Annotated in this window: 55 protein-coding genes (1 of these 55 only partly in view); 32 read left to right on the top strand and 23 right to left on the bottom strand. The window is 72.8% G+C overall.

What is annotated here, in order from left to right; genetic code table 11:
* A protein-coding gene (locus tag QCZ28_RS27910; protein ID WP_279519414.1) for an FAD-dependent oxidoreductase crosses the window boundary here: on the top strand, window positions 1–977 show its 3' portion. Its footprint begins 181 nt before the window's first position; the window shows 977 of its 1,158 coding nt (coding positions 182–1,158); its start codon lies off the left edge, out of view; it ends in the stop codon at window positions 975–977.
* 93 nt (window positions 978–1,070) lie between these two features.
* Window positions 1,071–2,006: a DUF2332 domain-containing protein gene (locus QCZ28_RS27905; protein WP_279519413.1), complete on the top strand. Its 936-nt coding sequence runs from the start codon at window positions 1,071–1,073 to the stop codon at window positions 2,004–2,006.
* 8 nt (window positions 2,007–2,014) lie between these two features.
* On the opposite strand, the gene QCZ28_RS27900 is transcribed toward QCZ28_RS27905, so the two are convergent.
* Window positions 2,015–2,956 carry a MerR family transcriptional regulator gene (locus QCZ28_RS27900; protein ID WP_279519412.1) on the bottom strand — a complete coding sequence of 314 codons (942 nt, stop codon included), beginning with the start codon at window positions 2,954–2,956 and terminating at the stop codon, window positions 2,015–2,017.
* Window positions 2,957–3,016: 60 nt separating this feature from the next.
* Window positions 3,017–3,580 carry a dihydrofolate reductase family protein gene (locus QCZ28_RS27895; RefSeq protein ID WP_279519411.1) on the bottom strand — a complete coding sequence of 188 codons (564 nt, stop codon included), beginning with the start codon at window positions 3,578–3,580 and terminating at the stop codon, window positions 3,017–3,019.
* Between the two features lie 142 nt (window positions 3,581–3,722).
* Here QCZ28_RS27895 and QCZ28_RS27890 point away from each other — a divergent pair, with 142 nt between their 5' ends.
* Together QCZ28_RS27890 and QCZ28_RS27885 are read left to right on the top strand one after the other, a co-directional pair.
* A complete protein-coding gene (locus tag QCZ28_RS27890; protein WP_030337400.1) occupies window positions 3,723–3,977 on the top strand; it encodes a DUF5522 domain-containing protein in 255 nt (84 codons plus the stop codon).
* A 98-nt stretch (window positions 3,978–4,075) separates the two neighbouring features.
* Window positions 4,076–4,624: a hypothetical protein gene (locus tag QCZ28_RS27885; RefSeq protein ID WP_279519410.1), complete on the top strand. Its 549-nt coding sequence runs from the start codon at window positions 4,076–4,078 to the stop codon at window positions 4,622–4,624.
* A gap of 19 nt (window positions 4,625–4,643) precedes the next feature.
* Here QCZ28_RS27885 and QCZ28_RS27880 read toward each other — a convergent pair whose 3' ends face one another.
* On the bottom strand, window positions 4,644–5,333 hold the full coding sequence (locus QCZ28_RS27880; RefSeq protein WP_030337404.1) for a metal-dependent transcriptional regulator: 690 nt from the start codon (window positions 5,331–5,333) through the stop codon (window positions 4,644–4,646).
* Window positions 5,334–5,433: 100 nt separating this feature from the next.
* Between QCZ28_RS27880 and QCZ28_RS27875 the strand changes: the two genes are divergently transcribed.
* From QCZ28_RS27875 to QCZ28_RS27865, 3 genes are read left to right on the top strand one after another with little or no spacing between them, the layout of a single operon-like run.
* Window positions 5,434–6,294, top strand: coding sequence for a sulfurtransferase (locus QCZ28_RS27875; RefSeq protein WP_279519409.1), 861 nt, complete (start codon window positions 5,434–5,436; stop codon window positions 6,292–6,294).
* A 48-nt stretch (window positions 6,295–6,342) separates the two neighbouring features.
* Window positions 6,343–7,524, top strand: coding sequence for an acetoin utilization protein AcuC (locus QCZ28_RS27870; protein WP_279519408.1), 1,182 nt, complete (start codon window positions 6,343–6,345; stop codon window positions 7,522–7,524).
* A gap of 24 nt (window positions 7,525–7,548) precedes the next feature.
* Window positions 7,549–10,104 carry a bifunctional GNAT family N-acetyltransferase/acetate--CoA ligase family protein gene (locus QCZ28_RS27865; protein ID WP_279519407.1) on the top strand — a complete coding sequence of 852 codons (2,556 nt, stop codon included), beginning with the start codon at window positions 7,549–7,551 and terminating at the stop codon, window positions 10,102–10,104.
* A 10-nt stretch (window positions 10,105–10,114) separates the two neighbouring features.
* Here the strand turns inward: QCZ28_RS27865 and QCZ28_RS27860 are convergent, their stop codons facing one another.
* Entirely contained in the window at window positions 10,115–10,522 is a 408-nt protein-coding gene (locus QCZ28_RS27860) for a VOC family protein (RefSeq protein WP_279519406.1), read from the bottom strand.
* A gap of 108 nt (window positions 10,523–10,630) precedes the next feature.
* On the bottom strand, window positions 10,631–11,635 hold the full coding sequence (sigB, locus tag QCZ28_RS27855; protein ID WP_279519442.1) for an RNA polymerase sigma factor SigB: 1,005 nt from the start codon (window positions 11,633–11,635) through the stop codon (window positions 10,631–10,633).
* A gap of 241 nt (window positions 11,636–11,876) precedes the next feature.
* On the opposite strand from sigB, the gene QCZ28_RS27850 reads away from it, so the two are divergent.
* A complete protein-coding gene (locus QCZ28_RS27850; RefSeq protein ID WP_279519405.1) occupies window positions 11,877–12,665 on the top strand; it encodes a sporulation protein in 789 nt (262 codons plus the stop codon).
* A 26-nt stretch (window positions 12,666–12,691) separates the two neighbouring features.
* Window positions 12,692–12,832, top strand: a complete 141-nt coding sequence (locus tag QCZ28_RS27845) for a hypothetical protein (RefSeq protein WP_279519404.1) — start codon at window positions 12,692–12,694, stop codon at window positions 12,830–12,832.
* Between the two features lie 21 nt (window positions 12,833–12,853).
* Here the strand turns inward: QCZ28_RS27845 and dtd are convergent, their stop codons facing one another.
* Together dtd and QCZ28_RS27835 are read right to left on the bottom strand one after the other, a co-directional pair.
* The gene (gene dtd, locus QCZ28_RS27840) at window positions 12,854–13,276 is read right to left on the bottom strand and encodes a D-aminoacyl-tRNA deacylase (RefSeq protein ID WP_279519403.1); all 423 of its coding nucleotides are present in this window, start codon (window positions 13,274–13,276) and stop codon (window positions 12,854–12,856) included.
* Entirely contained in the window at window positions 13,276–14,760 is a 1,485-nt protein-coding gene (locus tag QCZ28_RS27835; RefSeq protein WP_279519402.1) for a methyltransferase, read from the bottom strand. Before QCZ28_RS27835 ends, dtd begins: the two co-directional genes overlap by 1 nt.
* 95 nt (window positions 14,761–14,855) lie before the next feature.
* On the opposite strand from QCZ28_RS27835, the gene QCZ28_RS27830 reads away from it, so the two are divergent.
* Window positions 14,856–15,440: an HhH-GPD-type base excision DNA repair protein gene (locus tag QCZ28_RS27830; RefSeq protein ID WP_279519441.1), complete on the top strand. Its 585-nt coding sequence runs from the start codon at window positions 14,856–14,858 to the stop codon at window positions 15,438–15,440.
* A gap of 3 nt (window positions 15,441–15,443) precedes the next feature.
* On the opposite strand, the gene QCZ28_RS27825 is transcribed toward QCZ28_RS27830, so the two are convergent.
* Together QCZ28_RS27825 and QCZ28_RS27820 are read right to left on the bottom strand one after the other, a co-directional pair.
* Window positions 15,444–15,755 carry a hypothetical protein gene (locus QCZ28_RS27825; RefSeq protein WP_030337420.1) on the bottom strand — a complete coding sequence of 104 codons (312 nt, stop codon included), beginning with the start codon at window positions 15,753–15,755 and terminating at the stop codon, window positions 15,444–15,446.
* 14 nt (window positions 15,756–15,769) lie between these two features.
* Complete coding sequence (locus QCZ28_RS27820; RefSeq protein ID WP_124771959.1) at window positions 15,770–16,057, bottom strand: hypothetical protein; 288 nt, start codon at window positions 16,055–16,057, stop codon at window positions 15,770–15,772.
* A 102-nt stretch (window positions 16,058–16,159) separates the two neighbouring features.
* Between QCZ28_RS27820 and QCZ28_RS27815 the strand changes: the two genes are divergently transcribed.
* Window positions 16,160–16,519: a DUF3099 domain-containing protein gene (locus QCZ28_RS27815; RefSeq protein ID WP_279519401.1), complete on the top strand. Its 360-nt coding sequence runs from the start codon at window positions 16,160–16,162 to the stop codon at window positions 16,517–16,519.
* 38 nt (window positions 16,520–16,557) lie between these two features.
* Here QCZ28_RS27815 and QCZ28_RS27810 read toward each other — a convergent pair whose 3' ends face one another.
* Window positions 16,558–17,457 carry a PfkB family carbohydrate kinase gene (locus QCZ28_RS27810; protein ID WP_279519400.1) on the bottom strand — a complete coding sequence of 300 codons (900 nt, stop codon included), beginning with the start codon at window positions 17,455–17,457 and terminating at the stop codon, window positions 16,558–16,560.
* Window positions 17,454–18,389 carry a pseudouridine-5'-phosphate glycosidase gene (locus tag QCZ28_RS27805; RefSeq protein ID WP_279519399.1) on the bottom strand — a complete coding sequence of 312 codons (936 nt, stop codon included), beginning with the start codon at window positions 18,387–18,389 and terminating at the stop codon, window positions 17,454–17,456. Before QCZ28_RS27805 ends, QCZ28_RS27810 begins: the two co-directional genes overlap by 4 nt.
* An 88-nt stretch (window positions 18,390–18,477) precedes the next feature.
* Between QCZ28_RS27805 and QCZ28_RS27800 the strand changes: the two genes are divergently transcribed.
* The 3 genes from QCZ28_RS27800 (at window position 18,478) to QCZ28_RS27790 (ending at window position 21,302) form a co-directional block, all read left to right on the top strand.
* Window positions 18,478–18,696: a DUF3039 domain-containing protein gene (locus tag QCZ28_RS27800; RefSeq protein ID WP_007456912.1), complete on the top strand. Its 219-nt coding sequence runs from the start codon at window positions 18,478–18,480 to the stop codon at window positions 18,694–18,696.
* Between the two features lie 40 nt (window positions 18,697–18,736).
* Window positions 18,737–19,399 carry a TRIC cation channel family protein gene (locus QCZ28_RS27795; protein WP_279519398.1) on the top strand — a complete coding sequence of 221 codons (663 nt, stop codon included), beginning with the start codon at window positions 18,737–18,739 and terminating at the stop codon, window positions 19,397–19,399.
* 169 nt (window positions 19,400–19,568) lie between these two features.
* A complete protein-coding gene (locus tag QCZ28_RS27790; RefSeq protein ID WP_279519397.1) occupies window positions 19,569–21,302 on the top strand; it encodes a DEAD/DEAH box helicase in 1,734 nt (577 codons plus the stop codon).
* 264 nt (window positions 21,303–21,566) lie between these two features.
* Here the strand turns inward: QCZ28_RS27790 and QCZ28_RS27785 are convergent, their stop codons facing one another.
* Together QCZ28_RS27785 and QCZ28_RS27780 are read right to left on the bottom strand one after the other, a co-directional pair.
* Complete coding sequence (locus QCZ28_RS27785; RefSeq protein WP_030337431.1) at window positions 21,567–21,800, bottom strand: hypothetical protein; 234 nt, start codon at window positions 21,798–21,800, stop codon at window positions 21,567–21,569.
* Window positions 21,801–22,045: 245 nt separating this feature from the next.
* Window positions 22,046–23,656, bottom strand: a complete 1,611-nt coding sequence (locus QCZ28_RS27780) for an RNA polymerase sigma factor (protein ID WP_279519396.1) — start codon at window positions 23,654–23,656, stop codon at window positions 22,046–22,048.
* A 659-nt stretch (window positions 23,657–24,315) separates the two neighbouring features.
* Between QCZ28_RS27780 and QCZ28_RS27775 the strand changes: the two genes are divergently transcribed.
* Complete coding sequence (locus QCZ28_RS27775; protein ID WP_279519395.1) at window positions 24,316–25,134, top strand: inositol monophosphatase family protein; 819 nt, start codon at window positions 24,316–24,318, stop codon at window positions 25,132–25,134.
* A 149-nt stretch (window positions 25,135–25,283) separates the two neighbouring features.
* On the opposite strand, the gene QCZ28_RS27770 is transcribed toward QCZ28_RS27775, so the two are convergent.
* Window positions 25,284–25,796 carry a LytR C-terminal domain-containing protein gene (locus QCZ28_RS27770; protein WP_279519440.1) on the bottom strand — a complete coding sequence of 171 codons (513 nt, stop codon included), beginning with the start codon at window positions 25,794–25,796 and terminating at the stop codon, window positions 25,284–25,286.
* 433 nt (window positions 25,797–26,229) lie between these two features.
* Between QCZ28_RS27770 and QCZ28_RS27765 the strand changes: the two genes are divergently transcribed.
* Together QCZ28_RS27765 and QCZ28_RS27760 are read left to right on the top strand one after the other, a co-directional pair.
* Window positions 26,230–26,526: a DUF4193 domain-containing protein gene (locus tag QCZ28_RS27765; RefSeq protein WP_007075406.1), complete on the top strand. Its 297-nt coding sequence runs from the start codon at window positions 26,230–26,232 to the stop codon at window positions 26,524–26,526.
* A gap of 115 nt (window positions 26,527–26,641) precedes the next feature.
* Window positions 26,642–27,520, top strand: coding sequence for a hypothetical protein (locus tag QCZ28_RS27760; RefSeq protein ID WP_279519394.1), 879 nt, complete (start codon window positions 26,642–26,644; stop codon window positions 27,518–27,520).
* Window positions 27,521–27,565: 45 nt separating this feature from the next.
* On the opposite strand, the gene QCZ28_RS27755 is transcribed toward QCZ28_RS27760, so the two are convergent.
* Window positions 27,566–28,093, bottom strand: coding sequence for a DUF3093 domain-containing protein (locus tag QCZ28_RS27755; protein WP_279519393.1), 528 nt, complete (start codon window positions 28,091–28,093; stop codon window positions 27,566–27,568).
* A 90-nt stretch (window positions 28,094–28,183) separates the two neighbouring features.
* On the opposite strand from QCZ28_RS27755, the gene dut reads away from it, so the two are divergent.
* The 4 genes from dut to QCZ28_RS27735 all read left to right on the top strand — a co-directional run bounded on the left by dut (window position 28,184) and on the right by QCZ28_RS27735 (window position 30,609).
* On the top strand, window positions 28,184–28,720 hold the full coding sequence (gene dut, locus QCZ28_RS27750) for a dUTP diphosphatase (protein WP_036412536.1): 537 nt from the start codon (window positions 28,184–28,186) through the stop codon (window positions 28,718–28,720).
* Between the two features lie 25 nt (window positions 28,721–28,745).
* A complete protein-coding gene (locus QCZ28_RS27745) occupies window positions 28,746–29,405 on the top strand; it encodes a DUF3710 domain-containing protein (RefSeq protein WP_279519392.1) in 660 nt (219 codons plus the stop codon).
* A gap of 114 nt (window positions 29,406–29,519) precedes the next feature.
* Window positions 29,520–29,900 (top strand): OB-fold nucleic acid binding domain-containing protein, encoded by a 381-nt coding sequence (locus tag QCZ28_RS27740; RefSeq protein ID WP_030337446.1) that lies wholly within the window; start codon window positions 29,520–29,522, stop codon window positions 29,898–29,900.
* Window positions 29,901–29,925: 25 nt separating this feature from the next.
* Complete coding sequence (locus QCZ28_RS27735; RefSeq protein WP_279519391.1) at window positions 29,926–30,609, top strand: DUF3159 domain-containing protein; 684 nt, start codon at window positions 29,926–29,928, stop codon at window positions 30,607–30,609.
* Window positions 30,610–30,648: 39 nt separating this feature from the next.
* On the opposite strand, the gene QCZ28_RS27730 is transcribed toward QCZ28_RS27735, so the two are convergent.
* A complete protein-coding gene (locus QCZ28_RS27730; RefSeq protein ID WP_279519390.1) occupies window positions 30,649–31,338 on the bottom strand; it encodes a TrkA family potassium uptake protein in 690 nt (229 codons plus the stop codon).
* A gap of 3 nt (window positions 31,339–31,341) precedes the next feature.
* Window positions 31,342–32,007, bottom strand: a complete 666-nt coding sequence (locus tag QCZ28_RS27725; protein WP_030337451.1) for a TrkA family potassium uptake protein — start codon at window positions 32,005–32,007, stop codon at window positions 31,342–31,344.
* 164 nt (window positions 32,008–32,171) lie between these two features.
* Between QCZ28_RS27725 and QCZ28_RS27720 the strand changes: the two genes are divergently transcribed.
* From QCZ28_RS27720 to dxs, 3 genes are all read left to right on the top strand, one after another.
* A complete protein-coding gene (locus QCZ28_RS27720) occupies window positions 32,172–34,259 on the top strand; it encodes an APC family permease (RefSeq protein WP_279519389.1) in 2,088 nt (695 codons plus the stop codon).
* A 55-nt stretch (window positions 34,260–34,314) separates the two neighbouring features.
* Complete coding sequence (locus QCZ28_RS27715; protein WP_279519439.1) at window positions 34,315–35,541, top strand: TRAM domain-containing protein; 1,227 nt, start codon at window positions 34,315–34,317, stop codon at window positions 35,539–35,541.
* A gap of 138 nt (window positions 35,542–35,679) precedes the next feature.
* Entirely contained in the window at window positions 35,680–37,626 is a 1,947-nt protein-coding gene (gene dxs, locus QCZ28_RS27710; protein ID WP_279519388.1) for a 1-deoxy-D-xylulose-5-phosphate synthase, read from the top strand.
* 178 nt (window positions 37,627–37,804) lie between these two features.
* Here the strand turns inward: dxs and QCZ28_RS27705 are convergent, their stop codons facing one another.
* Complete coding sequence (locus tag QCZ28_RS27705; RefSeq protein ID WP_279519438.1) at window positions 37,805–38,959, bottom strand: hypothetical protein; 1,155 nt, start codon at window positions 38,957–38,959, stop codon at window positions 37,805–37,807.
* A 416-nt stretch (window positions 38,960–39,375) separates the two neighbouring features.
* Between QCZ28_RS27705 and QCZ28_RS27700 the strand changes: the two genes are divergently transcribed.
* Both QCZ28_RS27700 and QCZ28_RS27695 read left to right on the top strand, forming a co-directional pair.
* Entirely contained in the window at window positions 39,376–41,130 is a 1,755-nt protein-coding gene (locus QCZ28_RS27700; RefSeq protein ID WP_279519437.1) for a hypothetical protein, read from the top strand.
* Window positions 41,130–42,920 (top strand): hypothetical protein, encoded by a 1,791-nt coding sequence (locus QCZ28_RS27695; protein ID WP_279519387.1) that lies wholly within the window; start codon window positions 41,130–41,132, stop codon window positions 42,918–42,920. Before QCZ28_RS27700 ends, QCZ28_RS27695 begins: the two co-directional genes overlap by 1 nt.
* Here QCZ28_RS27695 and QCZ28_RS27690 read toward each other — a convergent pair.
* Window positions 42,917–44,809, bottom strand: coding sequence for a hypothetical protein (locus QCZ28_RS27690; RefSeq protein WP_279519436.1), 1,893 nt, complete (start codon window positions 44,807–44,809; stop codon window positions 42,917–42,919). The two genes, QCZ28_RS27695 and QCZ28_RS27690, sit on opposite strands and share 4 nt — an antisense overlap.
* Window positions 44,810–44,912: 103 nt before the next feature.
* On the opposite strand from QCZ28_RS27690, the gene QCZ28_RS27685 reads away from it, so the two are divergent.
* A complete protein-coding gene (locus QCZ28_RS27685; RefSeq protein ID WP_279519386.1) occupies window positions 44,913–45,968 on the top strand; it encodes a hypothetical protein in 1,056 nt (351 codons plus the stop codon).
* A complete protein-coding gene (locus tag QCZ28_RS27680; RefSeq protein WP_279519385.1) occupies window positions 45,965–47,242 on the top strand; it encodes a PQQ-binding-like beta-propeller repeat protein in 1,278 nt (425 codons plus the stop codon). The genes QCZ28_RS27685 and QCZ28_RS27680 overlap by 4 nt, the downstream gene beginning before the upstream one ends.
* Here the strand turns inward: QCZ28_RS27680 and QCZ28_RS27675 are convergent, their stop codons facing one another.
* Window positions 47,243–48,394, bottom strand: a complete 1,152-nt coding sequence (locus tag QCZ28_RS27675; protein WP_279519384.1) for a peptidase C39 family protein — start codon at window positions 48,392–48,394, stop codon at window positions 47,243–47,245.
* A 142-nt stretch (window positions 48,395–48,536) separates the two neighbouring features.
* On the opposite strand from QCZ28_RS27675, the gene QCZ28_RS27670 reads away from it, so the two are divergent.
* The 4 genes from QCZ28_RS27670 (at window position 48,537) to QCZ28_RS27655 (ending at window position 51,369) form a co-directional block, all read left to right on the top strand.
* Window positions 48,537–49,205 carry a response regulator transcription factor gene (locus QCZ28_RS27670; protein WP_139586209.1) on the top strand — a complete coding sequence of 223 codons (669 nt, stop codon included), beginning with the start codon at window positions 48,537–48,539 and terminating at the stop codon, window positions 49,203–49,205.
* Window positions 49,202–50,365, top strand: coding sequence for a HAMP domain-containing sensor histidine kinase (locus tag QCZ28_RS27665; protein ID WP_279519383.1), 1,164 nt, complete (start codon window positions 49,202–49,204; stop codon window positions 50,363–50,365). Before QCZ28_RS27670 ends, QCZ28_RS27665 begins: the two co-directional genes overlap by 4 nt.
* Window positions 50,366–50,527: 162 nt before the next feature.
* The gene (locus QCZ28_RS27660; RefSeq protein WP_279519382.1) at window positions 50,528–50,935 is read left to right on the top strand and encodes a VOC family protein; all 408 of its coding nucleotides are present in this window, start codon (window positions 50,528–50,530) and stop codon (window positions 50,933–50,935) included.
* Window positions 50,932–51,369, top strand: a complete 438-nt coding sequence (locus QCZ28_RS27655; RefSeq protein WP_279519381.1) for a VOC family protein — start codon at window positions 50,932–50,934, stop codon at window positions 51,367–51,369. The genes QCZ28_RS27660 and QCZ28_RS27655 overlap by 4 nt, the downstream gene beginning before the upstream one ends.
* A gap of 65 nt (window positions 51,370–51,434) precedes the next feature.
* Here QCZ28_RS27655 and QCZ28_RS27650 read toward each other — a convergent pair whose 3' ends face one another.
* The 3 genes from QCZ28_RS27650 to QCZ28_RS27640 all read right to left on the bottom strand — a co-directional run bounded on the left by QCZ28_RS27650 (window position 51,435) and on the right by QCZ28_RS27640 (window position 55,752).
* Complete coding sequence (locus QCZ28_RS27650) at window positions 51,435–51,992, bottom strand: hypothetical protein (RefSeq protein ID WP_279519380.1); 558 nt, start codon at window positions 51,990–51,992, stop codon at window positions 51,435–51,437.
* A 506-nt stretch (window positions 51,993–52,498) separates the two neighbouring features.
* Window positions 52,499–54,559 (bottom strand): 3-hydroxyacyl-CoA dehydrogenase NAD-binding domain-containing protein, encoded by a 2,061-nt coding sequence (locus QCZ28_RS27645; protein ID WP_279519379.1) that lies wholly within the window; start codon window positions 54,557–54,559, stop codon window positions 52,499–52,501.
* Window positions 54,556–55,752, bottom strand: a complete 1,197-nt coding sequence (locus QCZ28_RS27640; protein WP_279519378.1) for a thiolase family protein — start codon at window positions 55,750–55,752, stop codon at window positions 54,556–54,558. Before QCZ28_RS27640 ends, QCZ28_RS27645 begins: the two co-directional genes overlap by 4 nt.
* Window positions 55,753–55,845 lie beyond the last annotated feature (93 nt).

The following is a 55,845-nucleotide window of genomic DNA, read 5'->3' as shown; positions in this document are numbered from 1 at the left end:
CGCTGTCCGCCCACGCGTTGGGCCCGTTCACCACAGTGCTGGTCCGAGCGGACGGTCGCCCGAAGCTCACGGTGCCCGCCGCGGTCGCCGAGGCGGCGCTGGGTCCCCGGACCATGACGGTGTTCCGCGGCGACCTCGAAACCGCACTGTACGACGCGGTACGCGACCAGGTGGAGATCCGCTTCGGCACCACGGTGTCCACGATCGACGCCACCGCCGACCGGGTGCGGATCAGCCTCAGCGACGGCACCACGCACGACGCCGACCTGCTCGTCGGTGCCGACGGCGTGCACTCCGCGACCCGGGCGACGATCCTCGGCCCGGACCATCGGGTCGACCTGCCGTACGTGGTGGCGGCCTTCCCGCTGGCGCACCCGGTGCCGGATGTGCCCGAGTCGTCGGCGACGACCTTCATCGGCCCCGGGCGCACCGCGGCGATCGTCAACCTCGGGCCCGGCCGCTCGTCGGCCTTCTTCACCTACCGGTGCGCCGACCCTGGCCGGGAGCTGGCGGGCGGACCGGTGGACGCGATCCGCGCGACGTTCGGAGACCTGGCCGGGGGAGTGCCCGAGGCGATCGGTCACCTCCAAAGCGACCCGGCCGGGGCGTACTTCGACCGGGTCAGCCAGGTGGACAGCCCACGGTGGAGCGCCGACCGCGCCGTCCTGCTCGGCGACGCGGCCTGGTGCGTCACCCTCTTCGCCGGGCACGGCGCGGGACTGGCGCTCGCCGGCGCCGACCAACTCGGTGCCGCCCTGCGCCGGCACGGCGACGACATCCCGTCCGCCCTGGCCGGCTGGGAGACCGGCCTGCGCCCCGAGGTGACCAAGCGGCAGGCGCTCGCCCGCCGGGGCATGTACCAGTACGCGCCACCGAGCCGGCTGCACGTCTGGATGAACGACGTCACGATCCGAGCGGTCACCCTCCCCGGCATCCGCGGACTCGTCCGACGCGGCATCGAACGGCAGAACCGCTGACCAACGCCGCGAACCGGGTGCCGGCCGTCATGACGGGTGCGGCCGCCGTAGCAGCGGACGGTCCAGCCAGCGGGCAGGTGCCATCATCGGGCCATGACGATCAGCGAGCAGTACGTCGACTTCGCCGTCCGGGAGGCGCGCGGGGTGTCGCCCACGTACGAGCGCCTGTCGCAGGCAGTCGCCCACGACGAGGACCTGCTGGCCCTGCTCGACGGGCTACCGCCGGCCAAACGGCAGCCGAACCTGCTGTTCGGCGTCGTCCGCTGGCTCGGTGGCCCGGTCGACGACCCGGTCGCCTTCCACGACTACGTGCTGACGCACTGGCCGGCCATCGAGGCGCAGATGCTCACCCGGGCCACCCAGACGAACGAGGCGGGCCGGTGCGCGGTCCTGCTGCCGCTGCTCGCCACGCTGCCGCAGCCGGTGGCCCTGCTGGAGGTCGGCGCGTCGGCCGGGCTCTGCCTCTACCCCGACCGGTACGGGTACCGCTACGGCGATCACCAGGTCGGGTCCGGTGAGCCGGTCCTCGACTGCGCCGCCACCGGGTTGGTGCCGCCGGCACGCGTACCCCAGGTGGTGTGGCGGGCCGGCCTGGACCTCAACCCGCTCGACGTTACCGACCCCGACGACGTGTCCTGGTTGGACGCCCTGATCTGGCCGGAACACGCCCACCGGCGGGCCCGGCTGCGCGCCGCGGCGGCGATCGCCGCGGCCGACCCGCCGCTGCTGGTCCGCGGCGACCTGGTGGACGACCTGCCGGCGCTGGCCGCGCGGGCACCGGCCGACGCGACGCTCGTGGTCTTCCACACGTCAGTGCTCTACCAGGTGCCGCCCCCGCGCCGGGAGGCGTTCGTCCGGTTGGTCCGCGAGCTGCCGGGGCACTGGGTGGCGAACGAGGGGCCGGAGGTGCTCCGGTACGACGCGTTGCCCGCGCCGCCGAACGATGCGCTGCACAACGTTCTCGCGCTCGACGGGAAGCCGCTGGCCTGGGCCAGAGGCCACGGCCAGGCGATGACCTGGTTCGGCTGACGGGCGGGTCAACGAGCCGGCTCGGGCATCCGGGCGCGCAGGGCCCGGATGAACCAGTCCACCGCCGGCGCTGTCGCCGCGCCGGTCGACCAGCCGTTGAGCACCGCCAACAGGTCGAGGTAGCGGTCCCGGCGGGGGTCGTTGGCCGGAACGAGCCGGTCGAGCAGCAGTTGGCGCAGGTCGGCGTCGTCCGGGTGACGGTGCAGGCTCGCGTACCGGCCGCTGACGGCGGCGACCACCGGGTCGGCGTCCGGGCTGCTCGGGTCGAGACCGGCCGTCAGGGCGGCGGCCACCGCGTCCCGGACCACCGCGACGGCGTCCGGGCGGGGCAGCCCCGGGACGTCATGATCCGCGGCGTGCTGCCGTGCCAGCAGCCGCATCCGCTCCCGGAACCCGGGGTCCCGGCACAGCTCGGCCAGCTCCAGCCACGCCTCGATCTGCTCGCTGGTGGGGTCGTCGGGCAGTTCCGGTGTCATCGAGACGATCACCCCCGGGTACGCGGGCCAATCGCCGAGGCCGGCGAAGACGCTGCCCAGGAAGTCCGCCACCAGCTGCCCGCGCTCGTTCCTGGTGAGCTGGGCCAGCCGATGCAACTCGTCCACCTCGGCCGGGCCCGACCCGCGCCGCGCCGCCACGGTGAGCACCGCCTGGCGCAGCCGCAGCACCCGGATCTGCACCACCACCGCCTCGGCGTGTGCGGCGGCCACCTCGGGCAGCGGCACCTCCTGGTTCACCACCCGCCGGATGGTGGCCAGGTCCACGCCCAGCTCCCGCAACGTGCGGACCAGTTCCAACCGGGCCACGGCCGCCGGGCCGAACCGTCGGTAGCCGGCCGGGCTCCGGTCCGTCGGCGGCACGATCCCGCTGTCGGCGTAGTACCTGATGGTCTTGACGCTCAGGCCCGTCCGTCGCGCCAGCTCGCCGATCGTGTGCCGTGTCTCCCCGCTCATGCCCTCACCCTCGCGTCTCCCCCCGCTGGAGACTCAAGCGGGAAAGGTGGTGATCACCGGTCAGCGGGCCCGCTCGTGGCGGAGGAGGACCACGCCGTTGCCGAAGACCCGGCTCTCCACCAGTCGCAGCGCGGCCGGAGTCTCGGCGTCGGGGAAGAGCCGGCGGCCCCGACCCACCAGCACCGGGTGAACGTAGATCCGGTACTCGTCGATCAGGTCGTGCCGGGCGAACGTCGCGGCCAGGTCGGCCCCGCCGAGGGCCAGGTCGCCGCCCGGTTCGGCAGTGAGCTTGCGAACCTGCTCGACGTCGACCTCGCGCACCACCGTCGCGTTCCAGTCGGCGTGGTCGAGCGTGCGCGAGTAGACGATCTTCGGCATGTCCCGCCAGATCCGGGCGAACTCGCGTTCCGGGCCGCTGGCGCTCGGGTCCTGATCGGCGGTCGGCCAGTAGGCGGCCATCAACTCATGGCTGACCCGGCCACTGAGGAACCCGCCCATCGGGGCGATCACATCGTTGAAGTGCTGGTGCAGCTCCTCATCGACCTGGTGCCAGCCGATGTCACCCCCCGGGCCCTCGAAGAACCCGTCCAACGACAGGCTCATCTGCACAACGATCTTCCGCATCGCGTCCCCTCCGTATGCGTCGACGGGCGTCGAACCGATCGTCCCCGGACCGTACGACGAAACCACAGCGCACCGCGACGACGCCGGGCATGTCGCGCATCCAGCCCGGAGGCCGGGCGGTAGCCGTCCCTAGACTGCTGCGGTGACCGGAGAGCGACGACCACTGGCCGATCGGCCGCTCACCGAGCCGCACCCGTCGCGGCTGCCGCCGGAGCACCCCGACCGGGCCCGGGTCCTCGCCGCGCACGCCGCCGCGCTGGCCGCCGGGGAGGCCGGTTACCTCGACCCGGCGAGCGGGTTGTTCGTGCTGAGCGCCGACTTCCTGGCTCGCCGTGGCACGTGCTGCGGGCGCGGCTGCCGGCACTGCCCGTACGTGGACGACACGCCGTCCGGGTAGTCGTCCGCGGGGGCTTCCGCGCGACACCGACACCCCGTACGGTGTCCGACGGACAACCGGCGGGCGCCTTCCGCCGTCGGTCGGCGAGAGGGTGGGATGTGCGCGGGCGGATCGTGGTCGCCGGGTTGGCCGGGCTGCTGGTGAGTGGCTGCGCCGACGAGGCGCAGCCGGTGACGGCACCGCCGCCGGTGCCGATCGCTGTGGACGTGGCGGCGGCCTCCTCGGGCGGCGCCTGCCGACTGCTCGATTTCACGGTGATCGAGCAGGTGGTGAAGACGCGCTTCGACGTGGCGGCGTCCAGCGAACAGGGCGACACCCACACCTGTGTGATCCGGGCGGCCGGTGCGACCCTGCCGGAGCTGACCCTCAGCGTGACCGAGACCACGATCGACAAGACCAGCTTCGGCGCGGACGTGGTGCCGGACAAGGCGGCGAAGATCACCGGGCTGGGTCAGCAGGCGTACAAGCGGACCACCGCCGCGGCCAGCGGGCGGGGACCCGTCGCCGAGGTGGGCTGGCTGGCCGGCGACGGACGGCTCGCCACGGTGAGCTGGACCGCGGCCCGTGGCAGTGAGCGCTCGGCGGTGGAGAAGCTCACCGGCGACCTTGTCGCCCTGGCCAAGAAGGTGGACACCCGGGCGCTGTGACGCCCGGGCCCACGCCAGATCAGCTGGCGGCGACGAAGACCCGGGAGGCGACCTCGCGGGGCAGCCGCACCCGGTCACCGGAGCGGTCGATCGACACCCCGTCACGCTCCTGGGCCACCGTGACCGTGGCGCCCGGGTCGACACCGGCGGCGTGCAGTTGGCGCAGCACGTCGGCGTCCTTCTGCACGCTCTCGCAGATCCGGCGCACCACGACGGGCCCGGAGAGGCCCGGGAAGGCCAGGTTGCGCTCGCCCTCGGCGGCCTCGGTGGTCTCCGCCGCCGGCGAACCCAGCTCCTGAAGCCCCGGGATCGGGTTGCCGTACGGGGAACGGGTCGGCCGGTTGAGCAGGTCGTACACCCGCTTCTCCACCGCGTCGCTCATCACGTGCTCCCAGCGGCAGGCCTCCTCGTGGGCCTCCTCGTAGGGCATCCCGATGACGTTGACCAGCAGCAGCTCGGCGAGGCGGTGCTTGCGCATCACCGACACCGCGCTGCCGCGCCCCTGGGGGGTGAGCGTCAGGTGCCGGTCACCCTCGACGGTGAGCAGGCCGTCACGCTCCATCCGGGCGACGGTCTGGCTCACGGTGGGGCCACTCTGCTGCAGCCTTTCGGCGATCCTGGCACGCAGCGGTGGCACCCCCTCCTCTTCCAGCTCAAGGATGGTGCGCAGGTACATTTCGGTCGTGTCGACCAGGTCGTGAGACTTCATAAGGTCAGCGGCCCTCCGGTGCACGATGCTACCTCGGTGGCGGGCCGGCGACCGCCGCCGAACCGCGTGCCGTCTCCGCGAATGGTGTTGGATGGTCGCCATGTCCGGTACCCCGCAGCCGTTGGTCGAGGTCGACACCCTCGTCGCCGAGCTCGACCAGGCCGATCCGCCCACCCTGCTCGACGTGCGCTGGCGGCTCGTCGGCCCGCCCGGCCGCGACGACTACCTCGCCGGCCACCTGCCCGGGGCCGTCTTCGTCGACCTGGACACCGCGCTCTGCGGGGCCCCCGGCGCCGGCGGTCGACACCCGCTGCCCGACCCGGCCGCGTTGCAGGCGGCGCTGCGGGCCGCCGGCGTCCGCGCCGGTCACCCCGTGGTGGTGTACGACGGCGGCGACGGCCTGGCGGCCGCGCGGGCCTGGTGGACGCTGCGCTGGGCGGGGCACCGACCGGTGCGCCTGCTGCACGGTGGCTACCCGGCCTGGGTCGCCGCCGGCCGGCCCATCTCCACCGATGCGCCCGCCGCACGCCCCGGCGACGTCGTGGTGCGCCCCGGTGAGCTCCCGGTGCTCGACGCCGGGCAGGCCGCCGCGCTGGCCGCCGCTGACGACGCCGTGCTGCTCGACGTACGGGCGGCGCCGCGTTACCGGGGCGAGGTCGAACCGATCGACCCGGTGGCCGGGCACGTGCCGGGGGCGGCGAACCTGCCCGCCGGGGAGTACGTCGGGCCGGACGGCCGCTTCCCGACCGCCGAGGTGTTGAGCGAGCGGTTCGCCGCCGCCGGCGTGACCGAGGGGCGGGCCGTCGGGGCGTACTGCGGCTCGGGGGTGACCGCCGCGCAGGCGGTGCTCGCGTTGCACCTGGCAGGTCGCACGGACGCCGCGCTCTACGTTGGATCGTGGAGCAACTGGGTGGCCGACCCGGCCCGGCCGGTCGCCTCCGGGTCGACACCAGGCCACTGACCAGCGCGTGCGGTGGGCCGGCGCCCATCCTCGTGCGACGATGGGCCCATGTCCGACGACACGGTGGTGGTGTGGGACGAGTCGCTGCTCGCCTACGACATGGGTGACCATCCGCTCGACCCGGTCCGGGTGGAGCTGACCTTCGCGCTCGCCCGCGAGCTGGGCATCCTGAATCGGCCCGGGGTGCGGGTGGTCAAGCCGGAGCCCGCCGACGACGCCCTGCTCACCCGGGTGCACGAGCCGGCCTACCTCGCCGCGGTGCGCAACGCGCCGCGTGACCCGCTCTTCGCCGGCTACGGGCTGGGCACCTCCGACAACCCGGTCTTCGAGGGGATGCACGAGTCCAGCGCGCTCATCGCCGGCGCGACGGTGGCCGCCGCCGAGGCTGTCTGGCGCGGCGATGCCCGCCGGGCGGTGAACGTGGCCGGCGGGCTGCACCACGCGATGCGCGCCCGCGCCGCCGGCTTCTGCGTCTACAACGACCCGGCGGTGGCCATCGCCCGGCTGCTCGACCTGGGCGCCGAGCGGGTCGCGTACGTGGATGTCGACGTGCACCACGGCGACGGCGTGCAGCAGATCTTCTGGGACGACCCCCGGGTGCTCACGGTCAGCGTGCACGAGACCCCGTTGGCGCTCTTCCCGGGCACGGGTTTCCCGGACGAGACGGGTGGGCCGGGCGCGCAGGGCACCGCTGTCAACATGCCGTTGCCGCCGGGTGTCGACGACAGTGGCTGGCAGCGGGCGTTCCACGCGATCGTGCCGTCGGTGCTGCGCGCGTTCCGGCCGCAGGTGCTGGTCAGTCAGTGCGGCGCCGACGGGCACCGACTGGATCCGCTCGCCGACCTGAACCTGACTGTCGATGGGCAGCGGGCCACCTACCTGGCGATGCGGGCGCTCGCCGACGAGTTGTGTGACGGCCGGTGGGTGGCCACCGGCGGCGGCGGGTACGCCCTCGTCGAGGTGGTGCCCCGGGCCTGGACCCACCTGTTGGCGGTGGCCACCGGTGATCCGATCGACCCGGCCACGCTCACCCCACCCGCGTGGCGGGACCTGGTCGCCTCCCGCCGGCTGGGCCGGGAGGTGCCGCTGCGGATGACCGACGACGCCGACCCGTCGTACGAGCCGTGGCAGCCGACCGGCGAGCCGAACGCGGTGGACCGGGCGATCGCGGCCACCCGCAAGACGGTCTTCCCGTTGCTCGGGCTCGACCCGCACGATCCGCGGGACTGAGCCGGGCCGGGGAGGGCTGTTCCGGTGACGACCGTGGGTCATCCGGTCGACGTGCTGCTCAGCGACGGCAGCACCGTCCAGTTGCGACCGATCGAGCCAGCTGACGCGCCCGGCATCGTGGCGATGCACAGCCGGTTCTCCGAGCGCACCCGCTACCTGCGGTACTTCTCGCCGTACCCGCGCATCCCGGAACGGGATCTGATCCGTTTCGTCACCGTCGACCACCACGACCGGGAGGCGTTCGTGGTGCTGGCCGCCGACCAGATCGTCGCTGTGGGCCGGTACGAGCGGCTCGGCCCGCAGGCTCCCGAGGCGGAGGTGGCCTTCGTGGTGGAGGACGCCTACCAGGGTCGCGGCATCGGCTCGGTGCTGATGGAGCACCTGGCCGACGCGGCCCGCCGCAACGACATCATGAGCTTCGTCGCGGAGGTGCTGCCGGCCAACGGGACGATGCTGCGGGTCTTCGCCGACTTCGGCTACCAGGTCCAGCGCGAGTACGCCGACGGCGTGGTCCACCTGAGCTTCCCCATCGCGCCCACCGAGGCCAGCCTGGAGGTGCAGCGCGGCCGGGAACACCGGACCGAGGCCCGCTCGATCGCCCGGCTGCTCGCCCCACGCGGCATCGTCGTCTACGGGGCCAGCGCCACCGGTCAGGGCGTCGGCGCGGCGGTGCTCGGGCACCTGCGCGACGGCGGGTTCACCGGTGCGGTGGTGCCGGTGCATCCGAGCGCGTCGACAGTGGCGGGCCTTCCCGCGTACCCCTCGGCGGTGGACGCGGGCGCCCCGGTGGACCTGGCGGTGGTGGCGGTCCCGCCGGAGGCGGCGACAGCGGTGGTCGCCGACGCCGCCGCCGCGGGGGTGCACGGTCTGGTGGTCATCTCGGCCGGCTTCGCCGAGGCCGGCGGCGAGGGCGCGGCCACGCAGCGCGCGCTGGTCCGCGCGGCGCACGCCGCCGGCATGCGGGTCGTCGGCCCGAACTGTCTCGGCGTGGCCAACACCGACCCGACGGTACGCCTCAACGCCACTCTCGCCCCGACGTTGCCGCCGGCCGGTCGGGTCGGCATCTTCAGTCAGTCCGGTGCGTTCGGGGTGGCGTTGCTCGCCGAGGCGGACCGGCGCGGCCTCGGGCTGTCCAGCTTCGTCTCGGCCGGCAACCGGGCCGACGTCTCGGGCAACGACCTCCTGCAGTACTGGCAGGACGACACCGGCACCGACGTGATCATGCTCTACCTGGAGACGTTCGGAAACCCCCGCAAGTTCGCCCGGCTGGCCCGGCGGATCGGCCGCGCCAAACCGGTCGTCGCGCTCGCCTCGCCGGCCCGCCCGCCCGGGGTCGGCGACGCCGTCGGGCCGGACGAGGTGGCGGTGGCAGCGCTCTTCGCGCAGTCCGGGGTGATCCGGGTGGACACCGTGCCGGAGTTGCTCGACGTGGGTGTGCTGCTCGCCAACCAGCCGTTGCCGGCCGGCGGCCGGGTCGGTGTGGTCGGCAACTCCTCCGCCCTCACCGGGCTGGCCGCGACCGCCTGCGCCGGGCAGGGCCTCACCGTCGCCGACGGCTATCCCCGCGACGTGGGGCCGAGCGCGGGTGCCGCCGAGTTCGCCGCCGCGCTCGCCGAGACGGCCGCCGACGACCGGGTGGACGCCCTGGTGGTGGTCTTCGCCCCGCCGCTTCCCGGCCAGCTCACCGCTGTGGACGCCGACGTGACAGCGGCACTGCCGGACGCCCTCGCGCTGGGCAAGCCGACAGTGGCCACGTTCCTGGTCGGGCGGCTGCCACCGGGGGTGCCGGCGTACGGGGGCGTGGAGGAGGCGGTCCGCGCGCTCGCCCGCGCGCACCGGTACGCCGAGTGGCTTCGTCGCCCGCCCGGGGTGGCACCGGAGCTGCCCGACGTCGACCGGGTCGCCGCGCAGGCCGCTCTGCGGGCCGACGCCGCCGACGCGGGTGCGCTGCTGGCCGCGTACGGCATCGACGTGGTGGCCTCGGTGCCCGTCGACTCGGTCGACGCGGCGGTCGACGCGGCGGCACGGCTGGGCTTCCCGGTGGCGCTCAAGGCGGCCGCCCCCGGGCTGCGGCACCGGCTGGACCTCGGCGCGGTCCGGCTCGACCTGCCCGACGAGCCGACCCTCCGTCGCGCGTACGCCGACCTGGCGGCGACCTTCGGCGCGGACGCGCTGGTCCAGCCGATGGTCGCGCCCGGGGTGGCCTGCGTGGTGGAGGTGGTGGAAGATCCGGCGTTCGGGCCGGTGGTCGGGTTCGGCCTCGGTGGGGTCGCCACCGAACTGCTCGGCGACCGGGCCTGGCGGGCGGTGCCGCTGACCGACCGGGACGCGGCCGAGCTGGTCGACGAACCCCGGGCCGCGCCGCTGCTGCGCGGGCACCGCGGGGCCGCGCCGGTCGACCGGGCGGCACTGGTCGACCTGCTGCTCCGGGTGGGTCAGCTCGCCGACGAACAGCCGCGGGTGCGGTCGCTGACCCTCAACCCGGTGCTCGCCCGCCCGGACGGCCTCTCGGTCCTGCACGCGCAGCTGGGGGTGGGCGGCGTCGTCGCCCGCCCGGACACCGGCCCCCGCCGCCTGTGAGCGTGCCCGCTCAGGCGCGGCTGGAGATCTGCTGGACGCCCCAGGTGTTGCCGTCCGGGTCGGCGAAGAAGACGAAGCCGACATTGTCCAGTGGGTCCGGGACCGGCCGGGGGTTCTGACCGACCACCTGGATGTCGCTGACCTCCACACCCCGCCCGAGCAGCTCCTCGTGGGCCCGCCGCAGGTCGGGCACCACCAGTTGCAGGCCCTTGAGTGAGCCGGGCGGCATCTCCGGGACGACGCCCTTACCGATCACGATCGAGCAGCCGGAGCCGGACGGGGTCAGCTGCACGATGCGTGCCTCGTCGCTGATCACCGTGTCGTGGTCCACGGTGAAGCCCAGCTGGTCGGCGTAGAACTTCTTCGCCCGGTCCACATCGGAGACCGGCACGATCACCACTTCCAACGTCCAGTTCAACGTTGCTCTCCTCGCCTCGTCGGTCGCGGATCGGTGTCCCAGTCAAACACCCCGACGGCACGCAGGGCCCCGGCGAACCGCCGGGGCCCTGCGTGGGAACCAGGTGCGTCAGCAGGCGTACGCCTCCAGGCGCTGGGCCCGCTCCGGGGCGCGCAGCTTCAGCAACGTGACCTTCTCGATCTGGCGGATCCGCTCCCGGGACAGGCCGAACTCGCGGCCCACCTCGTCCAGGGTGCGCTGGCGACCGTCGTCCAGGCCGAACCGGAGGCGGATGACCGCCTGCTCCCGCTGGGACAGGGTGGAGAGCACGATGCTGACCTCGTTGCGCAGCTCACCCTGGGCGGCGGCGTCGCCCGGCTCGGTGCGCGGGTCCACCGAGGCCACGAAGTCGCCGAGGGCGCTCTCACCGTCGTCGCCGACGGCCTGGTCCAGGCTGACCGGCTCCCGGTCGTAGGAGATCAGCTCGATGACCTGGATCTCGGGGATCTCCAGCGCCCGGGCGACCTCGGCGACCGTCGGTTCGCGGCCCAGCGTCACCGCCAGTTCGCGGCGGGCCCGGACCATCCGGTTGACCTGCTCGACCATGTGCACCGGGATGCGGATGGTGCGGGCCTGGTCGGCCATGGCGCGGGTGATGGCCTGGCGGATCCACCAGGTGGCGTACGTGGAGAACTTGTAGCCCTTGGTGTAGTCGAACTTCTCGACCGCCCGGATCAGGCCGAGGTTGCCCTCCTGGATCAGGTCGAGAAACGCCATGCCCCGGCCGGTGTAGCGCTTGGCGATGCTGACCACCAGCCGCAGGTTCGCCTCCAACAGGTGGTCCTTGGCCGCCCGACCCTCCGCGACGATCAACTCCAGGTCGGCTCGCAGCTCCGCGGAGACGGGGATGCAGGTGGCGAGCTTCTCGTCGGCGAACAGGCCGGCCTCGATGCGCCGGGCCAGGTCGACCTCCTGCGCGGCGGTCAGCAGCTTGGTCCGGCCGATCCCGTTGAGGTAGGCCCGGACCAGGTCGGTGGAGATGCCGCGCTCGTCGGTGGCGTCCAGGTCGGCAAGAGTCTCGGAGGCCCCGTCAGTGTCGATCGTGGTGGTCGGGCGCGTCCGGTGTTCCGTCATCTGCAGGACCATCTCTGTCTCCCCGTTTCCACATCTGTGCCGTGTGCCCGGCCCAGTGGTGCCGGTGTGACAACAGCTTGGCGGGCGGGGCGTAAAACGGGAGTGAGGCGATCGGGCACCCGACAGGAATTGGGTCGGATCGCTGGTGCGGTGTGTCGTCCCGCTGTGTGGTTGCCCGGCCCCGCTACGTTGCGGACGGCCGGCCACCTCTGGTCGGCCGAGAACGACAGAGGAGGACGGTGTGGTCTTCAAGCGGCTCATGAAGGCGATGGGCGTCGGCGGTCCGTCGGTGGAGACGGTGCTGGTCAACCCGAACTGCCGCCCCGGCGGCCAGCTGGAGGGCCGCATCCAGGTGCTGGGCGGTGACCATCAGGTCGACATCGACCACGTCACCCTCGGCCTGGTCACCCGGGTCGAGGTCGAGAGCGGCGACAACGACTACGACACCACTCAGGAGTTCCACCGCCAGCAGGTCACCGGCGCGTTCCGGCTGGAGCCGGGGCAGCGCTACGACATCCCGTTCCGCTTCGACGTGCCGTGGGAGACACCGGTCACCGAGCTGTACGGGCAGCACCTGCACGGGATGACGATGGGCCTGCGGACGGAGCTGGAGGTCGCCCGCGCGGTCGACAAGGGTGACCTGGACGCCGTGGCGGTGCACCCGCTGCCGGCGCAGGAGCGACTGCTGGACGCGCTGCTGCGACTGGGCTTCCGGTTCGCCCGCGCCGATGTGGAGCGTGGTCACATCTACGGCGTACGCCAGACGTTGCCGTTCTACCAGGAGATCGAGTTCAATCCGGCGCCGCAGTACGCCCGCTCGATCAACCAGTTGGAGGTCACCTTCATCGCCGACGCGCAGCAGATGCAGGTGGTGCTGGAGGTCGACAAGCGCGGCGGTGCCTTCACCGAGGGCCGGGACGCGTTCGGCCGGTTCACGGTGGACCACGCCACCGCCGACCGCACCGACTGGACCGCCGAGCTCGACAACTGGCTCCGCCAGTCCCTGACCCGCCGAGGCCTCTTCTCCTAACCCCAACCCACCCCGGGCCGTTGATCATGAAGTTATTGTCGCGACACGCCGAGGCGGCGGGCAATAACTTCATGATCAACCTGGGGCTGGGGCTGGGGCTGGGGCTGGGGCTGGGGCTGGGGCTGGGGCTGGGGGCCGAGGGCCGAGGGTCGAGGGTCGAGGGCTGAGGGGTGGGGGGTGGGGTCGGGTTAGAGGTCTAGGAGGAGGGTTTGGGGGCCTATGTTGGTGCTCTCGACCAGCATGTGGGTGCGGAAGCGGCCGGTCTCCACCTTGGCGCCGCGTTGCCGTAGCGCCTCCACGACCGCCGTGACCAGCGGCTCGGCCACCTCGGCGGGGGCGGCGGCGGTCCAGCTCGGGCGGCGGCCCTTACGGACGTCGCCGTAGAGGGTGAACTGGCTGACCACCAGGATCGGCGCGCCGGTGTCGGCGGCGGACCGTTCACCGTCCAGGATGCGCACCTCGTGCACCTTGCGGGCCATCGTCTGGGCGGTCTGCGCGGTGTCGGTGTGGGTCACCCCGAGCAACACCAGCAGACCGTTCTCGATCGCGCCGACCACCTCGCCGTCCACCGTCACGCTGGCCTGCCCGACGGTCTGCACCACCGCACGCATCAGGCGGCCACCGGCTCGATGAAGCCCCGCTCCACCAGGTGCGCCACGATCGGGCCGGCGGCCTCGGCCATCTCGTCCGGCTCCACGTCGTGGGCGGCGGCGAGCAGGGCGAGCTGGTCACGCAGCGCCAGTCGGCCGTCCGCGCCACCCACCAGCGCCAGCACCAGCGGGTCGATCTCCTCGGTCCAGCGCAGGCCGTGCGGCATCGCCAGGACCTGCCGGTCCACCCCCCAACCCTCGTCGCTCATGGTGGCCTCCTGTCGCAGCTGGAGGCCCTCGGCGGCCCGGTAGCGCTCGGCGAGCAACGCCTCGGTGTCGCGTACCCGGAGAAAGTCCTGGCGGTCGAACCAGGCGGCGACCTGGTCGCCCAGCGGTGGCTGCACCCGCTGGCGCAGGTCTTCCACCCGGACCACCGGGTCGGCGTGTCCGCCCCGGCGCACTGACACGATGCCGAAGCCGATCCCCTCCACCTTGTGCGCGTCGAACCAGTCCAGCCAGGCGGCCATCCGCTGCGGGTCGGCGGTCTCGCCGACGTCGGTGAGCCACAGGTCGACGTACGCCATCGGGTCGGCCACCTCGCGCTGGATCACCCAGGCGTCCAGGCCGGTCCCGGCGAACCAGCCGGCCACCCGCTCGTCCCACTCCTCGCCGGCGACGTGCACCCAGTTCGCCAGGTACTGCATGGTGCCGCCCTCGGTGAGCAGGCCCGGTGCGGCGGCGGCCAGTTCGGCGCCGATCGCGTCACCGACCCGGCCGGAGTCGCGGTAGACGTGCGTGGTGGTGCCCGGGCCGACCACGAACGGTGGGTTGCTCACCACCAGGTCGAACCGCCGGCCGGCCACCGGGGCGACCAGGTCGCCGCGGAGCAGCTCCCAGTCCTGAGCGTTGAGGGCGGCGGTGGTCGCGGCGAAGCGCAGCGCCCGTTCGGAGAGGTCGGTGGCGGTCACCGACCTGGCGTGGGTGGCCAGGTGCAGGGCCTGGACGCCGGAGCCGGTGCCCAGGTCCAGTGCGGTGTCGACCGGCCGGCGCACGGTCGCGCCGATCAGGGTGTGGGTGGCCCCGCCGATGCCGAGGACGTGCTCGGCGTGCAGCGGGCGACCCGGGCGGGCGCTGGCCGGGACGTCGGCGAGCACCCACCAGTCCTCCCCGTACGGCTCCAGGTCGACGCCGGCGCGCAGGCCGGCGCCGTACCGCTCCACCAGCCCGCCGGCGAGGGCCTCCTCCAGGCTCAGCGGTGCCAGCGCGACGGCCACCGCCGCCTCCGGCTCGGTCTGGTCGCAGATGAACACCCGGATCAGGGTGTCCAGCGGGTCGCCGTCCCCGGTGGCGCGCAGCGCGGCCCGGTAGTCGTTGCGGGCGACCGCGGCGGTCGCCTGCGCGCCGAGCCGCTCGGCGATGCCGTGGCTGGTGAAACCGGTCCGGGTCAGCGCGCTGCGCAGCGCGTCGACGCCGGCGGGGGAGAGCAGCATGTCGTGTTCGTCCACCCCGACATCCTGCCTCCCGGTGCGTTCCGGGTCAGCGTCACCCGCCGGTAGATGTCGGAGCGTCGGTGTCCACCCGGATCGGTGCGCCGGGCAGGATGGTCAGCATGACGCTCGTACTGCCCATCGACCCGGAGGCCAACCGGCTGCTGGAGCGCAGCCCGCTGGCCCTGCTGGTCGGCATGGTTCTTGATCAACAAGTCCCGATGGAGAAGGCGTTCTCCTCGCCGTACGTGCTGACGCAGCGGCTCGGTCACGACCTGGACGCGGCGGAGCTGGCCGGGTACGACCCGGAGGCGCTGGTCGCGCTCTTCGCCCAGCCGCCCGCGCTGCACCGGTTCCCGAAGGCCATGGCGGCTCGGGTGCAGGAGGTCTGCCAGGTGCTGGTGGAGCGCTACGACGGTGACGCGGCGCTGCTCTGGGCCGAGGTCGCGGACGGGCCGGAGCTGCTGCGCCGGGTCGCCGCGTTGCCCGGCTTCGGCAAGCAGAAGGCGCAGATCTTCGTGGCCCTGCTCGGCAAGCGGTTCGGGGTGACCCCGCAGGACTGGCGGAAGGCGGCCGGGGACTACGGCGACCCCGGCGCGTACCGGTCGGTGGCCGACGTCACCGACGCCGACTCGCTGCGACGGGTGCGGGAGTTCAAGCAGCAGATGAAGGCGGCGGCCAAGGCTGCGAGGGGATGACCCTCAGGCTGCGGTGGGGTGCGCCAGCGAGGCCAGCGCGCGCCGGACGTCGGCCAGCGAGACGGTCGCCGAGTCGTCCAGGTCGGCCAGGCCGGCCTCGATCCACTGGCGCATCAGCGTGGTGACCCCGATGCCCCGGGCGTCGGCGGCGGCGCGGACCCGCTCGTAGGTGTCCAGCGGCAGCCGCACCGAGCGGCTCACCATCGGCACGTCGGTGTCGGGGGTGGGCAGGTCCACCGCCGGGCTCTCGTCGATCAGGTCGGCGATCCGGTCGTCGCCGCCGTGGAACTGCTTGGTCGCGTCGTTACGGTGCATCGTCACGGCCCCCCTCATCGGCGGTCTCTCCGTACGGCCTCGTCGTAGCGCTTGGACTCGACGTCGCTCAGCTCGCGGGCGGAGAGGATGTCCCAGTCGTTGTCGGTGCCATCGGCTTCGGCGAGCAGCACGGCCAGTCGGCGGCCCCGGCGGGCGGCGGCGTAGACCACCATCACGTCGTCACCCAGATGGCGGATGACCCGTCGGGCGCTGTGCAGCGCCTCCCAGACTTCCCCGGGTGTGACGTCGTAGACCCTCAGGTTGGCCAACGCCTCGTCGGTGAAGCTGAACCTGCTGCCCACGCCGGGAGCGTACCACGCACGTAACACGCAACGGGATGGGTTGAAGTTCGCTGATCACGGACCTGCGGTGACAGGATGAGGCGTAACCCCTCGAGGAGGTCCATGGTGAAGCGTCAGGCGTACCAGCCGATTCTGATCACCGACGCCTCGCGCAGCCAGGACGATCAGCTCAACAGTCGCCAGCGCCGCTATGTCCTGATGATGGGCATCCGGGTGCTGTGCATCGTCGTCGGCGCGATCCTGGTCGGTGCGAACGCCCCCCTGCTCTGGCTGTGGCTGCCGCTGTGCGGCCTCGGCATGGTGCTCATCCCCTGGCTGGCCGTGCTGCTGGCCAACGACCGGCCGCCGAAGGAAGAGCACCGGCTGGCCAACCGGTTCCACCCCCGCCAACAGGACGACACCCCGCCGATGAGCCTCACCGCCGAGGAGCATCCGCACAAGGTCATCGACGTCGAACCCTGACCCGCGAACGGGCCAGGGTTCGCCCGGTCCGGGCCGCGCTACGCCGGTGGTCGCGCGCCGGCCGTGGAGACGGCCAGCGCGCCCAGATCGGTGGCACGGCTCAACGCCGCGGCCGGGGTGGCGCCCGCGAGCCACGCGGTGAGCAGACCGGCCGCGAAGGCGTCGCCCGCGCCCGTGACGTCCACCACCGCGACCCGACGGGCCGGAGCCACACAGACCGGCGTGGTCCGGTCGACCCAGACCGCGCCGGCCGCGCCGCCCTTCACCACCACCCGCCGAGCCGTCGCCGACAGCACCCGCCCCTGCGCCGCCGGGTCCAGCCCGCCGGCCAGCACGGTGGCCTCGTCCGCGTTGACCAGGAGCAGGTCGATGTCGCGTACCCAACTCAGGAACGCCGCCGCACCGACCCGCCGCAACGGCGCCGCGGAGGCCGCGTCGACGCTGATGGTGAGCCCGCGCTCGCGGGCAGCGGCCAACGCCCGCAGCCCGGCGCCACGCGACTCGGCGTCCAGCAGGGTGTACGCGGACAGGTGCAGATGCCCCGCGTCGGGCGCCGCCGCGAGGGCCCGCTCGACGTGCGCGGCGCTCAGCCGCAGGTTCGCGCCCCGCTGGCTGACCATGGTGCGCTCGTCGTCGGCGGCCAACACGATGACCGTGCCGGTCGAGACCCCCTCGACCCGCTCGATCGCGCAGTCGACGCCCGCCCGGTCGAGCTCGGCTACCCGGTCCCGCCCGGCGTCGTCGTCGCCGACGGCGCTGACGAGCGTGACGTCCACCCGCTGCGCGGCGACCCAGGCGGCGGTGTTGGCCGCCTGCCCGCCGCCGCCGAGACTGATCTCGGCCCCGGTGTCCGAACCGGCCGCGAGCGGCCCGGACAGCACGGCGACCACATCGGTGATCACGTCCCCGACGACGACCACCCGGGAGGGTCGGGTCATGCCGGGGCGGCGGTGCTGCGGGCCGCCGAGGCGACCGCGATCCGCGCGGCCAGGTCGGCGTTGCGCAGGATGATCCGCACGTTCACCGCCAGGCTCGCGCCCTCGGTCGACGAGTGGAAGTGCGCGAGCAGGTACGGCGTGACGGCCTTGCCGGTGATCCCGTCGCGCTCCAGCAGGGCCAGCCCCTCGGTGAGCGTCCGGTCGTGCAGCTCCGGGTCGAGCTGCTCATCGACCGGCAGCGGGTTGGCGATGAGCAGCCCGCCGGTGTGCACGGCGTGCCCGTCGCGGGCGGCGAGCACGGCGGCGACCTGCTCCGGCGAGTCCACCGACCAGTCCAGGTCGAAGCCGGCGTCGGTGAGGTAGAAGCCGGGGAACCGGCGGGTGCGGTAACCGACCACCGCCACCCCGAGGGTCTCCAGGCGCTCCAGCGTCGCGCCCACGTCGAGGATCGACTTGACCCCGGCGCAGACCACGGCGATCGGGGTCTGCGCCAGGGTGACCAGGTCCGCCGACTCGTCGAAGGTGTGCGCGGCCTCCCGGTGCACCCCACCCAGCCCGCCGGTGGCGAACACGCCGATGCCGGCGGCGGCGGCCACCGCGCTGGTCGCGGCCACCGTTGTCGCGCCGTCGGCGCCGGTCGCGGCGGCCACCGCGAGGTCGCGGACGGAGAGCTTGGTCACGCCGTCGACCGTGGCCAGCCGGGTCAGCTGCGCGTCGTCCAGGCCGACCACCAGCTCACCGGCGATCATCCCGATGGTGGCCGGAACGGCCCCGGCGTCCCGAACGGTCCGCTCGATCTCCCGGGCCACCCGCAGATTCTCCGGCCGGGGCAGGCCGTGCGAGACGATGGTGCTCTCCAGGGCGACGACGGGACGGCCGTCGCGCAGGGCTTCGGCGACGGGGGTGCCGTAGCTGATGCGAAAGTCAGTCACACGGGCACCGTACGGGGTGGCGCCCCGGCCGGCCTCAAGTGGACCCGGCCGTGATGACCTGCCAAACTTGACGGTCGGAGGTGCAGACGTGAGCACAGAGGTTCTCGAGCGTCCAGAGCTGAAGGACGCCGACACCGGTCCCGAGATGTTCCACTACGTCCGCAAGGAGAAGATCGCCGAGAGCGCCGTCATGGGCACTTTCGTCGTCGCTCTGTGCGGCGAGACCTTCCCGGTCACCAAGGCGGCCAAGCCGGGTTCCCCGGTCTGCCCGAAGTGCAAGGAGATCTACGACTCGTACCGCGAGTGAACCTCGGCCGGCGCTCCGGCCGGCGACGTAGCCTGCGGCGGTGACCACCTCCACCGCCCTGCTCATCGCCGACCTGACCGGGGTGGCGGTGTTCGCCGCCTCCGGGGCCTCGGCGGCGGTGGCCAAGCGACTGGACCTGTTCGGCATCGCGTTCGTCGGCTTCGTGGCCGCCCTCGGCGGTGGGATCCTGCGGGACCTGGTCATCGACGAGGTGCCGCCGCTGGCCTTCGCCGACTGGCGGTACGCGGCCACCGCCGCGATCACCGCGCTCGCCGTCTTCTGGCTGCACCCCCAACTGACCCGACTGCGGACGACAGTGCTGGTGCTGGACGCGGCCGGTCTGGCGCTGTTCACCGTCACCGGCACGCTCAAGGCGCTCGACGCCCGGGTGCCGGCGGTCGGAGCCTGCCTGATCGGCATGCTCGCCGCGATCGGCGGCGGGCTCGGCCGGGACCTGCTCACCGCCGAGATCCCGGTCGTGCTGCGCCGCGAGATCTACGCGCTGGCCGCGCTGGCCGGCGCGATCCTGGTGGTGCTGCTGTACGCCACCGGGCAGACCGGGCCCGCACCGCTCACCGCCGCCGCCGTCCTGGTCTTCGGGTTGCGCCTGATCGCGCTGCGTCGACGCTGGTCCGCGCCCGTGGCCCGGCTGCGCCCGCCGCGCGCCGACGGGGCGGATCCGCGCACCGACCGGGAGTGGTGAGGCGGTCGACAGATGTGACCAGCGTGGCGTCGCCTGGGCCGCACCGCCCGCGCTGGTTATGCTGAGTCGGCCTTCGCGGCAGCTTCTGCGCGGAGGCGTTTTCATGGGCGGCGGATACTCGTGGCCCTCGCCCGGGGTCCGCCATCGTGCGGTCGGAGAGGAGCTTCGCGTGGCAGCCCGGACGCCGGTGCTTGAGACGTTCCCGGCACTTCGCGCCTGGCAGCGCAAGGCCCTGGTGGAGTACCTGCGGCGGCGGAGCGAGGATTTCACGGCGGTCGCCACGCCGGGCGCCGGCAAGACCACCTTCGCCCTGCGCATCGCTGCGGAACTGCTCGGCGACGGCACCGTCGAGGCGGTCACCGTGGTCGCGCCCACCGAGCACCTGAAGAACCAGTGGTCCGAAGCCGCGGCGCGGGTGGGCATCCAGCTCGACGCCGCCTTCCGCAACGCCGACCTGCACTCCGCCGCCGACTTCCACGGCGCGGTGGTCACCTACGCCCAGGTGGGGATGGCGCCGCAGGTGCACCGGCGGCGCACCATGACCCGACGCACCCTGGTCATCCTCGACGAGATCCACCACGCCGGCGACTCCCGGTCCTGGGGCGACGGGGTGAAGGCCGCCTTCGAACCCGCCGTACGCCGGCTGATGCTCACCGGGACGCCGTTCCGCTCCGACGACAACCCGATCCCGTTCGTCAGCTACGAGCGGGGCGGGGACGGGCTGCTGCGTTCCCGCGCCGACTCGGTGTACGGCTACTCCGACGCCCTGCGCGACGGGGTTGTCCGGCCGGTGCTCTTCCTGGCGTACTCCGGGGAGACCCGCTGGCGGACGAACGCGGGGGAGGAGTTGGCGGCCCGCCTGGGTGAGCCGATGACCCAGGACCTGGTGGCGCAGGCGTGGCGTACCGCCCTGGACCCGGCCGGTGACTGGATGCCGCAGGTGCTGCGGGCCGCCGACGCCCGACTCACCGTGCTGCGCAACGCCGGCATGGCCGACGCCGGTGGTCTGATCATCGCCACCGACCAGCAGACCGCCCGCTCGTACGCCAAGCTGATCGAGCAGGTGACCGGCGAGAAGGCCGCCGTGGTGCTCTCCGACGACCAGGGCGCGTCCGCCCGGATCGCGACGTTCGCGGCGTCCGAGCAACGCTGGCTGGTCGCGGTGCGGATGGTGTCCGAGGGGGTCGACATCCCGCGACTGGCGGTCGGGGTCTACGCCACCAGCGCCAGTACGCCGCTCTACTTCGCCCAGGCGATCGGCCGCTTCGTGCGGGCCCGCCGGCCGGGGGAGACCGCGTCGGTCTTCCTGCCCAGCGTGCCGCACCTGCTCGGGTTGGCCAGCGAGATGGAGACCGAGCGCGACCACGTCCTCGGCAAACCCAAGGAAGCCGACGGTTTCGACGACGACCTGCTGGAACGTGCGCAGCGCGACGACCAGGCCAGCGGGGAGTTGGAGAAGCGGTTCGCGGCGCTCTCGGCCACCGCCGAGCTGGACCAGGTGATCTTCGACGGCGCGTCGTTCGGTACCGCTGCCCAGGCCGGCACCCCCGAGGAGGAGGAGTACCTCGGCCTGCCCGGCCTGCTCACCGCCGACCAGGTGTCGCTGCTGCTGACCAAGCGGCAGGCCGCACAGCTCGCCGCCCAACGCCGTCGTACGGCCGACAGGGCCGCTGAGCCGGCCGCTGCGCCCACCGCGGCGCCACCGGCACCCATGAGCGCCGCCCAGCGTCGGGTGGCGCTCCGGCGCCAACTGAACGCCCTCGTGGCCGCCCGACACCACCGCACCGGCCAGCCGCACGGCAAGATCCATGCCGAACTGCGCCGGCTCTGCGGCGGCCCGCCGAGCGCCCAGGCCACCATCGAGCAGCTTGAGGAACGCATCGCCACCGTGCAGACCCTCTAACCCACTGGCCGCCGGCCTGGCGGCGGGACGGGCTGGCGGCGGGCCGGGGGCTGACTGCTTGATCAACTCGGTTTCCTGGAAAACGCGGTGTCTGCGCGAGGTGGACAGCGCGACTTCCCTGAAACCGAGTGGATCACCGGCCCTTGGCCGGCGCTGAGGGTTGCCTGCCCGAGGCGGCCCGGGATGCCCGAGGCACGTTTGGACCAAAAAGCCGGCCGGAGGCACCCTGTGGGTGCCTCCGGCCGGCTATGTCGGTTTGCGGATTTAGTTCGCCATCAGATCGGCGCCACGCCAGCTGAAATCGGGCTCCGTTGCGAACCGCTCGGTGATCTTCACGAGATCCTCCGCGTACTTGTTCGCGTGGTGCCCGCAGAACACCAGCTCGCTCCCACCCGCCAGAGTGATCCGGAGCTTCCCGGCAGCATTGCAGCGGTCGCACCGTTCATCGGCGGCTGGGGGCGCCACCGTCTCGGGCGGCGGCGTGAGGGTCGGGGTCATCGCCTTCCTCCTCTGGTCGTCACCGATGAACAATCTCTTCGGTCGTTGCTCACCTATCGTGCAACACCCTTACTAGGCACTGCCTTCCCTGTGTGCCCGCGGGGGACCGAGGTCACACCTGGAAGGGACAGTGTGCCGTGCACCCAGGGTGCCACGTCAACGATCACATTCGTGCATCCGGACGATCACCATCTGGTGTTGCACACCAGGTGGTCAAAACGACACGTTGGGTTGACGAAACCCGCTCAGTCCAGGTAATCCCTGAGGACCTGCGACCGGGACGGGTGACGCAGCTTCGACATCGTCTTGGACTCGATCTGCCGGATCCGCTCCCGGGTCACCCCGTAGACCTGGCCGATCTCGTCGAGCGTCCGAGGCTGGCCGTCGGTCAGGCCGAAGCGCAGGCGTACCACACCCGCCTCACGCTCGGAGAGCGTCTGCAGCACCTGCTGGAGCTGGTCCTGCAGGAGCGAGAAGGAAACCGCGTCGACCGCAACCACGGCCTCGGAATCCTCGATGAAGTCGCCGAGCTGGCTGTCGCCCTCGTCGCCGATGGTCTGGTCCAGTGAAATGGGCTCCCGAGCGTACTGCTGGATCTCCAGCACCTTCTCGGGTGTGATGTCCATCTCCTTGGCCAGCTCCTCCGGAGTGGGCTCGCGGCCCAGATCCTGGAGCAGCTCACGCTGTATGCGGCCGAGCTTGTTGATGACCTCGACCATGTGCACCGGGATGCGGATGGTGCGGGCCTGGTCGGCCATGGCGCGGGTGATGGCCTGGCGGATCCACCAGGTGGCGTACGTGGAGAACTTGTAGCCCTTGGTGTAGTCGAACTTCTCGACCGCCCGGATCAGGCCGAGGTTGCCCTCCTGGATCAGGTCGAGGAAGGCCATGCCACGGCCGGTGTAGCGCTTGGCCAGCGACACCACCAGTCGGAGGTTCGCCTCCAGGAGGTGGTTCTTGGCCCGCTCGCCGTCCCGGGAGATCCAGCCCAGGTCACGGACCATCTCCCGGACGAGCTTCTCCTCGCCCTCGTCGGCGGCCCGCAGCCGCTCGGCGGCGTAGAGCCCGGCCTCGATCCGCTTGGCCAGCTCCACCTCCTGCTCGGCGTTGAGCAGCGGAACCTTGCCGATCTGCTTCAGGTACGCCCGCACGGAGTCGGCGGAGGCGGTCAGCTCGGCGTCACGTCGCGCCTGCTTGAGCGCCTCGGACTCCTCGTCGTCCCACTCGAAGTCGTTGTCGGTCGCCGAGGCGGCGGCGTCGGTCTCGGCGGCCTGGGCCAGCTCGGCCGGCTCCTCGACCACCACATCCTCGATCGCGGCGGCCAGCTCCTCCGGGTCGATCTCGCCCTCGGCGCCCTCGCCCTTGGCCTTGCCGGCGGCCTTGGTCGGCTTGGCTCCGGCAGCCGCGGCCACCGTCGCCTTGGTGGCCCGGGTCGACCGGGTCGCCTTCGCTGGCGTCGCCGCGGCGGCCTCGGCGGCGGTGCCGGTCGCCTTACGGGCGGCCATCTTGCGCGGGGCCGGCGCCGATGGGGCGTCGTCGGCGGCGGGCGCCTGCTTCGGGGCCGGCGCGGCCGCCTTCTTGGTGGTCTTGGCGGTGGTGGCCCGGGACGCCGGAGTGGTCGAGCGGGCCGCGGCGACGCGGCGACGGGTGCTCGCCGAGCCGTCCACCACGACGGTCACTCCCGCCTCGGAGAGCGCCCGCAGGATCTTCTTGGCCTGGGCCGGAGTCACCTCGGCGGACTCGACGGTGCGCGCGAGCTGGGCCGACGTGAGCTGGCCACCGGCGCTCTGCGCGTGGGCGATCAGGGTGTCGGTGAGCGAGCGAACGTCGGCGCCGGGCTGGCGGGGTTCTGTCACGAATGACCTTCCGGAGGCGAAGAGCGGGCACGGCGTGTTCGTCCAGCGCAGCGAGGGTTACCGTGCCGGGCGATGTGGTTGAGGGACCCCCGTGTCACGGTCCGGCCGGTGATCGGCGGTCCGTGCCGCGTGGGCAGGGGTGAATTGTAACGCCGTCTGCGGCGATCATCCTGCTCCGCACCGCGTACCGCCGGTGGGGACCGTCAGCGCGGCGGAGATGTTGGCTTCGCGGTAATGATAGCCGCGCGGCCGGCGAAGGGTGCCCGTCGTCGAGCCCGGCGGTGTGCAGATCGTGTCCGAACCGTCGCCTGAGCAGCGGGTACGCGGTCGGTGCGGTGGTGGCGAGGGTGCCTGCGGGCTTCACCGGGGCCACCGTCGGGCCGGCCGGTGGCGGCCCCACCAGGTCGCGGTTGGGCAACGGTTGCGAGCTGAGCACGGACGGGGCGATAAGCACTTAAGCGACATTACCAACCCAAAGGGGCATATTTGCTGAGGTTGGCCGGTCAATCCGCGCCTGCGGGGTCAGGTGGCCTCGCGGGGGGTGCCCTGCACCAAACATCCCGGTCTGGTGCTGTCGCACGGCGTGGGGAACGATGATCTTCGGAAGCCGGGTCGCCAGTTCCACCCACCTGCACCCGGCGTGCGGAAAGAGGCGAATCATGACCAACTCGGCTACGTCGCCGTCGGAGCTGCTGGCCATCGCGCTGGAGGTCGCCCGGGACGCGGCGGACACCGCGTACCGGATGCGCGCCGAGGGGGTCGTCGTGGCCGCCACCAAGAGCACCGTCACCGACGTGGTCACCGCCGCCGACCGGGCGGTGGAACGGCAGATCCTCGACGCGCTGGCCGCGCTCCGCCCGGACGACTCGGTGCTCGGCGAGGAGTACGGCGAGGGGACCTCCGAGGCGGGGCGCAGCGGGGTGCGCTGGATCGTCGACCCGATCGACGGCACCGTGAACTACCTGTACGGGCTGCCGCACTCGGCGGTCTCGCTGGCCGCCGAGGTGGACGGGGTGGTGGTCGCCGGCGTCGTGCGCAACGTGAGCACCGGCGAGGAGTGGACCGCCACGGCCGGCGGCGGTGCCTGGCGCGACGGCGTCCGGCTGCGCTGCTCGGCTGAGGTCGACCTGGGGCAGGCGCTGGTCGGCACCGGCTTCGGCTACGACGCCGCCCGCCGGGCGCACCAGGCGCGGGTGGTGGCGGGGCTGATCGCACACGTGCGGGACATCCGTCGGCTCGGCGCCGCCGCGCTGGACCTCTGCCTGGTCGCCGAGGGGCGCCTCGACGCGTACTTCGAGAAGGGTCTGGCGGCCTGGGACCTGGCGGCGGGCGGGCTTATCGCCGCCGAGGCGGGGGTTCGGGTCGCCGGCCTGGCCGGTCGACCGCCCGGGCCGGACCTGGTGGTCGCGGCCCCGCCCGCGCTCTTCGCGCCGCTGCACGATCGGCTGGCCGCCCTGGACGCGTCCGGCGGTCCCTGACGCCGGCCGGGCCTCAGTCGGCGGTCCCTGACGCCGGCCCGCGGCGGTCAGCGACCGGCGGCCCGGGTTTCAGTCGGCGGTGGGTCAGGTGTCGACGGAGGGTTCCGCCGAGGTCGTCGTGGGTGGCCCGCTGCGGGGCGGTTACGCCGTCACTTGGCGGGTGGGGACGGGCAGGAGCCCTTGGGCGCCACCGGCGGGCCCGAGTCGCCGAGGGACTGGTTGACCTCGGTCGTGGTGGCGAGCTGCTGGAAGCGGTTGCCCAGCACCACGTCAACGGTGTCGTCGGTGCGCTTCGGGTCGTAGCCCGGCACGGCGTTGTTGAGGAAGTACGCCTGGAGCAGGTGCGCGGAACCGACGCCCTTCGGGCCGAACCGCAGCACCGCGACGCTGTCGACCTTCTTCTCGTTCCCGGTCTTCTTGACCTGGAACTGGCGGTTGCTGAACTCGTCGGCGACGGATTGGGCGAGGCCGGGCTGGTCCGTGGCGTTGAATACGTTGATCTTGACGTCCTTGCGCTCGCGCAGGGTCAGATCCGCCAGCGGCCAACCCTCGGGGCAACCCGCCGCGGTGCCCGCGTTGCCCTGGCTGTCGCGGACCACGGCGACGACGACGAAGACCAAGGCGATGACCGCCAACAGGCCGACGACGACGAGTGCTCGCACGCGCGCAAAACTCATCAGGGCACTCCCCGAACCTCAGGTGGGTGGTGACGGCCAGAAACGATCGCTCAGGCCGCCGGCCGTCGAATACGCCGCTGAGGTTAACGGTTGTCCGGCCGTCGCGTGGAAACAGCCCGACATGCCGGCGCGGCGACCGCGAACCGGGTACTACTACCCCTATCTTCGTGTCGCCTGAATCACATTGGGAACAACTTCGCGTGCGGGGGCGTACATCTCAGCCGCAAGGGCGGTATACATGCCTCGCCCAAGGGGGGGTAAGGTTCCGCGCTCGCAGGGGAGTCGCCCCAGCGAGCTCGACCCGTTCGGTCCTCGGGTCGGGTGCCCGACACAAGTGGTGGCCGGCCAGCGGAACCGAAACAGCGTCGTCCGGCGTTACAACCGGAAGCGACAACATCGATATGGGAGAGTGAAACCGATGGCCACCGACTACGACGCCCCGCGTCGCGACGAGGTCGACCTCGGCGAGGACAGCCTGGAAGAGCTCAAGGCACGGCGCGTCGACTCACAGTCGGGCGCGGTGGATGTCGACGAGGCCGAGGTGGCCGAGAGCTTCGAGCTGCCCGGTGCCGATCTGGCCGACGAGGAGCTCACGGTCAAGGTGCTTCCGATGCAGCAGGACGAGTTCAGGTGTGCCCGCTGCTTCCTGGTCCACCACCGTAGCCAGCTGGCGGTCGAGCGCAACGGCGAGCTGATCTGCCGCGAGTGCGTCTGACAACCACGACACGGCGGCGGCCTCCGGAACGGGGCCGCCGCTGCCGGTGTAGGCATGCGCCAGCGGTGGGTACCTGCTTGACTCGTAGCGGGTAGCCACAGCACCGGGAGGTCCGATGAGCGATCGAGGCGGCACCACCGATGGCGGCACGGACGGCCTCGGCGCCACCCGTGGCGCGGGCGACCTCGGTGCCACCCGTGGCGCGGACGACCTCGGTGCCACCCGTGGCGCGGACGACCTCGGTGCCACCGTCGCGGCCTTGACAGCTGACGACATCGAGCCGGCCCGTCGCCGCCAACTGCTGACCCGGATGGTCGGGCAGGCCCGCGCACGGGGCGTCTCCGACCTGTTCAAGCCCCGCGCCGCCGTGCGGTGGATGGTCGACACCGTCGCCGAGATCGCCCCGCACGTGCCGGTACGGGACCTGAACGCCCTGCGCCGGCACTTCCCCGGCCTGGACGACGCCGCCCTGGCCGACAGGCTCATCCGCAACGCGTCGAGGACCACCGCCGCGATCGGCGCGGCCGGCGGGGGTGTCGCCGCCGTCGAGTGGACGGTCGCCCCGACCCTGCTCTCCGCGCCGGTGCTGCTCGCCGCCGAGACCGTGGCTGTGGTGGCGGTGGAGCTGAAACTGGTGGGGGAGCTGCACGAGATCCACGGGGTGCCGCTACCGACCGGCGGCAGCCAACGGGCGGTCGCCCTGGTGCACTCCTGGGCCACCCAGCGTGGCGTCAACCCGATGGTGCCCGGGGTGGGGGTGGGAGCGATCCTCGGCACCGCCGCCCGCAAGGAACTCCGCGACATGCTGCTGCGGCGGTTCGGTCGCAACCTCACCACGCTCGGGCCGTTCCTGACCGGCGCGGCGGTGGCCAGCTTCCTCAACCGCCGGGCCACTCAGCAGATGGCCGAACAACTCCAGGTTGACCTGCGTCGGCGGGGCATCGCCCGGCCCGCGCCACCGACGGCCCTCCCGGGCCCGCCGACCGGCACCTGAGCGCGCCTTGGCCGTCCGGTCTGAGCGGGCCTTCCGGCCGTCGGGTCAGGCCGGCTCGCCCGCCGCCGGGTGGGAGGGCGTCAGGGCGTCCCGTGCGGTCAGCACCGCCTCGGCCAGCTCGACCGGGTGGCGGGTGCTCACCACCCAGAACGGGGTCGGGTCCGCCGGATCGTCGAGGATCACCTGCACGGCGCCACCGATCCACGGTCGCTGCACCACGAAGGCGAGCGGGTCCGCGCCGACGCCGAGCACCTCACGTCGGCCGGCCACGTCCAGCGGCACCACGTCGGCCACGAACCGTACCGGCAGGCGGGCGTCGTCCACCCGCAGCTCGCCATCGGCCACCCCGACCCGGATCCGGCCCAGCCACCACAGGCCGGCCGCGGTGAGCGGCACCAGCACGACGAACGGCAGCCAGGCGCGGACGCCGGAGGCGCCCATCCAGATCTCGACGGCCAGCAACGCGGCGGCCACCAGCCCGGCCAGCCACAGCCACCAGGGCAGATCCAGCCGCTCGGCGTACGCCGCACGGGCGGCGACGGGCGGCTGATCGGCGGACGGGGGGGACGACATGCTCACTCCTGCGAGGGTACGGCGCACGGCGGCGCGACGAACCGGCAGGATGGCAGGGTCACCCCGCGAACCGGACGGAAGAGGGGACCCGTGACCGACGTCGTACCCGTGCCCGTGCAGCTGCTCGACAGCGAGCTGCCGCTGCCCACGTACGCCCATCCCGGCGACGCCGGGGCCGACCTGGTGGCGGCCGCGGACGTGGAGCTGCCGCCCGGTGGTCGGGCCCTGGTGCCCACCGGGGTGGCCATCGCGCTGCCCGAGGGGTACGTGGGGCTGGTCCATCCGCGCTCCGGTCTGGCGGCCAGGCTCGGCGTGACGGTGCTCAACGCGCCCGGTACGGTCGACGCCGGCTACCGGGGTGAGATCCTGGTCAACCTGATCAATCATGATCGGGATGTGCCGGCGAAGATCTCCCGCGGCGACCGGATCGCGCAGCTCGTGGTCCAGCAGGTCGCCCGGGCGCGGTTCGAGCCGGTGGTCGAGCTGCCCGCGTCCCGGCGCGGGACCGGTGGGCACGGGTCCACCGGTGGGCACGCCGGGCTGGTGCCGTCGCCGACGGGTCAGGACCGGGTCGAGCGGCGGCCGAGCGAGCCGGGCCGCGGGCAGACGGAAGAGGTGGCAGGGTGAGTGTGAACAGCGGAGGGCAGGCGCAGTGATCTTCTCCCGAAAGCGGGCCGACGCCGAGCGGCAGACCCGTGACGAGCGGGCCACCCAGGTCCCGGACCAGGGCGATGCGGCGCCGACGCTGGAGCGCGGGCCGTACGACATCTCCGAGAGCTACGACGACGTGCAGCGCCTCGACCTCGGCAGCCTGCACATCCCGGCGATCGCCGACGTCGAGGTGCGGGTGCAGGCCGACCCGCAGGGTGTGATCCAGCAGGTGGTGCTGGTGCACGGCGACAACGCGCTCCAGCTGGGCGTCTTCGCCGCCCCCCGGTCCGAGGGGATCTGGGACGAGGTGCGCGAGGAGATCCGGCAGTCACTGCTCCGCGACGGCGCGAGCGCGCAGGAGGTCGCCGGCGAGTACGGCCCGGAGCTGCACGCCCAGGTGCGTACCCCGGACGGCACCACGAACCTGCGGTTCGTCGGAATCGACGGGCCGCGCTGGATGGTCCGTGGCGTGTTCCAGGGCCCGGTGGCCACCGACCCGGCCCTGGGCGGGCCGCTCGTCGAGTGCCTGGACGGCCTGGTCGTCGACCGTGGGCAGGAGGCGAAGCCGGTCCGCGAGCCGCTGCCGCTGCGGTTGCCCCGGGAGGTCGCCGACCAGGCCGCGGCGGAGGCGGACGCCGCCGCCGCACCGCGTCAGGTCTGACCCGCGCGCACCGGCCCGCCGGAACCAGCCCCGTCGGCGTACGCTGGCGGGACGGTTCCGGCGCCGCCGGGGCCGGCCGGGAACGGCGAGCGTGGAGAGGGTGACGCGGAGGTCATGACGGCCGACGAGAGCCGGGTGTCGCTGCGGCGCATCCTGCAGAGGTTCACCGCCAGCGAGGCCGAGATCGAGGCGCAGGAGCTGCGTCGGGAGAGCGCCGAGTGTGGCGGGATCCCCGCCCAGCAGTGCTCCCGGGGGCAGATGGTCTCGGTCGCCGGTCGGTTGCGCACCGTGGTCTACACCCCGCGCACCAACCTGCCCACTCTCGAGGCCGACCTGTACGACGGCAGTGACGTGGTCACTCTCGTCTGGCTGGGTCGGCGGCACATCGCCGGGATCGAGCCGGGCCGGCACCTGACCGCCCGTGGCCGGGTGGCGGTGCGCGACGACCGCAAGGTCATCTACAACCCCTACTACGAGCTGGACTCGCCCAAGTGACGACACTGCGGACGAAAGGCCGGCGATGACGACGGGACAGGACCGGGCGGCACAGCCCGAGACGGGCCCTCAGGACGAGGAGCGGCTGCCGACGATCGCCGAGCAGATGGCCGACCAGCTCGGCGGCTGGCGCGGGTTGGTCGAGTCGAGCATCCCGGTCGTCGTCTTCGTCCTCGCCAACATCATCGGCGAGCTGCGGCCGGCGGTGATCGCCTCGGTCTCCGTCGCGGTGCTGATCGCCGGGGTGCGGTTGGCCCAACGCCGGCCCGTCCGGCACGCCGTCAACGGGCTCTTCGGCGTCGGCGTCGGCGCGGCCATCGCGTGGCGCACCGGCAACGAACGTGACTTCTACCTCCCCGGCATCCTCTACGGCATCGGGTACGGCGTGGCCCTGCTGATCTCGGCCGCGATCCGGCAGCCGCTGGTGGGCTGGATCTGGTCGGTGCTGGTCGCCAAGGGCCGTTCGGAGTGGCGCACCGACCCGAAGCTGGTCCGCACCTTCACCCAGCTGACAGTGCTCTGGGGTGTGGTCTGGCTGGCCAAGGTGGGCGTGCAGGCCGGGCTCTACCTGGCCCACCAGGACACCGCGCTGGGTGTGGCCCGGCTGGCGCTGGGCTACCCGCCGTACGCGCTGCTGCTGCTGATCACGGTCTGGACGGTTCGCCGGGTCACCCGGGAGTCGTCGCCGGCCCCGCTGCCCAGCGCCTGAGCGAGGCCGGCCACCCGCCGGCTCAGCGCGGCCCGGCGGTCAGCGGGAGCCGCGGGTCCGTTCGACGCTGTCCGCCCCGAGGATCACCGCGCGGACGTCGTCCTCCACCTCGGCGGTGCAGACGAAGATCAGCTCGTCGCCGGCCTCGATCGGGTCGTCCGGGCTCGGCACCAGGACCCGCTTGCCGCGCAGGATCGCCACCAACGCGGAGTCCCGGGGCAGCGGCACCGCGTGGATCGGTTGACCCACGTACGGGGCGGTCGGCGGAAGGGTGATCTCGACCAGGTTCGCCTCGCCCTGCCGGAAGGTCATCAGCCGGACCAGGTCGCCGACGGTGACCGCCTCCTCGACCAGTGCGGCCATCACCCGCGGCTTGCTCACCGCGACGTCCACGCCCCACTGCTCGGTGAACAGCCACTCGTTCTCGGCCCGGTTGACCCGGGCGACCACCCGGGGCACCGCGAACTCGGTCTTGGCCAACAGCGACAGGACCAGGTTGGTCTTGTCGTCGCCGGTCGCCGCGACCACGACGTCGCACCCGGCGACGTCGGCCTCCTCCAGGCTGGTCAGCTCGCACGCGTCGGCCAGCACCCACTCGGCAGCCGGCACCCGGTCCGGGCGCAGCATCTTGGGCTGGCGCTCGATCAGCATCACCTGGTGGCCGTTGTCGATCAACTCCTGGGCGATCGAGCGGCCCACGTTGCCCGCGCCCGCGATGGCGACTCGCATGGGTCAGTGCCCTCCTTCCGGCGCCGTCGCCGCCACCGACGTGACCGTCGCCACGATGTCGTCGCTGACCAGCATGAACACCTGGTCACCCTCCTGCAGGACGGTGGAGCCGGTGGGCAGCGTGCCGATGCCGAAGCGGATCAGGTAGGCCACCCGCGCTCCGGCCGCCTCCTCCAGGGTCCGCACCGGTCGACCGATCCAGTCCTTGTGCACCGGCACCTCGACGATCGACACGGTGCTCGTGGGGTCGCGGAAGATCTCCACGTTGCCCTCGGGCACCAGGTGTCGCAGCATCCGGTCCGCCGTCCACCGCACCGTCGCCACGGTGGGGATGCCCAGCCGCTCGTAGACCTGCGCCCGGCGCTGGTCGTAGATGCGGGCGGCGACCCGGGACACGCCGAACGTCTCGCGGGCCAGCCGGGCCGAGATGATGTTGGAGTTGTCGCCGCTCGACACCGCCGCGAAGGCGTCGGCGCGTTCGATGCCGGCCTGCCGGAGCACCTCGCCGTCGAAACCGGCCCCGGTCACCGTGATCCCGGCGAAGTCGGGGCCGAGCCGGCGGAAGGCGTCGGCGTCCTGGTCGATCACCGACACCGAGTGCCCTCGGGACTCCAGGCTGTGGGCGAGGGTCGACCCGACCCGACCACACCCCATGATCACGACGTGCACGCTGTCCCTCCCAAGGTGCGCACCACTCCCGCTGCCGGTGGCCTTCCGAGTGCGAGCCTGCCACGTCCCGGTCGCGAGCGGGGACCGACCGTACCCCGCCGTGCCGTCCGGCCGTGATCGCCCACCCCCGCGCCCCCGCCGTGGTGGTCGTACCCTTGGCGTTCGTGGCCAGTCCCACCTCGCTGCTGAAGCGGCTTCTGCTCGGTCGACCGTTCCGGTCCGACCGGCTGCAGCACACCCTCCTGCCGAAGCGCATCGCGCTGCCCGTCTTCGCCTCCGACGCGTTGTCGAGCGTCGCGTACGCGCCCGACGAGATCCTGCTGACCCTGTCCATCGCCGGTGCTTCCGCGTACGTCTTCTCGCCGTGGATCGCCCTGGCCGTGGTCGTGGTCATGCTCACCGTGGTGGCCAGCTACCGGCAGAACGTGCACGCCTACCCGTCCGGTGGCGGCGACTACGAGGTCGCCACCGTCAACCTGGGTCCGAAGTTCGGCGTGGGGGTGGCCAGCGCGTTGCTCGTCGACTACGTGCTGACGGTGGCGGTGTCGGTCTCCTCCGGGGTGGCCAACCTGGGCTCGGTGGTGCCGTTCGTGGCCACCCACAAGGTCCTGATCGCGGTGAGCGCGGTGATCCTGCTGAGCGCGGTCAACCTGCGCGGCCTGCGCGAGTCGGGCACCGCGTTCGCCATCCCCACCTACGGCTTCGTCATCGTGATGGGCGGGATGCTGCTCACCGGGCTGTTCCGCGTCTTCGTGCTGGGTGACGAACTCCGCGCGCCGAGCGCCGACCTGGTCATCCAGGCCGAGCACAGTGTGACCGGTTTCGCGCTCATCTTCCTGCTGCTGCGGACGTTCAGCTCGGGCGCCGCCGCGCTCACCGGCGTGGAGGCGATCTCCAACGGGGTGCCGGCGTTCAAGGCGCCGAAGAGCCGCAACGCCGCCACCACCCTGCTGCTGCTCGGCAGCATCTCGGTGAGCATGCTGGTCGGCATCATCTGGCTGGCCCGGCTGACCCACCTGCAGTTCGTCGAGGATCCGGGCCTGCAGATCGTCGCCGGCCCCGAGGGGTACGTGCAGAAGACGGTCACCACCCAGCTCGGCGAGACGGTCTTCGGGTCCGGGTCGATCCTGCTCTACGTGGTGGCCGGGATGACCGCCCTCATCCTGTTCCTGGCCGCCAACACCGCGTTCAACGGGTTCCCGGTGCTCGGCTCGATCCTCGCCCAGGACCGCTACCTGCCCCGGCAGTTCCACACCCGGGGCGACCGGTTGGCGTTCTCCAACGGCATCGTCTTCCTGGCCCTCTTCGCGATCGTGCTGATCGTCGGCTTCCAGGCCGAGGTGACCCGACTCATCCAGCTCTACATCGTCGGGGTGTTCGTCTCGTTCACCGTCTCCCAGGCCGGCATGATCCGGCACTGGAACCGGCACCTGCGTACCGAGCGGGACCCGGAGGCGCGCCGCCGGATGCACCGGTCGCGGGCCATCAACACGTTCGGCGCGGGCCTGACCGGCGCGGTGCTGGTGATCGTCCTGATCACCAAGTTCCTGCTCGGCGCGTGGATCGCGATCGCCGCGATGGCGGTGATCTACGTGTTGATGCTGGCCATCCGCCGGCACTACGACCGGATCGCCGTGGAGCTGACGCCGCCGGATGAGGGCCGGGCCGTGCTGCCCGCCCGCAACCACGCGATCGTGCTGGTCAGCAAGCTGCACCAGCCGACGCTGCGGGCCATCGCCTACGCCCGCGCCACCCGACCGGACACGTTGACCGCGGTGACCGTCAACGTGGACGAGTCGGACACCCGGGACCTGCAGGCCGAGTGGGAGCGCCGGGAGATGGCCATCCCGCTCACCGTGATCGACTCGCCGTACCGGGAGATCACCCGTCCGATCCTGGACTTCGTCGCCTCCACCCGCCGCAAGTCGCCCCGGGACGTGGTCACCGTGTTCATTCCGGAGTACGTGGTCGGCCGGTGGTGGGAGAACCTGCTGCACAACCAGAGCGCACTGCGCCTCAAGGGCCGGCTGCTCTTCGAACCGGGGGTGATGGTGGTCAGCGTGCCGTGGCAGCTCGCGTCGACGGCGAGCAAGAACCTGGACCGGCTGGACGCCACACTGTCCCGGACCCCGGCGCGCGGGCCGCGCAGCGCCGTCCCGCCACCGGTCGCCGTGCCGCCGGTGGTCGCCGCGCCGTCCGGCGAGGGTGAACAGCGCGGAGGTAGTGCGACGAGGGGGAACACCAGTGACTGAGCCGGGCAGTCGGACCGCGACACCTCGGACGCCGTCGGCGTCGGACTCCTCGGCCCTGGAGCAGGGCCTGGCCGAGACGGACCGGGTCGAGCTGACCGTCGACGCGGTCGCCCCGGGCGGGCACTGTGTGGCCCGGGTGGACGGGCAGGTGGTCTTCGTCCGGCACGCGCTGCCCGGTGAACGGGTCATCGCCGAGGTCACCGAGGTGCACAAGGGGTTCGTCCGGGCCGACGCGGTGACAGTGCTGGACCCCTCACCCGACCGGGTCGAGCCACCCTGCCCGTACGCGAAGCCGGGCGCCTGCGGTGGCTGCGACCTGCAACACGTCGCCCCGGCCGCACAGTTGGCCTGGAAGACGGCCGTGGTGCGCGAACAGCTGGTCCGCCTCGGCGGGCTGACCGACGGCGAACTGGACCGGCTCGGCGTCCGGGTCGAGGCGCTGCCCGGCGGGCTGCTCGGTTGGCGCTCGCGGGTCCGTTACGCGGTCGACGGCGCGGACCGGGCCGGACTGCTCAAGCACCGCTCGCACGAGGTGGTGCCGATCGACAGGTGCCGGATCGCCCACCCGGCCATCCAGGAGCTGCCGGTGCTCACCCCCACCGGCGCGCGCTGGCCGGCCGCCGAGGCGGTGGAGACCGTCGCCAGCACCGGCGGGGACGTGACAGTCACCGAGCTGCGCGACGGGGTGCCCACCCCGGTCAGTGGCCCGACCGAGGTCCGCGAGGTCGCCGCCGGACGGGACTGGACGCTGCCCGCGTCCGCGTTCTGGCAGGTGCACCCGGCCGCGGCGGACACCCTCGCCGCCGCGGTGCTGGAGATGCTGGACCCGCAGCCGGGTGAGACCGCCTGGGACCTCTACGGCGGTGCGGGGCTGTTCGCCGCCGGGCTGGCCGCACGGGTCGGCGCGACCGGGCGGGTGACGCTTGTCGAAGCGGCGGCGCAGGGTGTCGCCGCCGCCCGGGAGAACCTCGCCGACCTGCCCACCGTCGAGGTGGTCGCGGCCCGGGTGGAGACCGCGCTGGCCCGCCGACGGATCACCGGCCCGGTCGACGTGGTGGTGCTCGACCCGCCGCGCTCCGGGGCCGGCGCCCCGGTGGTCCGCGCCCTGGCCGCCGCCGGCCCACGGGCGGTCGCGTACGTGGCCTGCGACCCGGCGGCGTTCGCCCGGGACGTGCGCACCTTCGCCGACCTCGGGTGGCGGCTGGCGGCGCTGCGGGGCTTCGACCTCTTCCCGATGACCCAGCACGTCGAGCAGGTCGGGCTGCTGCTCCCGCCGGCCTGAGCGGGAGTGTCACCGGCCGCCCGAGGGGCGCCGGCCGGCGCCTGACCGGTTGCTCAGCCGTCAACTCCCCGCCCGGCCCGGGTGGCCGGGGCTCGGGCCGAGCTGCGGAGTGCCGGGCGGCCGATAGACTCTCCGGTCATGAGTGTTGAAGAGGACACGGCCAACCACGGCCGGCTGCTGGGGACGGTTCGCGGTCCGCAGGACGTCAAGCGGATGTCCGGCGAGGAGCTGGACGTCCTCGCCGCCGAGATCCGGGACTTCCTGATCACCAAGGTGTCCCGTACCGGCGGGCACGTCGGGCCCAACCTCGGTGTGGTCGAGCTGACGCTCGCCATGCATCGCGTCTTCGACTCCCCCCGGGACCGGCTCCTGTTCGACACCGGCCACCAGGCGTACGTACACAAGATCCTCACCGGGCGTCAGGCCGGCTTCGACAAGCTCCGCCAGCGCGGTGGCCTCTCCGGCTACCCCAGCCAGGCCGAGAGTGAGCACGACCTCATCGAGAACTCGCACGCCTCCACCGCGCTCTCCTACGCCGACGGCCTGGCCAAGGCGTACGCCCTGCGGGGCGAGGCGCGCAGCGTGGTGGCGGTCGTCGGCGACGGCGCGCTGACCGGCGGCATGTGCTGGGAGGCGCTGAACAACATCGCCACCGCCGGCAACTCGCTGGTCATCGTGGTCAACGACAACGGCCGGTCGTACTCGCCGACCATCGGCGGCCTGGCCGACCACCTCTCCTCACTGCGCCTCAACCCGGGCTACGAGAAGGTCCTCGACACCGTCAAGGACGCCCTCGGCTCCACCCCGCTGGTCGGCAAGCCCATGTACGAGGTGCTGCACGCCGTCAAGAAGGGCATCAAGGACGCGGTCGCCCCGCAGGCCATGTTCGAGGACCTCGGCATCAAGTACGTGGGCCCGGTGGACGGGCACGACGTGGCGGCGGTCGAGGCGGCGCTGCGCGCGGCCAAGAACTTCGGCGGCCCGGTGATCGTGCACGCCGTCACCCGCAAGGGCTACGGCTACCGCCCGGCCGAGGAGGACGAGGCGGACTGCCTGCACGGCCCCGGCGGCGCCTTCGACGTGGAGACCGGCGCGCTGCTGGCCGCCCCGGCGGTGAAGTGGACGCACGTCTTCGCCGACGAGCTGCTCGCCGTCGCCGACGAACGTCCGGACGTGGTGGGCATCACCGCCGCGATGGCCGAGCCGACCGGCATCGCCAAGCTGGCCCGCAAGTACCCCGAGCGGGTGTACGACGTGGGCATCGCCGAGCAGCACGCCGCCACCTCGGCGGCCGGGTTGGCGCTCGGCGGCCTGCACCCGGTGGTCGCGGTCTACGCCACCTTCCTCAACCGCGCCTTCGACCAGGTCCTGCTGGACGTGGCGATGCACAAGCTCCCGGTGACCTTCGTGCTGGACCGGGCGGGCATCACCGGCCCGGACGGCCCCAGCCACTACGGCATCTGGGACATGTCGGTCTTCGGGGTGGTGCCGGGGCTGCGGATCGCCGCACCCCGCGACGCCGCCACCCTGCGCGAGGAGCTGCGCGAGGCGCTGGCCGTCGACGACGGCCCGACAGTGGTGCGGTTCCCGACCGGCACCGTCGCCGCGGACCTGCCGGCGCTGCGCCGGGTCGGCCCGGTCGACGTGCTGGCCGAGTCTGCCCGTACCGACGTGCTGCTCGTCGCCGTCGGCTCCTTCGGCCAGCTGGGCATGGAGGTGGCCGCCCGGGTCGCCGAGCACGGCTACGGGGTCACCGTCGTCGACCCGCGTTGGGTGCGTCCGGTCCCGGCGGAGCTGGTCGACCTGGCCGCCCGCCACCGGCTCGTGGTCAGCGTCGAGGACGGCGTCCGGGTCGGAGGTGTGGGCGACGCGCTCGCCCAGGCGATGCGGGACGCCGACGTCCGGGTGCCGCTCAAGGACCTGGGTGTGCCGGCCGAGTGGCACCCGCACGGCACCCGCGCGCAGATCCTCGCCGACCTGGGCCTGACCGCCCAGGACGTGGCCCGTGACGTCACCGGCTGGATCTCCAGCCTGGACGCCACCCCGGACCGCCTCACCGCCAGCGACGCGGCCGCACAGAACTGACCCGCACGCACGAGAGGACGGGCGCCCCTTTGGGGGCGCCCGTCGTCGCGCGTGCCCCGCTCCGCCCACCCTCGTCGATCAAGGACTTATGGTGGGCGATGATTGGTCGTTCGCGCCTTTTGCCGGGCACCACAACTCCGTGATCGACCGGGTCAGGCGGGGGCGGGGGGCGGCGCTGTCAGCGGGGGGAGATTGAGCGGTAGTGGGTTTTGTCGTTGTTGGCGAGGCTGTAGGTCTGGGAGCGCGACGGGGTCGGGATGACCGCCAGACCGGGGCGCTCGACCAGCAGGGGAGTGCCCGGCGGGACGGACAGGGAGCTGTCCCGGGTGGGCCGCCAGCTCAACACCACCAGCGGCTGGCCGGGCACCGGCAGTTGGTACGCCTGCAACGGGGTGGCCCGGTCGGCGGGTGAGGCGACGGCTGCGCTCCCGTCGGCCGGTCGGTAGATCACCGCCGTCATCGCGCCGGCGTCGGTGTCCCAGCTGAGCTGCTGCAACTCGGCCGCCTCGCCGCCGCCGAGAGCGATTTCGCCGAGCGAGCGCACGGTGAGCTTCGCCATCGGCCAGGAGGTCGGCACCGAGCGTGGGGCGTCCCGGTCGCCGATCCGGCGCGGGATGCTGCCGAACGGGCCCCGGTCGCCGGCCAGCGCGCAGGTGTCCAGGCCGGTGAGCGCCCGCCGGCCGGTGCCGGACTCGTCGCGGACCAGCGGGTAACGGGGATCGACGGTGCCGGTGCCCAGGTCGAGCAGCCGGTCGGCGGCCCGCCCACGGGGCAGCGACTCCGTGGTGCGCAGGGTCGCGGTCACGCCGACGGCAGTGCAGGACGGCACGTCGACCGGTGCGCTGAGGCCGTCCGCGATGGTCAACGCCCGGTCCTTCGGCCCGAGGAGGGTCTGCACCCGCGCCGAGACCAGGTAGCGCCGGCCGCCGGCAGTCTGCACCGGCAGCACGTCGGAGTAGACGAGGTAACCGGGGTCGGTGTACTCGGTGGCCCGGGTGACCTCGTACCGGTCGCCTCCGCCAGTCAGTTGCAGCAGCCAGGAGGCACTTTCGCCGGGCACGTCGGCGGCCACCAGCGCCACCGGGGCGCCGTCGACGCGACCCGAGAAGAGGATGCCGGACGAGGGCAGGTGCGCGCGGTCGTCGGCCGGCGACCGCCAGTCCCGCACGGCGGCGGTGACCGCCGCGGTCGCCCCGGCGTCACCGGAGAGGTCCCCGCGGGGCGGCCACACCGTCAGCGCGCCGTCCAGGCTGTCGTACCCGACCCGCAGGTCCTGCGGCTTCCGCTCGGCCACCGGACCGCAGGCCGTGCTTGCCAGCAGCGCGCTCAGCAGGACGGGAAGCGCCCTGCCGTACCGACGGCCTGGAGTCACCTGGCCCGCCCCCGATCGCCTCGCCGTCGCTGTCGGAAAGCGCCATAGTACGAGATGTCCGGTGCGGTGCCTCAGGTGGCCGTCACCCGATCCGCCACAATGGACACCACCGGGGCTTTAGGGCGTTTTGGTTGCTCCGGTAGACTCCGCCGACTGTGACGCCTGCCGAGTCCCGCGCCCTGCCCGCGCCGCACACGGAGGCGGCAGCCGACTCCGCCGACCTGGTGAGTTACCGCACACCTGTCGGCCGCTTGACCGGTCCGCCCGCGCTGACCGCCCCGACCACGGACCCGGCGCAGACCCCGGCATCGCCCGCGCCCGAAACACGGGCAGCGCCCGAAGCGCCGGCCGAGCCCGAGGCGCCGGCCGGGGGCGCGGTGCCGACCCGGGTGCGGTGGACCCGGCGGCGGCAGCACCTGGCGGTGGGCGGGCTGTTTCTGCTCGCCGCGCTCTGGGTGACCAGCCGGATCTGGCTGGACCCGTCCGGTCGGGTGGCCTCGCTCTACACCGGTGACCCGGCCCAGGTGCAGTTCTTCCTCGCCCACTCGGTACGCGTGGTGCTGCACGGCGAGTACCCGTTCTACACCGAGCAGTTCAACTACCCCGACGGCGTCAACCTGATGGCCAACACGGCGGTGCTGGCGCTGGGCATCCCGATGGTCCCGGTGACGCTGCTCTTCGGACCGGCGGTCTCCTTCGTGGTGCTGGTCACGCTCGGCCTCGCCGGCACCGCCATGGCCTGGTACCTGATGCTCTCCCGCCACCTGGTGCGCACCCCGCTGGCGGCGGCGGTCGGCGGCTGGTTCTGCGGGTTCTCGCCGGCGATGCTCTCGCACGCCAGCTGGCACCCGAACATCATCAGTCAGTTCCTGTTGCCGTTCATCGTGTGGCGGGTGCTGGTGCTCACCCGCTCCGGTAGGCCGGTTCGCGACGGGGCGCTGCTCGCCGTCCTGGTCACCATCCAGGCGTTCATCAACGAGGAGATCCTGCTCTTCACGGCACTGGCCTGCGGTGTCTTCCTGCTGGCGGTGCTCGCCCAGGAGCCGGCCCGGTGGCGGACGGCGTGGCGGCCGCTGGGCGCCGGTGTGCTGACCTGTGCGCTGCTGGCCGGGGCGCTGCTGGCGTACCCGCTCTACGTGCAGTTCGCCGGGCCGATGGCCTACCACGGGCTCAGCGACGCGGTGCAGGACTACGGCAACGACATCGCCGCCTTCTTCGCCCCCGGCTCGCCCACCCTCGGCGGCAACCAGCGAGCCAACGCCAATCTGGCGCCGAACTACTCCGAGGAGAACGCCTTCTTCGGCTGGAGCCTGTCGATGCTCGCCATCGGCATCGTGGTCTGGCTGCGCCGGGAGCTGATCGTCAGGGCGCTCGCGGTGACCGGCCTGTTCTTCGCCGTGCTCTCCCTCGGCGAGCGGGTCTCCTGGTGGGACCGGGAGCTGATCACCGGGCCGTGGGAGTGGTTGGTCCACCTGCCGCTGCTCGACGCGGTGGTGCCGACCCGGTTCGGTCTGATCACCAGCGTGGTGATCGGTCTGCTGCTCGCGCTCGCCGTCGAGCGGGCCTGGGCGCTGCGCCCGGCCGACCGCCGTACCGTCCGCGTGCTCACCGCCGCGGGCCTGGCCTTCGCGCTGCTGCCGATCGCACCGATGCCGCTGCGGATGGTCTCCCGGCCCCCGGTGCCAGACTTCATCACCGCCGATCGTTGGCGGGCGTACGTCGGGCCGGACCAGACGCTGGTGCCGATCCCGGTGCCCAGCATGGGCAACACGCACGGCATGCGCTGGGCGGCGGCCACCAACCTCGACTTCAAGATCCCCGGCGGTTACTTCCTCGCGCCCCGCAACGGCAACACCGGTGACCCGGGCCGGTTCGGCGGTCGTCCCAGCGGGGTGGGCCAGATGCTGGAGGAGGTGGCGACCACCGGGCGTACGCCCAAGCTCGACGACCGGCAGCGTCGGCGCTTCACCGACGAGTTGCGGCACTGGCGGGCGGCGATCCTGGTGCTGCCGGTGCGGCAGCAGAACGCCGAGCCGCTGCGGCGGACGGTCGAGGAGCTGGTCGGCCCGGGCCGCCAGGAGTTGGATGTCTGGGTCTGGGACGTCCGGGCGATCAGCGACCGTTCGGTCTGATGACCGCCGGGACGACGTCCCCGAACCCCCTGCCGCCGGCGACGGTCGGCACGTCCCGTCCGGCCTGGCCGCGAGACGCGCTGGTGGTGGCCGGCTATCTGGGCCTCGCGGTTCTGGCGACCAGCGGGCAGTGGGGTCACCCGTGGCGGTTGTTCCACCAGGCGGGTGACCAGATCCTCTTCGAGTGGATGTTGGCCCACGCGGCCCATGCGGTGGTCGCGGGGGAGAATCCGCTCTTCAGTACGGGGTTGAACGCGCCCGACGGGGTGAACCTGATGGCGAACACCTCGGTGCTCGGCCTGGGCGTCCCGCTCACCCCGGTCACACTGCTCCTCGGCTCGCAGGTGGCGTTCTGCGTGGCGGTCGTCTGCTGCCTCGCGGGGACGGCCGTCGCCTGGTACGTGCTGCTGCGCCGTCGGCTGGTCGACACCCGGGCCGCGGCTGCGGTGGGCGGGCTGATCTGCGGCTTCGCCCCGGGCATGGTCGCTCAGGCGGGCGCCCACCTGCACATCGCCGCGCAGTTCCTGGTGCCGCCGATCCTCGCCCTGGTGTTCCGACCCGCCTCGGGCGTCGCACGGGACGACGTGTGGCGTCCCGGCGTCGGCCTCGGGTTGCTGCTCGTCTGGCAGGTCTTCATCGGCGAGGAGGTGCTGGTCTTCCTGGTGCTCGCGGCCGGCGTCTTCGCGCTGGCGTACGCGCTCGCCGACCGGGTTGCCGCGCGGCGGCACGCGCCGGCCCTCTTCGGTCGGCTCGCGGTGGCGGCCGGCGTGGCGGCGGTGCCGCTGGCGTACCCGCTGTGGTTCCAGTTCCACGGCCCGCAGCACTACACCGGGATGGCGTTCGCCACGCAGGGCTTCCAGCTGGACGTCGCCTCGTTCACCGCGTCGGCCCGGCAGACCGTGCTGGGCGACGACTGGCTGCCGGGGCTGCTCTCGCCGAACCCGACCGAGGAGAACTCGTTCTTCGGCCCGGGGCTGCTGGTGCTCGCCGTGGTGATCGTGATCTGGTTGTGGCGACGGGCACTGGTGCGGGCGTTGGCCGGCTGCGGCGTGGTCTTCGCCCTGCTCTCGCTCGGGACGACGGTGCGGTTGAACGGCAACGCCACAGGCCTTCCGGGGCCGTACCGACTGGTCGCGGAGCTGCCGCTGCTCGACCTCGCGGTGCCGGCCCGGTTCGCGCTGGTCTGCGTACCGGTGCTGGGTGTGCTGGTGGCGCTCTCAGTGGACCGGGTCCGCGCCGCGCACCCGGCGACCGCGCCGGGATCGCCGGTACGGCTTTTGTGGGCCGGGGCGGTGGCCGCCGCGCTGCTGCCCCTGACGCCGACGCCGATCCGGGTGGTGCCGGTCGCGCCGGTGCCGGCGTTCGTCGCCGACGGCGACTGGCGTGCGCTGGTGCCGCCCGGCCGGACGGTGGTCGCGGTGCCGCCGGTCACCGGCGCCGGGCGCAGCCCGGTGATGCTCTGGTCGGCCCGTACCGGTCTGGCGTTCCCCGCGCCCGGTGGCTACTTCATCGGCCCCAGCGGCCCGGACGACCCGACGGCCCGCTGGGGCGCGCCGGACCGGCCCACCTCGGTGCTGCTGCGCCGGGTGGCCGAGACCGGCGCGGTGCCGCCGCTCAGCGACGCCGACCGTCGACAGGCCATCGAGGACCTGCGGCACTGGCGGGCGGCAGTGGTCGTGCTCGGTCAGCTGGAGCACGGCGACCCGGTCCGCCGGACTGTCGACGACCTGCTCGGCCCGGGTCGGCCGGTCGACGGCGGGTGGGTGTGGGACGTGCGGGAGCGCGTCTAACCCACCAGCGGGCGGACGTCCCAGACCCAGACGTCGTCGACCCGCTGCGGCGGCCCGATCAGGCCGGTGACCAGCTCGCGGAGCACCGACTCGCGCGGGTGCGCCCCGAGCACCACCACCGACGCCCGCCAGAACCGCAGGTCCTCGATGGCCTGGCGGCGGTTCTCGTCGGTCAGCGCCGGAACCGCGTCCTTGTCCATGGTGGAGTAGATGAGCGAGCTGGTCGGCCGGTTCGGCGCGCCGAAGACCCCCTCACCCAGCTCATTCGGGCCGATGAAGTAGCCGCCCGGGACAGCGAACTCCTGCCCGGTCAGCGCGCTCCAGCGCAGCGTCGGCAGACCGTGCACGTTGCTCGGGATCGGCACCGGCACCAGGGTCCGGCCCGCCGGCACGTACGGCCGCCAGCCGCCCGCGCTGATGAAGTGCGGCGGCGGGTCGATCTGCTGGGCGGGCAGCGGCCGGGGGAAGAGCGGCAGCACGGCGAGGGCGACCGCCGCGTACCCCACCGGGCGCAGCCACCGACGGCGCGCGGCGGCCGGCGCGGCCGGCTCGTTGTCGGACGCCGCGGGGGCCGCGTCGCCCGCGCGCTGGGCCGGCACCCTCGGCCGGTCGGCCACCGGGCGTCCCTGCCGGTACGCGGCCTCCCAGGTCAACGCGAGCAGGACGCCCACCGCGGCGGCGACCACCAGCGTCAACCGGGTCGGCATCATCATCTCGACCAGCGGCAGGTCGTCCGACACGTACGACCACGGGCCGCGGATGTCGGTCTCCACACCGTTGAAGCGCACCCACGGCCCGATCGCGGCCACGCTGAACACCACGATGAGCACCGCGACGATCCGCGCGGCCAGCGACCGGCGCACCAGCAGCACCAGAGCCACCAGCGAGAGCAGCACCAGCGGCCAACCGAACCAGGTGTTCTGCTCGGTCAGGCCGATGGTCTTCTCCACCTCCGGGTTGCCGGCCCAGGTGTCCCGGGCGAAGGTGACGAAGGCGACCAGGTCCTCGCCCCAGTTGTGGAACACGCCGCCCTGCAGGCCCCGGTAGGACTGCGGGCCGTTGAACTGGAACCAGATCGGGTACGCGGTGAGCACCAGGGCCAGCCCACCGGCGACGCCGAGCCCGGCCAGGAACGTGCCGGCGGCGGCCCGGGTGGCCCGCGGCCGTTGCACGGCGTACGCCAGCACGATGACCAGGCAGGCCAGCGCGGTGAGCAGCAGCATCTCCTCGTTGATGAAGATCTGGTACGCCACCAGCGCCCCGAGCATCAGCCCGTTGCGCCGCCACCGGCCCGGCTCGGCCAGGGTGAGCACCCGCACCACGATCAGTGGGAGCAGGAAGTTGGACACGAAGTTCGGTTGGCCGTTGGCGTGGTGGATGATGCCCGGCGCGAAGCCGAGGAACGCGCCGCCGACGAACGCCGCCGCCCGGGAACGCACCAGGTGGCGGGAGAGCATCCAGTACCCGGTGCCGGCGGTGGCCGCCAGCGCCGCACCCAGATAGAGCGCGTACATCACCTGGGGGCCGAGCAGCATGGTCAGCGGGGCCAGCGGCAGTGTCACCCCGAGCAGTGAGGTGTTGGCCATCATGTTCACCCCGTCCGGGGCGTTCTGCTGGGCCGTGAAGAGCGGGTTCTCCAGGTGGCGCACCGAGTACGCGCCGTGCGCGAACAACCACTCGAACCAGCTGTGATCGGTGGGCAGGTGCGAGGACACCCGGCCGTTGACGTCACCCCAGTAGTTGAGGCAGACGAAGACGCCCAGCAGCACATAGGCTCCGAGGGCCAACAGGTCGGTTCGGGCCGGACGGCGCCGAGGCCGCCGTGTCGGCTCCACCTCGGCCGGGTCGGCGTCGGTCAGGGGATTCAGCGAAGGGTCTACCACCGGCACAGCCACGACGCGCCATCGTACAGGCGGGGTTCCGTCGCTTTTGCCGGGCCGGTGCGCTGACGGTCGGTTTGCCGGACGGTGATTCGTCGGCCAGCCTTACCTGGTGACGGAAGGACGGTCGTTGTCGATCATCGAGCTGGGCGAGATTCGGGACGAGCCCACGTCGGCGTCGTCGGTCCGCGGCACGCGTGCCGCCGCTCGCCCGCTGCACGGCGCGGCGGTGCTGCTGCTCAGCCTGGTGGTGCTGGCCGCCGCCGCCCCGTGGGCGCAGCGCACGGTGAGTGTGGTGCCGGCGTCCCGGACGGCCACGGCGTATCTGGCCGCGGAGAGCGTCTTCGTGGTCGATCCGCCGATACCCGACGGTGAGCGGTACCTGAGCGCGTACGCCCGGCCGGCACCGGCCGGCGCCGCCGTGCGACGGCGGTGGCAGGCGCCGCTGGCCCGCACCGGTGACTACCTCGACGTCCGCACCGAGCGGGGGTTGGTGTTGGCCACCGCGGTCAGCGCCCCGAACCGGGTGTTCCAGACCACCGCCTTCGACGCCGCGACCGGCCGGCAACGCTGGCAGCATCCGGGGTCGCTGCAACCGACAGCGGACGGCGGCCTGCTGCTGACCGACCCTCGGGAGGACGGGTCGGGCGCGGTGAGCGGGGTGGCGCCCGACACCGGCCGGGTGCTCTGGTCGGTGCCGATTCCGCCGGCTGCCAACCCCACCTACCACCACGACCCGGCGGGCCGGGTCGACCGCTTCGTGCTCCTGCAACCGACCGGCGAGGTGCAGGTGCACGACGCCGGCAGCGGCCACCTGTTGCGCAGCGTCGACACGCTGCCCGGTGACCGGTCGGCGTACCAGCGGGTGCAGGTCGTCAACGAGCTGCTGCTGCTCGTCCCGCCCGGCAGCACCCGGCTGGTGAGCTTCGCGCTGGCCGACCTGGGCGGGTGGAGCCTGATGCCCGTGCTCGACGCGGACGACCCGCTGGTCGGCGTACGGCGGGGCGACGACGGTCGGATGGTCGTCGCCGAACTCGACCTGGTGGCCGGCCGAGCGCGGATCGTCGACGTGCTGCCCGGCATCGCCGGCAGCTGCCAGGCGTCCCTGCCGGTGCTGCTCTGCCAGCGCCTGGACGGCACGACCGCCCTGTGGAGGTTGACGCGGTGAGCGACTCGGTGATCGACCTCGGCGTACTGCGGCACGACCCGGACCCGGACCCGCTGCCCCGCCCGCCCCGCGCCCACGGTCGCACGTTGCGCTGCGCGCTGGTCGTGCTGCTCGCCCTGGTCACGCTCGCCGCCGGCGCGGTGACGCCGTCGCGCCCGGCCCCGGTGACCCTGCCGGCCAGGCCCGGATCCGACGTCATGATCGATGGTGACCTCCTGCTGGTGATGGAGCCGACGAGCCCGAGGCGGCAGGGGCGGCTGGCCGCGTACCGGCTGCCCGACGGCGAGCCGGTCTGGCACGTGCAGCTGTCGGCGGAGGCCCGGTACTGGGGGATGACGTCGCTGAACGGGATGCTGCTGACCACCGGGTACGAGATCGGCCCGGAGGGTCGGGAGACCCGCACCATCGCCCTGGACCGGGCGACCGGGGCGTACCGCTGGCAGCAGCCGGGCACCGTCACCAAGCTGACCGACGGCAATCTGCTGCTGCGCAGCGGCGGCGAGACCGAACCATCCAGTGTGCGCGTGATCGATCCGTGCTGCGGCACGGTGCGCTGGCAGCTGTCGGGCGTCACCGCCGACGTGACAGTGCGGGGCGACGAGCGCGGAGTGGACCGGGTGGTGCTCAACCAGTTGGACGGGCCGGTCGAGGTACGCGACGCGATCACCGGGACGGTGCTGGCCCGCGCCGACCTGCGCCCGCCCGACCGTGGTCCGATCGGACTGGACCTGATAAACGACCTGCTGCTCGCCGTCGACAGGGGCTCGGGCGCGGTCACCGCGTACGGACTGGACCGGCTCGACCAACGCTGGACCCGCACCCGGGTCAACGTGGACTTCACGCTGGACTGTGGCCCCGTCCTGTGCCTGCGCACCGGCAACAACGAGCTGCAGGCGCTCGACCCGGCGACCGGCGAGGTGCGCTGGCGCAGCAGCCGGTGGGGGTGGGCCTGGCCGACCGACGGCCGGCTGATGGCCAACATCAGCGGTATCGGGCCGCTGGAGCAGTACATCGTGCTCGACGCGCTGACCGGCCGGCAGCTGGCCGACCTGGGCCGGTGGGAGCTGTACCAACTCGGTGTCGGCCGGCTGGTCGGCATCCGCCGGCATCCCGACGGTGGGGTGCTGGTCGGCGAGTTGGACGTCGGCGCCGCGAAGACGCGGGTCGTGGACGTGCTGCCCCGTGCCACCGGGGACTGTCAGGCGGTCACCGGTTACCTGGTGTGCAGTGTCGCCGCGCCCGGCTCGTACCAGCTCTGGAAACTGGCCGACTGATCACCAGTTGGCCTGGGCCGGCGGCGGGGGCAGCGGCACCGACGCGGGTCGCAGCACGTACGCCACCCCGCCGCTGCCGTGTTGCCAGACCGCCTCGAACCCCTGTCGAGGCACGGTACGGCGGACCGCGTCGTCGTCCGGGGCGTACGGGTCGTTGAGCACCGGGTCACCGTCGGCGGTGAAGCCGACCAGCACCATCAGGTGCCCTCCGGTGTCGTACCCGAGCCCCGGCACCTCGCCGGCCCGGAACGCGGCGGAGACGATCAGGGGGATGCCGGCGGCGATGAACGCCTCCGCCTCGACCAGCGACCGCAGCCGGGTGACGAACGCGTCCACCCCGTGCAGACCGGCGTACGCGGTGTTGAACGGCCAGTTCCCGGCCCCGGCGTACGCGTGGTCGTAGCAGTGTCGGGCGGCGTGCACCACCACCGGTCGGGGACCGGACGGCCGCACCCAGGCGTAGTGGTCCGGTGTCGGCTCCGCGCCCCAGTAGGCGAGCACCATCGACGTGCAGGTGGGGCTGCACCAGGAGTCGCCGCCGCCACCCCACTGCGGGTACTGGCCGGCGTGCAGCCGCTGCGAGTAGCGGGGCACGTCCAGCACGATCCCACGCCCGGCGGTCGAAGTGGCCTCCCGCTCGTGCCACCGGTCGGTCGAGGTCGGCCCGGTGGCGACCGCGCCGACGCTGCGCAGCACCGGGCCGGTCGGGCTGCCGGCGGGCCGGCACAAGGTCACCCGCGCCTGCCAACCGGTGACCGTCGCCCCGGTCACGATCAGGGTGTCGGTGTCGACCCGGGCGACGCTGTCACGCTGGCCGGGCACCGAGGTGCGCCGTACCGTGTGGTCGCCGGCGGCCCAGCGGGCCAGCCGGTACCAGTCGGTGCTGGGCGCGTCGTCGTGCCAACCGCGCAGGTCGACCTCGATCCAACAGCCGTCCGGGGTGTCCGCCGTCCAGGACGGCACCACCTCGGCGACGGCGAAGCCGACCGGTACCGGCGGCGACGTCCAGCTGCCCCGCTGGTCACCGCCGTCGAGGGTGAGGCCCCGATCACCGGCGCGCAGGCCGTCGCCGCTGCCGCTGGCCGTGTCGGCCGGCAGGTGGAAACCCCGGTAGGCGATGTCCCGCCGGATGGTCGGTGCCGCAGTGGTCATGCCAGGTCCGTCCGTCGCTCGGTGCCGCCGGCCAGCATCGCGTACGCGGCGGTGGCCCGCAACGCCGACCGGTGCCCACGGCGGGGGACGATGGTTGCCGGGCGGCACTAGGTTGTCGGTGGTCAGCAGCGAGGAGGCCGGGATGCGGGTACTGGTGGTCGAGGACGAGCGCAACCTCGCCGACGCGATCGCGCGCGGGTTACGCAAGCGGGGGATGGCCGTCGACGTGGCGTACGACGGTGACGCCGGCCACGAGGCCGCTTTCGTCACCCGGTACGACGTGGTGGTGCTCGACCGCGACCTGCCCGGCGTGCACGGCGACCAGATCTGCGCGGACCTGGCGGCCTCCGGTGCGCTGACCCGGGTGCTGATGCTCACCGCGAGTGGCACGGTGGCCGACCGGGTGGAGGGGTTGCAGCTCGGCGCGGACGACTACCTGCCCAAGCCGTTCGCCTTCGACGAGTTGGTCGCCCGGGTGCAGGCGCTGGGTCGGCGGGCCACCCCGGCGGCGCCGCCGGTGCTCGAACTGGCCGACCTGGTGCTCGACCCGGCCCGCCGGGTGGCCACCCGCGCCGGAGTGCCGGTGGACCTCACCAACAAGGAGTTCGGGGTGCTCAGTGAGCTGCTCAAGGCGCGCGGCGCGGTGGTCTCCAGTGAGGAGTTGCTGGAACGGGTCTGGGACGCCAACACCGACCCGTTCACCACCATCGTCCGGGTCACCGTGATGACGCTGCGCAAGAAGCTCGGCGACCCGCCGCTGATCGAGACGGTGGTCGGCGCCGGCTACCGCACCGCCGAGGTAAGTGCATGAGTCGCCGGTTGCGGCCCACCCTGCGGTTGCGGTTGACGGTGCTCAACGGGGTGCTGCTGATCGGCGCCGGAGCGATCCTGGTGCTGTTGGCGTGGCTCCTGGTCCGCGACGCGCTGCGCCCCACCGACGAGTTGGTGCCCGGCACGACAGTGCTGCTCTCCGACGGCCGGGAGTTGGACGCCGGCGAGTGGCAGCGGCAGTTGGTCGACGCCGCCTCGGGGGAGTTGCTGGCCAAGGGTCTGGTGGCGTTGTTGGCGATCAGCGTGGTCGGGGTGGCCGGGGCGTACGCGGTGGCGGGTCGGGCGCTGCGCCCCCTGCACCAGGTCACCGCGACCGCGCAACGGCTCGGTGAGGCGACCCTGGACCAGCGGATCGGTTACTCGGGCGCCGACGACGAGGTGGCCGAGCTGGCGAAGACGTTCGACGACATGCTGGACCGGATCGCGTCCGCGTTCGAGGCGCAGAAACGTTTCGTGGCGAACGCCTCGCACGAGCTGCGTACCCCGCTCGCCGTGATGCGCACCGAGATCGACGTGACGCTCAGCGACGACGAGGCGGACGCCGCCGAGTACCGGCGGATGGCGACTGTGGTCCGGGACGCCTCCGAGCGGGCCAACAGCCTGGTGGACGCGCTGCTGGTGCTGGCGCGCAGCGAGGCGCAGGCCGGCCGGCGGCTGGGTCGGCGAACGGAGTGCGACCTCGCCGCCGGCACCGCCAACGCCCTGTCGGCGATGCGCCGCGAGGTGGAACGGATCGGTCTGCGGGTGCAGACGTCGCTGAAGCCCGCGCCGGTCGTCGGCGACCCCGGCCTGCTGGACCGGCTGGCCGGCAACCTCATCGAGAACGCGGTCCGCTACAACCACCTGCACGGCCGGCTCTGGGTGCGCACCGGCACCGACGGCGAACGGTCCTGGTTGGTGGTGGGCAACACCGGCTTCGAGGTGGACCAGGCCGACGTTCCGGGGCTGTTCGAGCCGTTCCGACGCGGTGGCCGGGAACGCACCGGCGCCCGCGGGTCCGGTCTGGGGCTGTCCATTGTCCGGGCGGTCTGCGACGCGCACGGCGGCACCGTACGGGTGGTCGCGCAGAGCGGCGGTGGTCTGGAGGTGACGGTGACGCTGCCGTCGGCGGACGCCCCGGCGGTGCCCGCCGCCGGCTGAACGGGGTTGCGCGCGACGCTCACCCGCTGGCAAGATCACCGCGTCAGCTCAGAGAGTGAAGGGGGGTGCGTCGATGTCCACCAGTCAAGGCTCCGCACCTCTGGTCTTCGCAGGCTGACCCCGGGCGGCGGAGCGTCCTCATCCGAACATGGAGGACCACCCGTGTATCCACGGATCCGCAACATCAGTTTCGATTGTCACGACACGTACGCCCTGGCCGGCTTCTGGTCGGCGGTGCTCGGTTACGCCCGGTACGACGAGGACGCCCCCGGTGATCCGGAGGCGGCCCTGGTGCCGCCGGGCGGCACCACCCCCCACCTGTTCTTCCAGGAGGTGCCGGAGGACAAGGTGACCAAGAACCGGGTCCACATCTGCCTGGAACCGGTCGACCGGACCCGGGACGAGGAAGTCGAGCGGGTGCTCGGCCTCGGGGCCACGATGGTCGCCGACCGACGGCTTGCCGACGGAACGGGCTGGGCGGTGCTCGCCGACCCGGAGGGGAACGAGTTCTGCGTGCTCCGCAGCGCCGGCGAACGTGTCACCACCACCACTGTGGAGGACCACCAGTGAGCTCGACGATCCACAACATCAGCATCGACTGTTCCGACACGTACGCGCTGGCCGGCTTCTGGGCGCAGGTGTTCGACTGCCCCCGGCAGCCCGACGACTTCCCCGGTGACCCGGAGGCGATGCTCCTGCCGCCGGGCGGCCCGGAGGTGCTGTTCATCGCCGTGCCCGAGGGCAAGACGGTGAAGAACCGGCTGCACCTTGACCTGCAACCCGCCGACCGGACCCGCGCCGAGGAGGTCGAGCGGCTGCTCGGTATCGGCGCGACGCTCGTCGCCGACCGGGTCAGCCTGACCGGCGGTGGTTGGGTGGTGCTCGCCGACCCGGAGGGCAACGAGTTCTGTGTGCTCGGCAACGCGGCCGAGCGGGCGGCGGCGGCAGCGGCGCGGGCCGCGGCGGCAGCGCTGGCCGCGACGGAGGTCGCCGATCCGGCCTGACAGTCGACGTACGGCGTGGGCCCCGGTCACCGCGAGGGTGGCCGGGGCCCACTGTCTCGTACGGCTCAGGACTGTTGCTCGACCTGGCCCCGGATCGCTGTGAACTCGGCCTTGGCCTGGTCGGCGGACGTGAAGTACATCACCACCATGCCCAGGCTGCCCCGGTCGGCCCAGACGCAGATGCCCAACGGCACGGTCTCGGTGTTCCCGTCGCCGCAGCGCGCCTCACCGCCGAGCGGGCGGGCGTCGACGCCCGTCATCTCGTTGACGGTCAGCTGCTTGGACAGCCCGTCGACGTAGGCGTCGAGTTCCTTCTTCGGGTCCGCCAGCAGCCCGGACATGCCCGCGATCATCACGAGGTCCTGCTTGGTCGGGTCGCCGTAGAAGGCCGCGACGGTGCTCGTCTCGTTCCCCGCCGCCGTCTTCATCCCGCTGACCGCCTGGTCGGCGGCCGCCTGCAGCTCCGGGTTGGTGAGCTTCGGCCGGCCGGCGAGGGTGGCCGGCGCGACCACCCGGGTCTTGCTGGCGTCCACCACGGCACCCACGTCGTCCTTGACGACGAGCCAGATGATCGCCGCGCCGCCGAGGCAGAGCACCAGCACCACGGCCAGCACGATCAGCACGATCTTGCCGACGTTGGACTTCTTCGCCGGGGGCGGGCCGCCGGCCAGGTTCGGGTCGCCGTACGGCTGGCCCGGCTGCGCTGGCGGGAACCCACCGGGCTGCGCTGGCGGGAACCCACCCGGCTGTGCGGGCGGGAAGCCCTGCTGTGCGGGCGGGAACCCACCGGGCTGTGCGGGCGGGAACCCACCGGGCTGTGCGGAGGGGAACCCACCGGGCTGCTGCGGCTGTCCCTGCTGCTGCGGCGGCGGCCAACCGCCAGACTGCTGGCCCGGCTGCTGCGACGGGTCGGGGGAATCGTGCGGCGGGCCGTAGGGATTGGCCGGCGGCTGGGACGTCAGTCAGCTCCAAGATGGGGGTGCGAAACGGGTGATCTTAACCCGCTGCGGAGCCCGCCATTGACCCTGCGCAGACCCCCGTCCGACGGTCCGCTGATCACAAACGGTCGCGGTGGCCGGCCCGTCCACGAGGGACGGTCCGACCACCGCGATGGTGGTACTGCGATCGGTCAGGCCGGCAGGCTCGCCGCGCCGCGCGGCAGGAACCGCTGCCCGGTGACCCGCTCGGAGGTGCCGGTCCGGTCCAGGTACGGCGTGACGCCGCCCAGGTGGAACGGCCAACCGGCGCCAAGGATCATGCACAGGTCGATGTCCTGCGCCTCGGCGACCACGCCCTCGTCCAGCATCAGCCGGATCTCCTGCGCGAGCGCGTCGAGCGCGTTCTGCCGTACCTGCTCTGCGGTCAGCGGCTGGTCACCGACCACGAGCAGCTTGGCGACGTCCTCGTTGACCTGGTCGTCGACGACGATCGGCTGACCCGAGTCGGCGATCCGCTTGAGGTTCTCGCTGACCCCGAACCGGTCCGGGTACGCGGCGTGCAGGGTGCCGCCCACGTGGTACGCGACGGCCGGCCCGACCAGCTGGAGCAGGGCGAGCGGGCGCATCGGCAGGCCCAGCGGGTCGAGTGCGCTGTTCGCCACGTCCAGCGGGGTGCCCTGGTCCACGGCGGCGAACACGGTGCCCAGGAAGCGGGTGAGCAGCCGGTTCACCACGAACGCCGGGGCGTCCTTGACCAGCACGCTCGACTTCTTCAGCTGCTTGCCGACCGCGAACGCGGTGGCCAGGGTGGCGTCGTCGGTGCGCTCACCCCGGACGATCTCCAGCAGCGGCAGCACCGCCACCGGGTTGAAGAAGTGGAAGCCGACCACCCGCTCCGGGTGCTCCAGCTCCGCGGCCATTTCGGTGATCGACAGCGAGCTGGTGTTGGTGGCGAGCACCGCCTCCGGGGAGACGATCTTCTCCAGCTCGGCCCAGACCTGCTTCTTGACGCCCAGGTCCTCGAAGACCGCCTCGATGACGAAGTCGGCATCCGCGAAGGAACTCTTGTCGACAGTGCCGCTGACCAGGCCGTACAGCTTCGCGGCGGTGTTCTTGTCCATCCGGCCCTTGGTGACGGCCTTCTCGATCTGGGTGTGCACGTAGCCGACGCCCTTGTCCACCCGGGACTGGTCGAGGTCGGTCATCACCACCGGCACCTGGAGGCGGCGGGCGAACAGCAACGCCAGCTGGCTGGCCATCAGACCGGCACCGACGATGCCGACCTTGGTGACCGTGCGGGCCAGACCCTTGTCCGGTGCGCCGGCCGGGCGCTTGGCCCGCCGCTGCACCAGGTCGAACGCGTACAGGCCGCTGCGCAGCTCCTCGGAGAAGACCAGGTCCGCGAGGGCCTCGTCCTCTGCGGCGGTGCCGGTGGCGAAGTCGGCGTCCTTCGCCGTCTCCAGCAGGTCCAGCGCCTTGTACGCGGCCGGGACGGCGCCGTGCAGCCGCTGGTTCAGCGTCTCCCGGGCGAAGTAGAGCACGCCCGCCCACATGTCCTTGTCGACCTCGGGCCGGGTCACGGTGACCTGACCCCGGACCACGCCGGCCGCCCACTCCAGGGACCGCTCCAGGAAGTCCGCCGGCTCCAACAGGATGTCCGCGATGCCCAGCTCGGCGGCCTGCTTCGGCTTGAGCATCTTGTTCTGCATCAGCGGGTTCTGGATGATCACCTGGGTGGCGGCGGGGATGCCGATCAGGTTCGGCAGCAGCTGGGTGCCGCCCCAGCCGGGCACCAGACCGAGGGAGACCTCGGGCAGCGCGAGGGCCGCCGCACCGCCGGAGAGCGTCCGGTAGTGGCAGTGCAGCGCCAGCTCCAGGCCGCCGCCCATCGCCGCGCCGTTGACGAACGCGAACGTGGGGACGGTGCTGTCCTTGAGCCGGGCGAAGACCCGGTGGCCGAGCCGGCCGATCTCCAGCGCCTGCGCGCGGTCGGCGAGCTGCGGCAGGCCGACGATGTCCGCGCCCACGCAGAAGATGTACGGCTTGCCGGTGACCGCGATGAACGCCGGGTCGGCGGCGAGCGCGGCGGTGATCGCCTCGTCCAGGCTGGCCAGCCCACCCGGCCCGAAGGTGTTCGGCTTGGTGTGGTCGAAGCCGTTGTCGAGCGTGATCAGGGCGGCCGGCCGGTCCAGCCCCGGTACGTTCACCTGGCGCAGCAGCGCCCTGGTGACGACCTCGTTCGGTGCCTTCACTTGTCGCCACCTTCCCAGTTCGGGTTCTCCCAGATGACAGTGCCGCCCATGCCGATGCCGATGCACATCGCCGTGAGGCCGTAGCGGACCTCGGGGTGCTCGGCGAACTGGCGGGCCAGCTGCGTCATCAGCCGCACGCCGGAGGAGGCGAGGGGGTGGCCGATGGCGATCGCGCCGCCCCACGGGTTGACCCGCGCGTCGTCGTCGGCAATGCCGAAGTGGTCGAGGAAGGCGAGCACCTGCACGGCGAACGCCTCGTTCAGCTCGAACAGGCCGATGTCGTCGATGGTGAGCCCGGCGAGGCGCAGCGCCTTCTCCGTCGACGGGATCGGGCCGACACCCATCACCTCCGGCTCGACGCCGACGAACCCGAACGACACCAGCCGCATGGCGACCGGCAGGCCCAGCTCGCGGGCGGTGGCCTCGTCGGCCAGCAGGCTCGCGGTGGCGCCGTCGTTGAGGCCGGCCGCGTTGCCCGCGGTGACCTTGCCGTGCGGGCGGAACGGGGTCTTCAGGGTGGCCAGCTTCTCCAGCGAGGTGTCCCGGGGGGCTTCGTCCACGGTGGCGAGACCCCAGCCGCCCTCGGCGTCGCGGATCGACATCGGGACCAGGTCGTCCTGGAGCTTGCCGTTGGCGTACGCCTTGGCGGTCTTCTGCTGCGAGGCGAGCGCGAACGCGTCGGTGCGCGCCTTGGTGATGTGCGGGACCAGGTCGTGCAGGTTCTCCGCGGTGGCGCCCATGACGAGCGCGGACGGGTCGACGAGCTTCTCCGCGACGATGCGCGGGTTGGGGTCGACGCCCTCACCCATCGGGTGGCGGCCCATGTGCTCCACGCCACCGGCGATGGCGACGTCGTACGCGCCCATGGCGATGCCGCTGGCCACGGTGGTGACGGCGGTCATCGCGCCAGCGCACATCCGGTCGATGGCGAAGCCGGGGACGGTCTTGGGCAGCCCGGACAGCAGGGCGGCGGTGCGGCCGATGGTGAGGCCCTGGTCGCCGATCTGGGTGGTGGCCGCGATGGCGACCTCCTCGACCCGCTCCGGGGGCAGCTGCGGGTTGCGACGCAGCAGTTCCCGGATGCAGCGGATCACCAGGTCGTCGGCGCGGGTGTTGGCGTACATGCCACCCGCCTTGCCGAACGGGGTACGGACGCCGTCGACGAAGACGACGTCGCGAACTTCACGGGGCACTTGAGCCTCCTAGCCGAGGGGCACGTTGCCCCGATGCTACTCGTCAGTAACCAACCCCGCCCGCACCCCCCCGCTGTGGCCCACCCCACACCC

This window comes from Micromonospora sp. DH14 (assembly GCF_029809455.1).
GTDB classification, from domain to species: Bacteria; Actinomycetota; Actinomycetes; order Mycobacteriales; family Micromonosporaceae; genus Micromonospora; species Micromonospora parva.
This window is presented reverse-complemented; position numbering and strand designations above follow the sequence as displayed.

What these genes read in the sequence shown, in the direction of transcription:
- QCZ28_RS27760 (WP_279519394.1), top strand. Translation starts at nt 26,642, where the DNA reads ATGAGCGATCGAGGCGGCACCACCGATGGCGGCACGGACGGCCTCGGC.
- QCZ28_RS27810 (WP_279519400.1), bottom strand. Translation starts at nt 17,457, where the DNA reads ATGACCCGACCCTCCCGGGTGGTCGTCGTCGGGGACGTGATCACCGAT.
- sigB (WP_279519442.1), bottom strand. Translation starts at nt 11,635, where the DNA reads ATGACGGAACACCGGACGCGCCCGACCACCACGATCGACACTGACGGG.
- dxs (WP_279519388.1), top strand. Translation starts at nt 35,680, where the DNA reads ATGAGTGTTGAAGAGGACACGGCCAACCACGGCCGGCTGCTGGGGACG.
- QCZ28_RS27895 (WP_279519411.1), bottom strand. Translation starts at nt 3,580, where the DNA reads ATGCGGAAGATCGTTGTGCAGATGAGCCTGTCGTTGGACGGGTTCTTC.
- QCZ28_RS27825 (WP_030337420.1), bottom strand. Translation starts at nt 15,755, where the DNA reads ATGCACCGTAACGACGCGACCAAGCAGTTCCACGGCGGCGACGACCGG.
- QCZ28_RS27870 (WP_279519408.1), top strand. Translation starts at nt 6,343, where the DNA reads ATGTCCGACGACACGGTGGTGGTGTGGGACGAGTCGCTGCTCGCCTAC.
- QCZ28_RS27785 (WP_030337431.1), bottom strand. Translation starts at nt 21,800, where the DNA reads ATGACCCCGACCCTCACGCCGCCGCCCGAGACGGTGGCGCCCCCAGCC.
- QCZ28_RS27845 (WP_279519404.1), top strand. Translation starts at nt 12,692, where the DNA reads ATGAAGTTATTGTCGCGACACGCCGAGGCGGCGGGCAATAACTTCATG.
- QCZ28_RS27755 (WP_279519393.1), bottom strand. Translation starts at nt 28,093, where the DNA reads ATGTCGTCCCCCCCGTCCGCCGATCAGCCGCCCGTCGCCGCCCGTGCG.
- QCZ28_RS27875 (WP_279519409.1), top strand. Translation starts at nt 5,434, where the DNA reads ATGTCCGGTACCCCGCAGCCGTTGGTCGAGGTCGACACCCTCGTCGCC.
- QCZ28_RS27735 (WP_279519391.1), top strand. Translation starts at nt 29,926, where the DNA reads ATGACGACGGGACAGGACCGGGCGGCACAGCCCGAGACGGGCCCTCAG.
- dtd (WP_279519403.1), bottom strand. Translation starts at nt 13,276, where the DNA reads ATGCGTGCGGTGGTGCAGACCGTCGGGCAGGCCAGCGTGACGGTGGAC.
- QCZ28_RS27665 (WP_279519383.1), top strand. Translation starts at nt 49,202, where the DNA reads ATGAGTCGCCGGTTGCGGCCCACCCTGCGGTTGCGGTTGACGGTGCTC.
- QCZ28_RS27905 (WP_279519413.1), top strand. Translation starts at nt 1,071, where the DNA reads ATGACGATCAGCGAGCAGTACGTCGACTTCGCCGTCCGGGAGGCGCGC.
- QCZ28_RS27675 (WP_279519384.1), bottom strand. Translation starts at nt 48,394, where the DNA reads ATGACCACTGCGGCACCGACCATCCGGCGGGACATCGCCTACCGGGGT.
- QCZ28_RS27730 (WP_279519390.1), bottom strand. Translation starts at nt 31,338, where the DNA reads ATGCGAGTCGCCATCGCGGGCGCGGGCAACGTGGGCCGCTCGATCGCC.
- QCZ28_RS27670 (WP_139586209.1), top strand. Translation starts at nt 48,537, where the DNA reads ATGCGGGTACTGGTGGTCGAGGACGAGCGCAACCTCGCCGACGCGATC.
- QCZ28_RS27695 (WP_279519387.1), top strand. Translation starts at nt 41,130, where the DNA reads ATGACCGCCGGGACGACGTCCCCGAACCCCCTGCCGCCGGCGACGGTC.
- QCZ28_RS27880 (WP_030337404.1), bottom strand. Translation starts at nt 5,333, where the DNA reads ATGAAGTCTCACGACCTGGTCGACACGACCGAAATGTACCTGCGCACC.
- QCZ28_RS27830 (WP_279519441.1), top strand. Translation starts at nt 14,856, where the DNA reads ATGGTCAGCATGACGCTCGTACTGCCCATCGACCCGGAGGCCAACCGG.
- QCZ28_RS27740 (WP_030337446.1), top strand. Translation starts at nt 29,520, where the DNA reads ATGACGGCCGACGAGAGCCGGGTGTCGCTGCGGCGCATCCTGCAGAGG.
- QCZ28_RS27765 (WP_007075406.1), top strand. Translation starts at nt 26,230, where the DNA reads ATGGCCACCGACTACGACGCCCCGCGTCGCGACGAGGTCGACCTCGGC.
- QCZ28_RS27815 (WP_279519401.1), top strand. Translation starts at nt 16,160, where the DNA reads ATGGTGAAGCGTCAGGCGTACCAGCCGATTCTGATCACCGACGCCTCG.
- QCZ28_RS27775 (WP_279519395.1), top strand. Translation starts at nt 24,316, where the DNA reads ATGACCAACTCGGCTACGTCGCCGTCGGAGCTGCTGGCCATCGCGCTG.
- QCZ28_RS27900 (WP_279519412.1), bottom strand. Translation starts at nt 2,956, where the DNA reads ATGAGCGGGGAGACACGGCACACGATCGGCGAGCTGGCGCGACGGACG.